Source organism: Levilactobacillus spicheri DSM 15429 (genome assembly GCF_001435095.1).
In the GTDB taxonomy this organism is placed as follows: Bacteria; Bacillota; Bacilli; order Lactobacillales; family Lactobacillaceae; genus Levilactobacillus; species Levilactobacillus spicheri.
Genome location: NZ_AZFC01000016.1, coordinates 57,672 through 115,342 on the forward strand (window position 1 = coordinate 57,672; position 57,671 = coordinate 115,342).

At 57.5% G+C, this 57,671-nt stretch carries 50 protein-coding genes and 1 other RNA gene (2 of these 51 cut by a window edge); 16 read left to right on the forward strand and 35 right to left on the reverse strand.

Annotated elements, in window-relative coordinates; translation table 11 throughout:
* The 6 genes from FD37_RS06045 to FD37_RS06070 form a co-directional block, all read right to left on the reverse strand.
* Positions 1-2,150 carry the 5' portion of a mucin-binding protein gene (locus FD37_RS06045; RefSeq protein WP_147007689.1) on the reverse strand. The gene continues 454 nt to the left of window position 1, outside the view, so the window shows 2,150 of its 2,604 coding nt (coding positions 1-2,150); the start codon lies at positions 2,148-2,150; the stop codon falls past the left edge of the window.
* A gap of 424 nt (positions 2,151-2,574) precedes the next feature.
* Positions 2,575-3,921: a glucose-6-phosphate isomerase gene (locus FD37_RS06050; RefSeq protein WP_045808406.1), complete on the reverse strand. Its 1,347-nt coding sequence runs from the start codon at positions 3,919-3,921 to the stop codon at positions 2,575-2,577.
* 133 nt (positions 3,922-4,054) lie between these two features.
* Positions 4,055-4,924 (reverse strand): GRP family sugar transporter, encoded by an 870-nt coding sequence (locus FD37_RS06055; RefSeq protein WP_045808405.1) that lies wholly within the window; start codon positions 4,922-4,924, stop codon positions 4,055-4,057.
* A gap of 191 nt (positions 4,925-5,115) precedes the next feature.
* Complete coding sequence (locus FD37_RS06060) at positions 5,116-6,267, reverse strand: class I SAM-dependent methyltransferase (protein WP_056964204.1); 1,152 nt, start codon at positions 6,265-6,267, stop codon at positions 5,116-5,118.
* A 77-nt stretch (positions 6,268-6,344) separates the two neighbouring features.
* On the reverse strand, positions 6,345-7,793 hold the full coding sequence (locus FD37_RS06065; RefSeq protein ID WP_056964206.1) for a sensor histidine kinase: 1,449 nt from the start codon (positions 7,791-7,793) through the stop codon (positions 6,345-6,347).
* Positions 7,790-8,524 carry a response regulator transcription factor gene (locus FD37_RS06070; protein WP_056964208.1) on the reverse strand — a complete coding sequence of 245 codons (735 nt, stop codon included), beginning with the start codon at positions 8,522-8,524 and terminating at the stop codon, positions 7,790-7,792. The genes FD37_RS06065 and FD37_RS06070 overlap by 4 nt, the downstream gene beginning before the upstream one ends.
* Before the next feature lie 266 nt (positions 8,525-8,790).
* On the opposite strand from FD37_RS06070, the gene ssrA reads away from it, so the two are divergent.
* Together ssrA and FD37_RS06075 are read left to right on the forward strand one after the other, a co-directional pair.
* Positions 8,791-9,161, forward strand: a transfer-messenger RNA (tmRNA) gene (gene ssrA / locus FD37_RS12600).
* A 169-nt stretch (positions 9,162-9,330) separates the two neighbouring features.
* Positions 9,331-9,771, forward strand: a complete 441-nt coding sequence (locus FD37_RS06075; RefSeq protein ID WP_056964210.1) for a hypothetical protein — start codon at positions 9,331-9,333, stop codon at positions 9,769-9,771.
* Positions 9,772-10,251: 480 nt separating this feature from the next.
* On the opposite strand, the gene FD37_RS06080 is transcribed toward FD37_RS06075, so the two are convergent.
* A complete protein-coding gene (locus FD37_RS06080) occupies positions 10,252-11,778 on the reverse strand; it encodes an endonuclease MutS2 (protein WP_056964212.1) in 1,527 nt (508 codons plus the stop codon).
* Positions 11,779-12,078: 300 nt separating this feature from the next.
* On the opposite strand from FD37_RS06080, the gene FD37_RS06085 reads away from it, so the two are divergent.
* Genes FD37_RS06085 through FD37_RS06100 form a run of 4 tightly spaced genes read left to right on the forward strand, consistent with a single transcriptional unit; the run spans position 12,079 to position 16,115 of the window.
* Positions 12,079-13,140 (forward strand): ABC transporter ATP-binding protein, encoded by a 1,062-nt coding sequence (locus FD37_RS06085; RefSeq protein ID WP_056964214.1) that lies wholly within the window; start codon positions 12,079-12,081, stop codon positions 13,138-13,140.
* Positions 13,127-14,026: a carbohydrate ABC transporter permease gene (locus FD37_RS06090; protein WP_056964216.1), complete on the forward strand. Its 900-nt coding sequence runs from the start codon at positions 13,127-13,129 to the stop codon at positions 14,024-14,026. Before FD37_RS06085 ends, FD37_RS06090 begins: the two co-directional genes overlap by 14 nt.
* Positions 14,023-14,841, forward strand: coding sequence for a carbohydrate ABC transporter permease (locus FD37_RS06095; protein ID WP_056964218.1), 819 nt, complete (start codon positions 14,023-14,025; stop codon positions 14,839-14,841). Before FD37_RS06090 ends, FD37_RS06095 begins: the two co-directional genes overlap by 4 nt.
* A gap of 5 nt (positions 14,842-14,846) precedes the next feature.
* Positions 14,847-16,115, forward strand: coding sequence for an ABC transporter substrate-binding protein (locus FD37_RS06100; RefSeq protein WP_056964220.1), 1,269 nt, complete (start codon positions 14,847-14,849; stop codon positions 16,113-16,115).
* A 211-nt stretch (positions 16,116-16,326) separates the two neighbouring features.
* Here the strand turns inward: FD37_RS06100 and FD37_RS06105 are convergent, their stop codons facing one another.
* The 7 genes from FD37_RS06105 to FD37_RS06135 all read right to left on the reverse strand — a co-directional run bounded on the left by FD37_RS06105 (position 16,327) and on the right by FD37_RS06135 (position 25,836).
* Positions 16,327-17,034 (reverse strand): hypothetical protein, encoded by a 708-nt coding sequence (locus FD37_RS06105; protein ID WP_056964222.1) that lies wholly within the window; start codon positions 17,032-17,034, stop codon positions 16,327-16,329.
* A gap of 197 nt (positions 17,035-17,231) precedes the next feature.
* A complete protein-coding gene (locus FD37_RS06110) occupies positions 17,232-18,191 on the reverse strand; it encodes a helix-turn-helix transcriptional regulator (RefSeq protein WP_225436304.1) in 960 nt (319 codons plus the stop codon).
* Between the two features lie 312 nt (positions 18,192-18,503).
* A complete protein-coding gene (locus FD37_RS06115) occupies positions 18,504-20,432 on the reverse strand; it encodes a sugar MFS transporter (RefSeq protein ID WP_056964224.1) in 1,929 nt (642 codons plus the stop codon).
* A gap of 176 nt (positions 20,433-20,608) precedes the next feature.
* On the reverse strand, positions 20,609-22,825 hold the full coding sequence (locus FD37_RS06120; protein WP_056964226.1) for an alpha-galactosidase: 2,217 nt from the start codon (positions 22,823-22,825) through the stop codon (positions 20,609-20,611).
* On the reverse strand, positions 22,815-23,480 hold the full coding sequence (locus FD37_RS06125; protein WP_045808383.1) for a sugar O-acetyltransferase: 666 nt from the start codon (positions 23,478-23,480) through the stop codon (positions 22,815-22,817). Before FD37_RS06125 ends, FD37_RS06120 begins: the two co-directional genes overlap by 11 nt.
* A 173-nt stretch (positions 23,481-23,653) precedes the next feature.
* Positions 23,654-24,517, reverse strand: coding sequence for an AraC family transcriptional regulator (locus FD37_RS06130; protein ID WP_056964228.1), 864 nt, complete (start codon positions 24,515-24,517; stop codon positions 23,654-23,656).
* Between the two features lie 470 nt (positions 24,518-24,987).
* A complete protein-coding gene (locus tag FD37_RS06135; RefSeq protein ID WP_056964230.1) occupies positions 24,988-25,836 on the reverse strand; it encodes a metallophosphoesterase in 849 nt (282 codons plus the stop codon).
* A gap of 187 nt (positions 25,837-26,023) precedes the next feature.
* Here FD37_RS06135 and FD37_RS06140 point away from each other — a divergent pair, with 187 nt between their 5' ends.
* Complete coding sequence (locus FD37_RS06140) at positions 26,024-26,845, forward strand: glycosyltransferase family 8 protein (RefSeq protein ID WP_045808380.1); 822 nt, start codon at positions 26,024-26,026, stop codon at positions 26,843-26,845.
* A 101-nt stretch (positions 26,846-26,946) separates the two neighbouring features.
* Here FD37_RS06140 and FD37_RS06145 read toward each other — a convergent pair whose 3' ends face one another.
* The 3 genes from FD37_RS06145 to FD37_RS06155 are packed head-to-tail and all read right to left on the reverse strand — an operon-like array spanning position 26,947 to position 28,794.
* Positions 26,947-27,717, reverse strand: a complete 771-nt coding sequence (locus tag FD37_RS06145) for a hypothetical protein (protein ID WP_056964232.1) — start codon at positions 27,715-27,717, stop codon at positions 26,947-26,949.
* Positions 27,704-28,426, reverse strand: coding sequence for an ATP-binding cassette domain-containing protein (locus FD37_RS06150; protein ID WP_186811291.1), 723 nt, complete (start codon positions 28,424-28,426; stop codon positions 27,704-27,706). Before FD37_RS06150 ends, FD37_RS06145 begins: the two co-directional genes overlap by 14 nt.
* On the reverse strand, positions 28,423-28,794 hold the full coding sequence (locus FD37_RS06155) for a GntR family transcriptional regulator (RefSeq protein ID WP_056964234.1): 372 nt from the start codon (positions 28,792-28,794) through the stop codon (positions 28,423-28,425). The genes FD37_RS06150 and FD37_RS06155 overlap by 4 nt, the downstream gene beginning before the upstream one ends.
* A gap of 239 nt (positions 28,795-29,033) precedes the next feature.
* On the opposite strand from FD37_RS06155, the gene FD37_RS06160 reads away from it, so the two are divergent.
* Positions 29,034-29,867: an alpha/beta fold hydrolase gene (locus tag FD37_RS06160; RefSeq protein ID WP_202813252.1), complete on the forward strand. Its 834-nt coding sequence runs from the start codon at positions 29,034-29,036 to the stop codon at positions 29,865-29,867.
* Positions 29,868-29,972: 105 nt separating this feature from the next.
* Here the strand turns inward: FD37_RS06160 and FD37_RS06165 are convergent, their stop codons facing one another.
* The 4 genes from FD37_RS06165 to FD37_RS06180 form a co-directional block, all read right to left on the reverse strand.
* Positions 29,973-30,527 (reverse strand): GNAT family N-acetyltransferase, encoded by a 555-nt coding sequence (locus tag FD37_RS06165; protein ID WP_162256120.1) that lies wholly within the window; start codon positions 30,525-30,527, stop codon positions 29,973-29,975.
* Between the two features lie 63 nt (positions 30,528-30,590).
* On the reverse strand, positions 30,591-31,151 hold the full coding sequence (locus tag FD37_RS06170; RefSeq protein WP_056964240.1) for a GNAT family N-acetyltransferase: 561 nt from the start codon (positions 31,149-31,151) through the stop codon (positions 30,591-30,593).
* Between the two features lie 122 nt (positions 31,152-31,273).
* Positions 31,274-32,659 carry a class II fumarate hydratase gene (locus FD37_RS06175; protein ID WP_056964243.1) on the reverse strand — a complete coding sequence of 462 codons (1,386 nt, stop codon included), beginning with the start codon at positions 32,657-32,659 and terminating at the stop codon, positions 31,274-31,276.
* A gap of 284 nt (positions 32,660-32,943) precedes the next feature.
* The gene (locus FD37_RS06180) at positions 32,944-33,432 is read right to left on the reverse strand and encodes an alcohol dehydrogenase (protein ID WP_052957255.1); all 489 of its coding nucleotides are present in this window, start codon (positions 33,430-33,432) and stop codon (positions 32,944-32,946) included.
* A 216-nt stretch (positions 33,433-33,648) separates the two neighbouring features.
* Between FD37_RS06180 and FD37_RS06185 the strand changes: the two genes are divergently transcribed.
* Together FD37_RS06185 and FD37_RS06190 are read left to right on the forward strand one after the other, a co-directional pair.
* Positions 33,649-34,020 carry a DUF1304 domain-containing protein gene (locus FD37_RS06185; RefSeq protein ID WP_056964246.1) on the forward strand — a complete coding sequence of 124 codons (372 nt, stop codon included), beginning with the start codon at positions 33,649-33,651 and terminating at the stop codon, positions 34,018-34,020.
* Positions 34,021-34,308: 288 nt separating this feature from the next.
* Positions 34,309-34,848, forward strand: coding sequence for a hypothetical protein (locus FD37_RS06190; protein WP_147007687.1), 540 nt, complete (start codon positions 34,309-34,311; stop codon positions 34,846-34,848).
* A gap of 360 nt (positions 34,849-35,208) precedes the next feature.
* Here FD37_RS06190 and FD37_RS06195 read toward each other — a convergent pair whose 3' ends face one another.
* A complete protein-coding gene (locus tag FD37_RS06195; protein ID WP_045807111.1) occupies positions 35,209-35,391 on the reverse strand; it encodes a hypothetical protein in 183 nt (60 codons plus the stop codon).
* Between the two features lie 387 nt (positions 35,392-35,778).
* On the opposite strand from FD37_RS06195, the gene FD37_RS06200 reads away from it, so the two are divergent.
* A complete protein-coding gene (locus FD37_RS06200) occupies positions 35,779-36,234 on the forward strand; it encodes an OsmC family protein (protein ID WP_045807110.1) in 456 nt (151 codons plus the stop codon).
* A 56-nt stretch (positions 36,235-36,290) separates the two neighbouring features.
* Here FD37_RS06200 and FD37_RS13000 read toward each other — a convergent pair whose 3' ends face one another.
* Positions 36,291-36,467 carry a hypothetical protein gene (locus FD37_RS13000; protein ID WP_170206970.1) on the reverse strand — a complete coding sequence of 59 codons (177 nt, stop codon included), beginning with the start codon at positions 36,465-36,467 and terminating at the stop codon, positions 36,291-36,293.
* A 57-nt stretch (positions 36,468-36,524) separates the two neighbouring features.
* Positions 36,525-36,968 carry a MarR family winged helix-turn-helix transcriptional regulator gene (locus FD37_RS06205; protein ID WP_045807109.1) on the reverse strand — a complete coding sequence of 148 codons (444 nt, stop codon included), beginning with the start codon at positions 36,966-36,968 and terminating at the stop codon, positions 36,525-36,527.
* Positions 36,969-37,195: 227 nt separating this feature from the next.
* Here FD37_RS06205 and FD37_RS06210 point away from each other — a divergent pair, with 227 nt between their 5' ends.
* From FD37_RS06210 to ppx, 4 genes are all read left to right on the forward strand, one after another.
* Positions 37,196-38,017, forward strand: a complete 822-nt coding sequence (locus tag FD37_RS06210) for a LicD family protein (protein ID WP_056964250.1) — start codon at positions 37,196-37,198, stop codon at positions 38,015-38,017.
* A gap of 157 nt (positions 38,018-38,174) precedes the next feature.
* Complete coding sequence (locus FD37_RS06215) at positions 38,175-39,704, forward strand: Ppx/GppA phosphatase family protein (RefSeq protein WP_045807107.1); 1,530 nt, start codon at positions 38,175-38,177, stop codon at positions 39,702-39,704.
* On the forward strand, positions 39,701-41,854 hold the full coding sequence (locus tag FD37_RS06220) for an RNA degradosome polyphosphate kinase (RefSeq protein WP_045807106.1): 2,154 nt from the start codon (positions 39,701-39,703) through the stop codon (positions 41,852-41,854). The genes FD37_RS06215 and FD37_RS06220 overlap by 4 nt, the downstream gene beginning before the upstream one ends.
* A gap of 77 nt (positions 41,855-41,931) precedes the next feature.
* Complete coding sequence (gene ppx, locus FD37_RS06225) at positions 41,932-42,876, forward strand: exopolyphosphatase (protein ID WP_045807105.1); 945 nt, start codon at positions 41,932-41,934, stop codon at positions 42,874-42,876.
* A 167-nt stretch (positions 42,877-43,043) separates the two neighbouring features.
* Here ppx and FD37_RS06230 read toward each other — a convergent pair whose 3' ends face one another.
* The 9 genes from FD37_RS06230 to cdaA all read right to left on the reverse strand — a co-directional run bounded on the left by FD37_RS06230 (position 43,044) and on the right by cdaA (position 53,609).
* Positions 43,044-43,352 (reverse strand): hypothetical protein, encoded by a 309-nt coding sequence (locus FD37_RS06230; protein WP_045807104.1) that lies wholly within the window; start codon positions 43,350-43,352, stop codon positions 43,044-43,046.
* A gap of 450 nt (positions 43,353-43,802) precedes the next feature.
* Positions 43,803-44,888, reverse strand: a complete 1,086-nt coding sequence (locus FD37_RS06235; RefSeq protein ID WP_056964252.1) for an ABC transporter ATP-binding protein — start codon at positions 44,886-44,888, stop codon at positions 43,803-43,805.
* Between the two features lie 181 nt (positions 44,889-45,069).
* A complete protein-coding gene (locus tag FD37_RS06240) occupies positions 45,070-46,497 on the reverse strand; it encodes a glucosaminidase domain-containing protein (RefSeq protein ID WP_045807102.1) in 1,428 nt (475 codons plus the stop codon).
* A gap of 101 nt (positions 46,498-46,598) precedes the next feature.
* On the reverse strand, positions 46,599-47,303 hold the full coding sequence (locus FD37_RS06245; RefSeq protein WP_045807129.1) for a glucosamine-6-phosphate deaminase: 705 nt from the start codon (positions 47,301-47,303) through the stop codon (positions 46,599-46,601).
* A gap of 190 nt (positions 47,304-47,493) precedes the next feature.
* The gene (locus FD37_RS13205; protein ID WP_263640590.1) at positions 47,494-47,616 is read right to left on the reverse strand and encodes a hypothetical protein; all 123 of its coding nucleotides are present in this window, start codon (positions 47,614-47,616) and stop codon (positions 47,494-47,496) included.
* Between the two features lie 703 nt (positions 47,617-48,319).
* Positions 48,320-50,134 (reverse strand): glutamine--fructose-6-phosphate transaminase (isomerizing), encoded by a 1,815-nt coding sequence (gene glmS / locus FD37_RS06250; RefSeq protein ID WP_045807100.1) that lies wholly within the window; start codon positions 50,132-50,134, stop codon positions 48,320-48,322.
* A 271-nt stretch (positions 50,135-50,405) separates the two neighbouring features.
* Positions 50,406-51,764 carry a phosphoglucosamine mutase gene (gene glmM, locus FD37_RS06255; RefSeq protein ID WP_056964254.1) on the reverse strand — a complete coding sequence of 453 codons (1,359 nt, stop codon included), beginning with the start codon at positions 51,762-51,764 and terminating at the stop codon, positions 50,406-50,408.
* A 34-nt stretch (positions 51,765-51,798) separates the two neighbouring features.
* Positions 51,799-52,761: a CdaR family protein gene (locus FD37_RS06260; protein WP_045807098.1), complete on the reverse strand. Its 963-nt coding sequence runs from the start codon at positions 52,759-52,761 to the stop codon at positions 51,799-51,801.
* Positions 52,761-53,609: a diadenylate cyclase CdaA gene (gene cdaA, locus FD37_RS06265; RefSeq protein ID WP_045807097.1), complete on the reverse strand. Its 849-nt coding sequence runs from the start codon at positions 53,607-53,609 to the stop codon at positions 52,761-52,763. The genes FD37_RS06260 and cdaA overlap by 1 nt, the downstream gene beginning before the upstream one ends.
* Positions 53,610-53,863: 254 nt before the next feature.
* On the opposite strand from cdaA, the gene FD37_RS06270 reads away from it, so the two are divergent.
* Positions 53,864-54,526 (forward strand): DUF1361 domain-containing protein, encoded by a 663-nt coding sequence (locus tag FD37_RS06270; RefSeq protein WP_045807096.1) that lies wholly within the window; start codon positions 53,864-53,866, stop codon positions 54,524-54,526.
* Between the two features lie 215 nt (positions 54,527-54,741).
* On the opposite strand, the gene FD37_RS06275 is transcribed toward FD37_RS06270, so the two are convergent.
* Together FD37_RS06275 and murB are read right to left on the reverse strand one after the other, a co-directional pair.
* The gene (locus tag FD37_RS06275) at positions 54,742-56,877 is read right to left on the reverse strand and encodes a cation:proton antiporter (RefSeq protein ID WP_056964256.1); all 2,136 of its coding nucleotides are present in this window, start codon (positions 56,875-56,877) and stop codon (positions 54,742-54,744) included.
* Positions 56,878-56,898: 21 nt separating this feature from the next.
* Positions 56,899-57,671, reverse strand: partial view of a UDP-N-acetylmuramate dehydrogenase gene (gene murB, locus FD37_RS06280; RefSeq protein ID WP_056964257.1) — the 3' portion only. 142 nt of this gene lie beyond the right edge of the window; only the last 773 of its 915 coding nucleotides appear in the window; its start codon lies off the right edge, out of view; its stop codon occupies positions 56,899-56,901.

The following is a 57,671-nucleotide window of genomic DNA, read 5'->3' on the forward strand; positions in this document are numbered from 1 at the left end:
GCCGTGTAGGTCACCACCGTGGTCACGTCCTGTCCCTCCGGCGTCAACGTCAGCCCCGGAACCGTTAATTGGTCGGCCGTGTAGCCGGCCAGAACCGGGGACGTTCTCGCCGGCAGGGCCGCCGTGGGATTGGTCGGGTGCCAATCGGCCCACTGGGTCTGCCCCGTGACCTGGTCGCGTTCCCCCTGCCGCACAAAGGTCACCCAGGCGGTGTAGCTGGTGGCCGCCGACGTGCCATCGGCGTATTGGTAGTGGATCCACTGGGTCACGGTTTTGCTGTTATTGACGGTGGTCAGACCGTGTTTGAGGTGCACGACGAACGTCTGCGGGGTGTCCGTGAACGTGGCGCCCCCGACCGGATACCCGTCGCTGATCACTTCGTACCCCTGTTGCTGGTAGTCCTGCAGGGTGGCCGCGGTCTGATAATCGCTGGTCGTCCCCAGATCCCCCGTCAGGTCCTCGTGGCTGAGCACCGTGCCCGTGGTGTCATCCTGGTAGGTGACCGTGATGGTCTGACCCTGCACCGCACCGACCTTTTGGTAGAAGGTCGTCCCAGCGATAAACGTTAAGTGTCCGTTTAGATCCACGCCGTTGGGGTCGGTCGTTCCATTAAAGCGGTAAATGTACTTTTCCTGCCACCCCAGTTGGCCATACACGACCTGCCCATCCGTGATGTTCGGATTGACCAGTTGCTGGTTGGGGGTGAAGACTTCTTGCCCGTCCGCGTTGTGGTACGCAATCGGGGTCAGGAGCGGCCGGCCCCACATATCGTGCGTGAAGACGGTGATTGCCGCACTGCCCCCGGGTTGGATGGCCAACGGTTGGTCCACTTCAACGTACTGTTGCCGGCCCGTGATCATGCCGCCCCACGTCGACAAATGCGTCACGATGCCCAGTGAGCTAAAGTCCGCAATCGAATTTCCCGAGAACGTAATCGCATGCGAATTGGGATAGGAGTTGTCCAGAATGCTCGCGACAAACGGCGCCAGGATGGCCAACTGCCGGCTGGTCATCCCCGTCAGGTTCTTCTGGTCAGAATCCGGCGTCGTGAAGCTCAGGTTCTGAATGTTTTGGGGATCCAACCCCGCGATGAGCCGCAGCTGATCGTCCGTCGCCGCTCCCCAGTAGAAGGTATGCAACCCAACGTTGCCTAATTTTTGAATCGCGGTCAACGGTGAAAAATCAAAGTTCGGCATCTCGTCTTGGGTGACCCCCAGCGTCACGTCGACGTTCACCCGTACAGTGGCGTTTAAATTTTGCGCAACGACCTCGAGACCACTCAGATTATTGATTGGGTGATCCTGGTTCGTCCACGTACTGTTAATCTGGAGTTCCCCCCGGTAGGCTTGCAGCACCTTGATGGTTAAAGCCTGGCCATCCTTCAAATTCAAGGCGTAACGCACAGCTGCTAAAAAGTTTGTGTCTGTAAAGAGATACCCGATGTCCGTATCCTCATCCAACGCCTCGTCCGCGGCCAGGACTTGAATCTGCTGAATGGCTGCGGTGGGCGTGGCGGCCTGATCGACAAGTTGTTGGTCGCGCTTCAACTGCTCAGCGGCTTTCGTCGTGAGTGCTTGGGCGGCAGCCGGTTTTACGGCCGCTTCATCGTCCGACTGCGCCGGTGTTTCCGTGGCCGTCTGGGGCGTCGTCTCACCCGCTGTATCGGCGGCCGGCTTTTCCGGTTCCGGCGTTGGCTCTGCCGCCTCACCCGTGTCGGTGGTCGGCGTTGCGGGTTCTTGGGTGACCGTGGACTCATTGGTGGCGGTAGACTCATCGACTTCATTAGCCCCATTAGCCGCGTTGGAACCGTCAGTTGCTAATTCGTTGGCGGGTTGCCCCTCAGCCGCTGTTCCATCCGTCGATTGGCCGGTGGTCGTTGAGGCCGTTGCACCGGTTCCCGATTCCGTCGCCGTTACGTCCGCCTCAACAGCCTCATCTCCCGTAGACGCCGTTGGCAAAGTTACCTGGTTGTCCTGCAACGTCTGATTGGCCGCGTCCGTCGCCTGATCCGTTGCGGGCGTGGTCGTGGTTGTCATCGGCGTCTGGTCGGCCTGCGCCGCGGTGCCCCCTAAGGACCATGCGAGCAACGCCATTGCGGTGCTTGAGTACAGCCACCACTTGTGGCCCTTCGTCATTACTGGTTGTGTCATGGTAACGCCCTCCTCGTATATCCTCGGTATCAAGTTATTATTGAATGCCCTTACATTATTAATCAAATAGTCGTCGGCCCATCATTGATACCAGTAGCTTTTTTATTTGCCTTTAATTATACACACTATGCTGGATAAATCACGGATTTAGAAAAAAATATTTTATATTCCTAATTATTTCTTTATCCATCACATTTACGCTTAATGATATTTGCTGTAACGACTATTTTACCGGGATTTAGCCAATTCGCCACTTTTTATCAAAAACTCAGGGAGTCATCATTTTTTGGGGACAACAAAACTTCCGAAGGGGACATATACCGTTAAACGGGTAAAATTTATCGGTCGATAAAGAAGGCCGCAAGAAAGTGGCGTCCCCAGAATCAATGATTCCGGAAACGCCACTCGAGTGGTTAACGGACCTTTACAGCCGCGCGTTTAATTTCTTGCTTAAGTCTTCAAAGCCTGGCTTGCCCAACAGTGCAAACATGTTGGTCTTGTAGGCTTCGACCCCGGGTTGGTTGAACGGGTTGATGCCGTTCAGGTAACCGGAGATGGCGATGGCCACTTCGAAGAAGTAGATCAGGTAACCCAACGTATATTCGCTTTGGTCAGGGATGTGGACGCTCATGTTTGGTACGCCCCCATCGGTGTGGGCCAGGATGACCCCTTCAAAGGCCTTGGTGTTGGCAAAGCCCATGGTCCGGCCTTCCAGGTAGCCTAAGCCATCCAGGTTGTCGGCTTCCTTCGGGATGTCGACGTCGTGTTCTGGCTTGTCGACCATCACAACGGTCTCCATCAACTTCCGTTGGCCTTCTTGGATGTACTGGCCGAAGGAGTGCAGGTCCGTACTGAAGTTGGCGGAAGATGGGTAGATCCCCTTGCCGTCCTTCCCTTCGGACTCACCGGTCAATTGCTTCCACCATTCGGCGAAAGCGGCCAGCCGTGGTTCGTAGTTTTCTAACAATTCAATGCCGTAGCCCTTCCGGTACAAGATGTTCCGTAAAGCCGCGTATTGGTAGGCCTCGTTCTTGGTCAGGTCCGGATCACTGTATTGGTCCGCGGCGTCCGCGGCCCCTTGCATCAGTTGGTCGATGTCGGCGCCGGAAGCAGCGATTGGCAGCAAGCCCACTGGGCACAGCACGGAGTACCGGCCACCCACGCCATCGGGGATCACGAAGGATTCGTAACCCGCGGCGTCGGCTTCGGTCTTCAAAGCGCCCCGCTTGGCATCCGTCGTCGCGTAGATTCGGTGGTTGGCTTCCGCTTCACCGTACTTCTTGACCAGCTTTTCCTTAAAGATCCGGAAGGCAATCGATGGTTCCGTCGTGGTCCCGGACTTGGAAATGATGTTAATTGAGAAGTCGCGGTCGCCGATGAAGCCTAACAGGTCGTGCACGTAGTCGGCGCTAATGGAGTTCCCGGCAAATAAGATTTGCGGGCCCTTCCGTTGGTCGGCTGGCAAGCTGTTGAAGAAGGTGCTGTGCAGGAAGTCCACGGCCATCTTCGCGCCCAGGTACGAGCCCCCGATACCGATGACCACTAAGACTTCGGAGTCTTCCCGAATCTTCTTAGCCGCCGCCTTAATCCGGGCAAATTCAGCCTTGTCATAGTCATGGGGCAACGTCAGCCAGTCACGGAAATCACTGCCCGCACCGGTGCCTTGCCGCAGTTCACTATCCGCGGCCGTCACCATAGCCTGCATTTCTCCGAGTTCATTAGCATGAACGAATGGATCCAATTTGGAACGATCAAAGGCGATTTGTGCCATAGTTAGAAAACCTCACTTTTCATAATTATTTCGACTAGTCCATTATACCGCACTTCGCTCAAATGTAAATGGTCTAGTCCATAAATTTATGCATAAAAAAAGGCCGACGACGCCCGTCATCAGCCAGTTTAGCCTATTTCATCAAACCGAGAGTGACCCCACCAACGATGACCAAAAGTGAGCCAATCGTCGTATAGACCATTTCACGGCCAGTCTTCTTTTCACCCAGTAACCAGATGCTTCCGAAGGTGGAAATCACGATCCCACATTGGGCCAGCGAGTAGCTGATGGCCAACCCAACGGACGGAATCGCCATGAACATGAAGAAGTTCCCCACGCCCCAGACCAGCCCGGTCAGGACGTTCTTCGCCGTCGCCACGTGCCAGACCTTCCGGCGGTTCTGTGGTGACAGGAGGATAAAGATCAGGGCTCCCAGGATCATCCCTAAGGATTGCGGGAACAGAATCAATTTCGAATCTAAACCGGACAGGTTCACGATGACCGTGTAGAGCACGTACCCAATCGTGGAGATCACGATGGCCGTGGCCCCCTTGCCGGCTTCCATGGGCTGGCTGTTGACGCCCGCGCGCTTATCGCGTAGGGACGTCAACGCGGCACCGGCAATCAGGACGATCACCGCGATGGTGCCCATCGTGACCATGCTGGTCGTCTTCCATTCGTGGAAGAGCAGGACCCCGGCCAGGGCGGTCCCGGCCAGTTGTAACCCGGTCGAAACCGGCACCGTCCGCGAAATCCCGATAAACTTCATGGCCTGGAACTGTTCAAACTGTCCCACGGCCCAGCAAAGACCGGACGCAATGCCGACCAGCATGGCCATGCCCGTCAAGTGAACGTGGAAGTACATCAGGGAGAACAACCCGAACAAAACTGCCCCGGCCGTCATGCCCAACGTTTGTTGGTAAGACGTCCCACCTAAGCGACCACTAATCAGACCGATACTACCCCAACACAGTGCGGGGATCAAAGCTAGTAAAATTCCCATTTTGTAACTCCCTCAACTCTCGTTTCATTATGCCGTTTCTCTCTGAAAGCGCTTTTTAATTTGCAATAATCAGTTTAAGGGTTTTCCCCTTAAAAGTAAACGATTATTCACAAAAAAAATAGTGAACGGCAAGTGGTCTAGCTAACCGTTCACTATTAATTATTTTATTTTCACGCGTTTTCATAACTTGATTATTCGGTGATTGATAAACGTAAACCCTTTAACGCTTCGCTCTGCCGGTTCGCAGAATTGGTCATGAAGTCTTCCGGTGAGTGGAACTCGCTGGAAACAGTTACATGACCGGTATAATTTTGCGCAACGTCATTAACCGTAGTCCGCAGGCGTTTCATTGAGTAGCTCGGCGCCGTGGTCGTCACCAGGATTTGGGACCCCGGCCGGGTCACCTGCAGGACTTGGGTCAGTAAATCGCCTAAATCCTGTTCCAAATCGAAGCGGTGCTTCTTGCCGCGGACGAAGGCCGGCGGATTCACAAAGACCGTGTCGAAGGTCAACTCGTGCTTAATGGCATAGTTGAGATAGTTTGTGATATCCATGGTCCGCATCTCGACGGCGGCCTGGTCCAAGTTGTTCGCGGTGAGTTGGCCCTGCAGGGTCGTGGTGGCCCGGTTGGTCGGGTCCACGGTCACGGCTTCGGTCGCCTCGCCGACCATTGCGGCGGTCACCACGCCGGTCTCGGCGCTGTAGAGGTTCAAGATCCGCCGTTGTTGACTATTTTCCCGGGCCCAGATCCGCAGGTTCCGGAATTCCAAGGCCAGCTGTTGCCGTCTGACGGTCAGGTCCACTGGGTAGCTGAGGCCCGCTTCGTTGACCAAGACCGGGCCGTTCGGCATTTTACCGGTCACGACCTGGAGCTTCTCCTGTCCGGGCGTGGTCGTCAGAACCGTGTGTCCCTTGCCGAAGACCTTCTCAAAGCCGGCGTAGATCAGCTTGCTCTGGTGCTTCAGCGCGGCATTTTGCCACCGGAACACGTAGATGCCGTTGTACACGTCCACAATCAGGCCGCCTAAGCCGTCGCCCACGTCGTTGAAGACCCGGTAGGCTGCCCCCACGTTAATGGCCGCCCGCTTGGCCTGAGCCGCGCGGAACTTGCTGGCGAAGAAGCGCTCGTCGATGGCTTCGTTCTCCCGGAGACTCAGTACGTAGCCGGCGCCCCGGTGCTGCTTGGCGAGGTAGGCCGTAGCCACGAAATGACCGTGGTTTTCCAATTGGACCCACGCGCCGTCCTCAAAGTCCTGACGATTTTCGAAGTCGGTGATGTTCACCACGGGATAGCCGTCTTCGAACTTACGAACGGACTTCCCGGTAATTTGTAATTTTTTCAAGTGTATCCTCCTAAAATGATTCTTCCTATTGTACCACGTTTTCCGCTGGACACACGGACGGATACGAGCCGCCCGCGCTAATCCGTCTTCACGCGATCCACGTTCGTCTGGTGCTGGTCGGGGAAGATGACGGTGAAGGTCGTGTCGACGCTGATCTTGCCGTGGTGCAGCTGAACCAGCTGGTGCACGATGGACAAGCCCAGCCCGGATTCGCCGTACTTGGTGTTCTTCCGCGACGGGTCGGCCTTGTAGTAGCGCTCCCAGATGTTCTGCAGCTGCTCGTCACTCATCCCCATCCCGGTATCGGCGACCTTCACGATGGTCTCCTCGTACCCGCGCTGGGCGGTGATCGTGATCTGCCCCTGCTGGGTGAACTGGATGGCGTTTTGCGTGATGTTAAACATAATCTGGACGAAGCGGTCGTAGTCGGCGTACACCGCAACCTCCGCCGGCGCCTGGAGTTCCAGGCTATCGCCGCTGTCATCGGCCTTTTGCTTCAACTGCTCGACGATGTTGTGCAGCGCGTCGACCGCGTTAAACTCGTGCAGGTTGAGCGTGATCTGGTTCGAACGAATCTTCTCGTAGTCTAGGTTCTCGTTGACCAACCGGATCAGCCGACTGGTCTCACTGCGCATCAAATCGATGCTCTCTTCCTTACTTTCTTCGGGGATCGCGTCGTAGGCCAGCCCTTCCAGTAGCCCGTTGATGGTGGTCAGCGGCGTGCGCATCTCGTGCGAGGCATTGGCCATGAACTCCCGGCGGCGCTGTTCCTGCCGCTGGATCTCTTCTTGCGAGTCCTTCAGAGAGTGGGTCATGCCGTTAAAGTCATTGATCAGGTCGTCGATCTCGTCGCGGTTGCGGCTGGTCATCTGGATGTCGTAGTTGCCCTGAGCCACCTGGTTGGTCGCCTTCCGGAGCCGGTTGATCCGCGACGTGTAGTAACGTGCCAGGATGTAACTGGCCACGATGGCCACCAGGACCGAGACCAGCAACGCCCGCATCAGGTTGTGGTTGATTTGGTTGATGTTGGTGTTGATGTCGGAGACGAAGACCCCCATCACCACCACCGCCACCAGTTTATGGTTGTAGAAGTACGGCTTCATGACCTCGGTCACGGCCGGGGTGACCCGCCCGTTCTTGTTCCGCAACCGCCGGTCAACGACCTTATGGATAATCTGGTTGTTCTTCAGCTTCTTCCAGTCGCTGGTGTTGATCGACTGCTGGTACACGTTGGCCGGAAAGACGATCTGGTTCTGCGCACTGTAAATCGTGACGCTGACCGCCTGGTTCTGCAGCAGCTGTTCGCTGTTCTCCAGGGCCGTGGTGTCGAAGTTGACCGTTTTGGGGTTCTCGGCACTGATGCGCAGCGACTGCTCGATCAGGCTGTTCGAATATTTTTCAAGGGTGTTCCAGGTGTTGCTGTAGACCATGTGCCGGGTCATCTGGGTGTACGACACGCCCAGCAGGACCAGGATAATGGTGATGGCCGCAAAAAAGCCCAACATCTGCTGGTACATTAACTTCATTTCGAATCGGCTCCACTATCGTCAAATTTATAACCGACACCCCAGACCGTCTGGATGATTTGCGGTCCCACCTTTTCAATCTTCTGGCGCAACTTCTTGATGTGGGCGTCCACGGTCCGTTCGTCGCCGTAGTACTCGTAATCCCAGACCAGCTGCAGTAGCTGCTCCCGGGAGAAGACCTGTCGGGGCTTTTGCGCCAACGTCTTCAGCAGGTCGAACTCCTTGGGCGTCAAGTCCTCGATCTGCCGGCCGTTCAGGTAGGCTTCCCGGGTCTTGGTGTTCAGCTTAAAGTGCTCGGTGACCACGTCGAAGGCCTCGGTATCGTCCACCGGCGCCGTCTCCTGTCCCTTAGTGACCGGGCCCAGTTCGGCACGGCGGTGCAGGGCCTTGATCCGGGCAATCAGGGTAATCGGGCTAAACGGCTTGGTGACGTAATCGTCCGCCCCCATTTCCAGGCCCAGCACCTGGTCGCTTTCCGAATCGCGTGCCGTCAACATGATGATTGGCACAGTCGGAGACAGCTTCCGAATCTCGGCGCTGACCTGCATCCCGTCCATGCCGGGCAGGTTCAGGTCCAGCGTGACCATGTCCCAATCGTTGGGCGTGGCCGCGAACATCTCGACCGCCTCGTTGCCATCGTAGGCAAACGACACGTCCCATTGTTCCTTTTTAAAAAACATCGACATCATTTGAGATACCGAGTGGTTATCCTCAATCATTAATAGCTTCATAGGTGACCTCCAAAGTGACCGCAAGGTATTTGGCGTGCATCCCGGGAGGTGTGGGTGGTTATGGGGTTTACCATACCCGCCATATCGGACCAGGTCATGGCGAAACCATGAAGATTCTGGTACTTTCTAGGGTGGCCTCCCGTCGGCACGCCGTCGTTACCTATTATACTATACTGACTGTTCGCCGTTTTCCCTAATTTACTCCCGAAAAAGCGAAATCCTTTGCGGGTCTCAGATTGTATGGTAAACTATATGAGTATCGTTTTGGGGCCGTTCTGGATTCGACTGGTATAGGTCGAGCCTTGGTTGCACTCCGTAGCGGCATCTACGTTAAAAGGTCCAGTTTAATTATAACTGCAAAAAATAATAACAATTCTTACGCTTTAGCTGCTTAATAGGCGCTTAACGTAGATCCTCCTAGTCTTACCCGCGGGCTAGATCTGGGTCCTAAACTTAACGGGTTACGTTGACTGGCTCCCACCTGAAGCTGGTCAAAAGAGCTTAATCAGGTTAGCTCAGCATGTTGGCCCTGACAGGCGGCAAGTTGTTGGGTGAAACTCAAATAGTCTGCCTATGAGTGTAGAGGCTGGGGTGGCGATATGCTAGGACGCGGGTTCGATCCCCGCCGGCTCCATTAGATAACTGTTAGCTTGCGAGCTGGCAGCTTTTTTTATACCCATTTTTTAAAGGGGGGCCTGGAACCGGTGGGGATCGACCCCACTCATCGCCGGGCCAAAGAGTGGTACACTAACGGAGGTCGAGCCCACTTGGCTGGCTCGCCAACCAATAAGGAGATGTCGCGAATCATGGAAATCAAAGTCGTTGTCCACGAAGAAATCAATGGTAAGGACCTGCGTTCGGACGAAGCCCCCGCATTACGGACCGCCGCCCTGGCCAACGTCGCCGCGCAGCTGTTAGGGACTCCCGAACAGCCGACTCCCGGCCAGGTCGTGGCGATCACCCCTGCCATCATCGACCGCCTCGCCCACGCGTTACAGGGCATTGAACAGTGGCGGGCTCACGAGCACCGAGACGACCTCACCACAGAACGCCACCCGGACGATCCCCTGAGCAAGCGGGCCGACCAGCTGATGACGGTCTTCGACGCACCCGAGGCCCCGCACGCGTTCGCCGCGCCTTTCACCGACTGCGACCGCCTGGACATGTGGCAACTGATGCTGTTCGTCCAAAAGATCGCCTCGGGCTACGAACGGGACCACGCCGTCACGGTTGAATTTAACCAATAACTGACGCATCTGTTGAGGTAACTGCCGATTGCTTCCGCTCAGCTGGGCCGTGACGACCGTGGGCACGACTTGAAGCCCCGAAAGTCACGGGTCTACAAGCTCGGCCTTGTGGTAAGCCAGCTGAAAAACGCTGGCCAACCACAATTTCACGGTCTGGGCCCGCTTCGCTCCAGCAATCTTGACGATGGTAGTCATCCTGCCACATCGTCTTAATTACCACGTAGTAGAGTGACATTGCTGTTTTTCTCGTTTTTAGCATGAAAAACGCAAGTCGATAGAATATAATCAATCAACTAACAGAACACGTAATCATTTCTTTTAAGTGACGAAAAGCCGGAGCGGGAACATCCCTCGGTTGCTAAAAAACAGGCAGAAAATTCTCTCAAAAAGTTGAGAATTTTCTGCCTGTTTTTGTTTAGGTTTCTTTGGTGGCAACGCTGATACCACTCAATGGCACCCATCCGCTAACCACCTTGGCGCTTACTCTTGCGTTTTTAACTGCTTCCGCGCCAAACTCAGGATCTCCGGCTTCAGGCCGATGCGTTCGGCCAACCACATGGCCTCACTGGCACCGACCTGGTTCAACAGGAGCCGGTATTCCGGCATCAACGTCTCCCGGTCGAAGGCCATCGCCCCGGTCACGAAGCGTGGTTCCGCGACCGCGTAATTTTTGATTCCCGTGTAGTGGGTCGTGACCACCAGCTTGGCTCCCTGGTCGATCAGGTACTGGATGATGGCGATGCCCAGCGCCGTCCCCTCTTCTGGGTCGGTCCCGCTACCGATTTCGTCCAGCAGGATCAGCGCATTGGGCCGCAACTGGTCGGTGATGCCCACCAGCGTGGTCATTTCCCCCGAGAAGGTACTCAGCTGCGCCGCCATGTTCTGTTGGTCCCCGATGTCGATGGAGACTTGGTCGAAGACGGCCAGATTGGTCCCCTCGTCGGCTGGGATCTCTAGGCCCAGCTTGACCATCATCGAGAACAACGCGATGGTCTTCAGGACCACGGTCTTCCCACCGGAGTTGGCCCCGGTAATCATCAGGCTTTGATTGGCCGCGAGCGTCACGTTCAGCGGCACGGCCTTTTCACCCAGCAACGGGTGCCGCCCGTTAACGATGTGCAGCTCCTGTTGACTGTTCAGCTTGGGTAAAATGGCGGCGTGTTCCAGTCCGTACTGCCCGCGGGCGAAGATCTGGTCGAGCTGACTGAGCAGCGCAATCTGTTTCTGCAGGTCAGTCCAGTGGTCCTCAACGTCGCCGGTCATCGTGGCCAGGATCTGGTAGACTTCCCCGTCTTCCGCCGCGACCGTGGCCGCCAGGGCCAGCCCCGTTTTGGTGACCGTGCTGGGTTCGAAGTAGACCGTGGAGCCCGTCGACGACTGCCCCATGACGGTCCCTTTGAACTTGTGCTTGTAGGTCGCCTTCAGCTGAACGCAATAGTGGGCGTCGCGCCGAATCAGCTGCTTGCCCTGAATCTCGTGCGAGTGCTTGCCGATAAACTGACTCAGCTGTTGTTGAATCTGGCGGGACTGCTTGTCCTTATCCTTGCGCAACTGGGCCAATTCGGGGGTCGCGTCGTCGCGAATCCCGTTCAGGTCCAGCACGTCGTCCAAGCGGTCACGCAGGCCGTTCAACGGTGGCTGTTGCGCCAGCAGGTCCATCAGGTGCGGAATCTCGTCCGTGTGTTGCCGCAGGACGATGCCTAACCGCCGCCAGTTGACCAGGGCCGCTTGCACGGCCTTGAGTTGTTCCACCGTCAACAGGCGTCCCTGTTCCAGCTTGGTGTGGATCACCGATAGTTGGTCCAGATCAAAGAACGTCAGCATGACGTCCTGGGCCAGCAGCCGGTGCGCCTCGTGAGTCAAGCCCAGCGCGCGTTTCACCCCCGCCAGGTCATCCTGGACCGGCGTGTGGCGGAGCTGCTCAGCGGCGTAGTCACTGTGGGTCAGCCGGGCGACCGCGTCTAAAATCGTATCGAGTTGTAAAGTTTCTTGAATCGTGTTATCCATAAGTTCTCCTTTTTGTGACCAGACAATGGAGAACGGGTCTGTCCATTGCCTCGCCTAATCCTTGAGGGACGGCGTCAGACAAATTGCCACACTCATTAACGTCACTCCTTTTGATGCGAATAGTCTCAGAATAGCATGTTCCGGGCACCGGTTCAAACGATCATCGCTGCTTGAAGCTTCCATATCCGTCATTTCTGTCAAAAGCCACGTTTTTTCCAATCCGTTCCAACGTAAATCGTTTATAATAATACATAATTGTTTGGCTTCACTAATTTTTCCGTGAGAAAGAGGGTCATCCCGTTGGAAGTTACCTTTCAAGACATCACACTCGCCTATCCGCACCAAGCCCCGACCCTGGCGCACTTCACCTGGACTGTCCCCGATGGTGAACTCACGGCGTTACTCGGCCCCAGTGGGAGTGGGAAAACCACCCTCCTCAACCTCCTCGCCGGTCTATTGACCCCGGATCACGGCCGCCTCCTATTCGACCAGGTCGACGTCACCCACCAGGGGATGGGTCAGCGAAACGTGGGAATGGTCTTCCAAGACTACGCCCTGTACCCCCACCTCACCGTGCACGACAACATCGCCTTTCCCCTCAAGATGGCCCACGTGAAACGGGCCGAACGGGAGGCTCAGATTCGCCAATTTGCGGCGCTGGTCCGGGTCACCCCCTTTTTGCAGAAGTATCCCCGGGAGCTCTCCGGCGGGCAGCAACAGCGCGTGGCCCTGGCCCGGGCGCTCATCCAACGTCCGGCCGTTTTACTGCTCGATGAACCGCTGTCCAACCTGGATGCCGAGTTACGTGTCACCCTGCGCCAGGAGATTCGTCGGATTCAGCAGGCCACGGGCGTCACCACAATCTTCGTGACCCATAACCAGACCGACGCCCTCCAGATTGCCGACACCATTACCTTGCTGCATCACGGACAGGTTCAGCAGACCGGTACCGGTCACCAGCTCTACCACACGCCGGCCAACCTGACCGTGGCCCGTTTCATAGGAAGCCCGCGGTTGACCACGCTGCCCTTTGCCGCTTTAGCCCCCGCCTTACCGGATAGCCTGGCCGCTCGGTTCGCTTCAAGCGCCACGCTGGTCGGCATTCGCAGTGAAGCCCTGCTGGCCACGCCCACGCCGATTCCTTTACTGACCACGCAGACCATGCGGCTGACCGCCCAAGACTTCCTGGGGCGCGACATCGTGAGTCACCTGCGCTGGCACCAACAGGACTTGATCAGCACCGCCCTGCCCCCGCTGGCGCCTGGCGAGTACCCGCTTGGCTTGGCGGCCCCAGGCTGCTACTTCTTTGCCGCCAACGGCCGTTGCCTGTGGACGGGAGGGACGGACCATGCTGAATCCTAAACCGTCGCTCAAAACGACCCTCCACGCGCTCGCCTACCTAGCGCCCCTGCTGATCATCACGGTGCTCTTCACCGTGTGGCCCCTGCTCAGCGCCGTGCGCCTAAGTCTCGCCACCCGGTCCAACTTCTATACCGGCCGGGTCACCGCCTATGGGTGGGCCAACTTCGGTGCACTCTGGCACGACCCGGACTTCCACCGTGCCGTTCAGCACACCCTGCTGTTCACCCTCGGCGTGGTGCCGGCATCCGTCCTGCTCGCCCTAGGGGTGGCCCTGCTCTTAAACCGCTTGCCCCACTGCGCGAGATTCTTCCAAACCCTCTACTTTCTGCCATTCGTCACGTCGACCGTCGCCGTCTCCCTGGTCTGGGGCTGGCTGTTTCAGGCCGATCACGGGGTCGTCAACGGCCTGATCCACACCAACATCGACTGGCTAAACGACCCCCACTATTCCCTGCTGGCACTCATTCTCCTGTGCCTCTGGCAGAGCCTGGGGTTCAATATTCTGCTCTTCCTCGCCGGGCTGAACCACATCGACGACCGGTATCTGCTCGTGGCCCAGCTGAACGGCGCCACGGCCTGGCAACGGTTCTGGCACGTCACCTGGCCGCTTTTGACGCCCACCGTGATCCTGATCACCGTGAACGCCCTAATCACCAACTTTAAGGTCTTCGACCAGGTCTACGCGCTTTTTCACGGCTCGGCCGGCCCCGCCAACGCCGACCTGACGCTGACCTACTACCTTTACCAGAAATTTTATATCGAAAACCAGACGGGCCTGGCGGCGGCCAGCGGGCTGGTGCTCTTCGGCCTGGTGTTGCTCATCACCGGACTCGCCGGTACGTACTTTCACCACTGGACCCGTTGGCTTCGAAAGGACGCACGATGAAAAAACTACTTATCGGCGGACGTTACCTCCTCCTCGCACTGGGCGCTGTGGCCATGCTGTTGCCGTTCGTCTGGATGGTCGTGATCAGCCTGCAACCGGCTGCCACCACTCTCACCTTGCCGACCTTTGCCTGGTCATCGGCGTTGCATTGGGAAAACTACCGTCACGCCTGGCGACTCGCCCCCTTCGCCCAATATTACGGGAACTCCCTGCTGGTCACCGCCACCACCACGGGCGGCCAGCTCTTCACCAGCATCCTGGCCGCCTTTGCCTTCAGTCACCTGCACTTCTACGGGCGCCGGCTGCTTTTTCGGGGGCTGATCGCCCTCACGATGATTCCGGGCGAACTGCTCCTGATCCCGAACTTCATCACCCTGACCCACCTGCACTGGATCAACACCTACGCCGCCCTCATCGTGCCCTGGCTGACCAGCATCTTCGCCATGTTCGCCCTGCGCCAAGCGTTCCTCACCCATCCCCAGTCGCTCTACTACGCGGCACGGCTGGAGGGGGCCAGCGATTGGCAGTATCTGTGGCACGTGCTGGTGCCGCTGAACCGGCCGGTGATCACGGCGGTCGGGCTCTTACAGGCCATCGGCTCCTGGAACGCCTTCATGTGGCCGCTTATCGTGACCAACTCGCCCCGCCTGCGGACCCTGCCCGTTGGCCTGATGACCTTCACGAGTCAGACGGGGACCAACTATCCCCTGCTGATGGCCGCCACGGTGTTCGTGGTGGTGCCGCTCCTGATTCTCTATCTGGCCTTACAAAAATACATCGTGGCCGGGATCACCCGTGCCAATCTGAAAGGATAATCGTCATGCCGTCTCTTCGTCGTCTCACCCAATGCTTCCTGCTCCTCACCGGAATCCTGTGCCTAAGCGCCTGTGGCCACCCGGCAGCCTCCTCGCAGGCCGCCCACCGGACCACCATCACCTTCTGGCACGGGATGACCGCCGACCATCAAGCGGCCCTCACGCAGCTGGTGAACCGGTTCAACCGCTCACAGACCCGTTACCGCGTAGTGCCGGTGTCGCAAGGCAACTTCGGGACCCTCCAGCAAAAAATCACGGTGGCCGCCAAGTCCGACACCCTCCCGACTATCGCCCAGACCACCTACACCAACGTCCCCAACTACGTGCAAGGCCACCTGGTGGTCCCGCTCGACGCCTACCTGGGGAAGCGGCCCTTTCAAGACGTGGTGCCCGTTTTTCGCCAATCCATCAGCTATCGGGGCAAGGCCTACGCCTTTCCGTTCTCCAAGTCGGCCCGCATCCTCTTCTATAACCGCGACCTGCTGAAACAACAAAACGTGGCCCTGCCGGCGACCTGGGCCGCGCTGCACCAAGACGGAAAACGGCTCAAGTCCCAACACATCACGGCACTGGCCCTGGATCAGAGCTTTCTGACCGAGCTGAACGACCTGACCTATCAGGCCGGAACGCCCCTCATCACGCGGGGGCCCCGCGCCAACCTGAACACGAAGCAGACCCGCGCCGCGACCCACGTGCTGTGGGACATGTTACAGGACCACACCGCCACGACGGCCGGCAACGCGGGCTACGGGAGTACCCAATTCTTTGCCGGTAAAACGCTCTTCTATAGCGGCTCCTCGGCGGCCATTCCGGTCATGCAGGCCAGCGCGCCCAAGGGCTTCCACTGGGGCACCACGGTCGAGCCGCGCTACCACGGACGTCAGGGGACCTCGGTCTCCGGAAACGACATCGTCCTCTTCAAGTCGGCATCGCCCGCCCAGCGCCGCGGGGCCGCTGCCTTTCTCCACTTCCTCCTGCAAAAGAAGCAGACGATTCAGTGGGCCGAGAAGACGGGGTACCTGCCGCTCACGACCAGCGCGTGTCAGGACCCGCACTACCAACGGTACCTCGCGCGTCATCCCAACGCCCGGGCCGCCGTTCGGTCGCTCGACTTTGGCTTTCAGGACCGCGCCTTTCAGGGATACCCGCAGTACTTCACCGCCATTAATCAGTCCCTGGATCGGCTGACCACGACCCAGACCTCCCCGGAACAGGCCCTGCCACAGCTCCAACAACGGGTGAACACGATTCTGCGTGAGAACCGGGGTGCCTAGAAGCATCTAAAAATAGACAAAGGACCCCTGCTCGTTAGGCTTAATTGACTAACGAACAGGGGTCCTGTTATTTTAAATTTTAGCTGCTACCTAATACACTGGATTAGCTCAATTCGGCCACTAACTCAGATAAGGTTTCAGATAGACAACCCTTTAATTTTTGATGCAGTGGTACCCACCAGTGTTATCGGTCATTAACATCAATTATCTTTTAAAGGTCAGCAATCAAATCTCCCAGAGCTTCCGCAAAATTGTCTAAAGAACTCTCAAACGGGTTGTTATCTTCAGACGGCTGTAAACTTTCTACTTTCTGCGCCATTGCAGCTAGATTTTCATTCTCGCTTTTACTAAATCGACCTTTATAGACATCATAAATGTTTAGTAATCCTGCCTGGTCTTGGAGTCTGTCTTCCATGTCGTCACCCCACCAGCCAAATCCGCCACTGTGCGTTAAGGCATCCCCCAAGTCCTCGTAGGTTGATTGATCACGTACCGTGCTTTGAACATTCGCACTACCACTCGATAAGGCCGCGCGCTTCGTCGCCAGCATATCATTCTTCATTTTTTTAGCCTTATTAAACGGTGCCTTACCGTTCGTCAGGTAACGGCTGTACACCCAACCATGTTTAGCACCCGACTTGATGTAGGTCACGTAAGCCTTCTTACCGTTCTTCTTCACCACGGCCTTCTTGCTTGCGGTCCAAGTCGTGTAGCGGTAATGTTTCAGATTATACCGTACCTTGGTCAGCTTAATCCCGCTATAGATATTTCCCTGACGACCATGAACGGTCGTTGCTGCAATTTTTCGTGTTGAGAGAACCTTCGTCTTGCTGGCTGCGTTGGCCGTTGCCGGCATTCCCGCAACCGTCATCGTTGCCCCCATGGCAACTACTAAACTCATTTTGACCCATTTTTGCATCACTGTTTCCTCCTCAAATGAAATAATGGATTGAAAGGCTCAAACAACGTCTTTACCTTAATCACTGAGACTAAGTATACAAATTCAGGGTGTCATAATATGTCGTTGGCCCACCAGCTTGGCAAAACAGTCCAAAAAAATCGTTGTCCCCATTCGGCGACAACGATTTTTTCAATGACTTCTGCTTAAACACCCTGCTAACTTCCCTCATCGTCGCGATACTGGTCGCGCGCCGCCGTTAGGGTTTCCCGCATCCGCTGAACCAACGACGGCGGGGAGACCACCTGGAGCCCGGCCCCCTGGCTCAGTAACCAAAACATCGCCCCATCGACCTTTACGTAGGCCTCGATGAGGTAGCTGCCATCCGCGCGCTGCTCGATGACCCGCGAGCCTGGAAAGTGGTCCAGGACCGTTTGCAGGTAGTAGCGGTAGATGAAGCGAATCTGCGTGACCGTCCCCGAATCCAGCCAATAGGTCTGATGACGGTGATCCTGCAGGGAAAACCGGGCCGCGTAGTCCAGCTTCTCACCCGCCTGCTTGCTGAGGATCGTGTCGATGCGGTCCAGCCGGTACAACCAGTACCCGCCCCGCTCCTGGCTCAACATCGCGACGTAAAAATAATAGGTCTCGAAAAAGAGTGCCACGGGTTGGGCGTGGTGGACCCGCGGCCGCGGTTCCGTTGCCCGACTGCTGAGGTACGTGAAGACCAGTTTTTCGTTCTGAGCGATGCACTCCGTTATCTCGCGCAAGCGCCGCAGTAGGGGCTTGGGCCGTGACAGGGGCAGGTAGCTGCCTCGCGAAAGGGTCAGGTGCTTGCGGACGACCGCCTGCATCTCCGGCGACAGGCTCGCGCTCAAGAACTGCAACGTGGCGGCCAGTTCCGTCGAATCGAGGGCCCGCGAACCCAACAGAATCTGACTGGTCGTGAGGACCATCTCCAGGTCCGCCGCCTCGCTTTGCCGGGTCAGCCGGTACGTGCCCGCCCGCTCTTCAATCTCCCCCGCATCATACTCCGCCAACGCCTGGCGAATATACGACAGATCACGTTGACAGGTGCGCAGACTGATGCGGTATTGCTTCTGGAGGTCCCCCTGACACAAAGTCTCGCCGTGCATTAAGCGAACCATCAATTCGGCGACGCGCGCATTACTTTCCATCCGGTTTTCCTCCTCGTTCAAAGTCGTTTATGATTCATCATAGCACGTTTTTTGGCAAAATCACCAGCCCAGCACCGCAGAAAAAGAGTGGGACAAAAGGCGGTTAGCTGGTGAGCATGAACGTCGTCAGACGGACAATCCTGAACCTGGATTGTTTGGCTGACGGGGTTAAGCGGAACCAGCTGCCTTTTGGCGCACGTTTCGACACCCAATATTCGGAGACACTAAGAGCCTGAGACTTTTGTCCCAGGCTCCTGTCGCTTCGTCCAAAAAACGGCTACTTTCGGTAACTCTCGTCAGTCAACGGTTCGTCTAATCCTTCAATCGTAACTGCGCAATCTGGTCGCCGTGGACCACCTCGCCGCTGGTCGGGGCAAAGGTCAGGTCCGTCAGCTTCTCGGGGTTGGCGATGACCACCATCACGGTGTCGTCGTGGCCGGCCTGCTGAATGGCCGGCGCCCAGAACTCGATCAGCTCCTGGCCGGCTTCCACGTGGTCGCCGCGATTGACGTACTGCACGAAGCCGGTCCCGTCCATCATGATGGTGCCGATACCGACGTGGATCAACGCGAGGATCCCGTTATCCGACCGCAACCCAATCGCGTGACGGGTGGGGAAGGTCGCCTCGACCGTACCGCTAAACGGCGCGTGGACCTCCCCATCGGCCGGCTTAATCGCAAAGCCCGGCCCCATCTGCCCGGACGCAAAGGTCCGCTCGTTGACCTGGTCCAGCGGTTGCAAGGTCCCGGAGACCGGTACCAAGAAATCGGTGGTTGCCACCGATGCCGCCTGCAGGTCGGCCGGTGCAACGCCACTATCCAGGTGCTCGTGCCAGGTCTGCTCCAGCTGCTTGACGATCTCGGCGTGTTCGGTCTCGTCTAACGTGACCTTCTTGAAGAAGATGTAGGTCCCCGCCAAGACCATCAGGGTCGGCAGACCAAACATCATCAGTTTAAAGACCAGCTGGCCGTGACCGGTCACGTCACTGGCCGTGGCGCCGGCGGTCATCCCTGCCATCACCGCGGTGAGCCCGACGATCCCGTTGGCAATCGCGCCCCCCATTTTATCCAGCAGGGGCCGCACGGACAGGGTCAGCGACTCGTCACGGTGACCGAACTTCAGTTGTCCGTATTCCACCGAGTCACTCAGAATCATCAAGACCACCAAGAAAATCAGCGGTTGCGGAACGTAGAACAGCCCCGCGGCGATCAGGACCAGTGCCAACGACTGGCCGGCGACCGTGAAGAGCGCCATGCCGACCAGCATGACGATGATTGACAGGAAGAAGACCTTACGCCGGCTGAACTTCTTGGCCAGTGGTGGGAAGGCCACCACAGCGATGATTCCAATCACGGCGTTAATGAAGCCTAAGTAAGTGAATTCCTTGGGTTTCCCCAGAATGTACGTGAAGTAGTAAAATTCCAGCGCGTTGGTGATGGCGATGCCTGACGTGTACAGCCCGTACATCAAGGACAGCCACATCAGTTGGTCGTTGCGGCCCAGGACCTTGAAGACGTCCCGCACGGTCGTTTTTTCCTTGTTCTTCCGCAACTGCGAGTCGTTTTCCCGGGTCCACAGCCCCACGGCCAGCGCGGAGATCCAGGAGACCAGCGCGATGATCAGCCCAAAGGCGAACCAGCCGCGCGCGTCCCCCTGCCCGTGATTCGATTCGACCGAGAAGAGGCCGACCAAGGGCATCACCACGATGGCCACGATGTTGGCGCCCAGCGTCGAGCCGACCCGGGCGTAGGTCGCGGTCTTTTCCCGTTCGACCGAGTCAAACGAGATGGCTGGGATCATCGACCAGAAACCGACATCCTTAAAGGAATAAAATACGTCCATCGTAATGTACAGGATGGCAAAAATAATCAGATACAGGATGGGATTCGCCGTGTTCAAGCCGCCCATGTTGGTGAACAGGATCGCCAACACGACCGAGCCCACGGTCCCCCCGACCACGATCCAGGGCTTAAAATGCCCCCAGCGTGACTGGGTGTTGTCGATGGCGTTCCCGATCAACGGGTCGATCGCCAGTTCCACGAACCGCAGGATGAAGATGATCATCGTGATGATCCCAATCATCCGGGCCCCCTGTGCCCCGTCGCTCTTGGTAAAGAGCTGCGAGGTCACGAACATGATAAAGTACGTCGACAGGGTCGTGAAGAAGGCATCGTGCCCAAACGCCCCAAACGAATAGGCTAACCGCGATTTCATTTTCTGAGATTTCGTTTCGTTTTCCATTGTGCTTCGCCTCACCATTCCCCAACTCCCGGGTCCCCGTTAGCGGCGGGGGCTCACGGCAGTTGGCGCCATTATTAGTTGTTTATCCGTCGTTTGACGTCAATCAGACTAAATTCTAATCACTCATCATTTTAGCAACGTTCTGGCTCTATTTTTAACGAGCCCCGATGGACTGCCTACTGCACCGCCCGGACGATAAACAGCTGGGCGCTGAAGTCACTCGAGTACCCCTGCTGCGGCTTGACCGTCGGCACGAAGAGGCCCGCGTGCATCAGCTCGGCCCCGGAGAAGTGCTCTGAATCCTGGTTCACCGTGTAGGTCCGCTGCGGGTCCAACCCCTTGAGGAACTGGCGCTGGTACGGCGCGTTGGGGTGGTTCAACAGCTGGTAGCGGCCGAAGATGGCACTGCCCTGGTCGGCCGCGACCACGCCCCAACTGGTGACGTTGCCGTCGCCGGCGAACGGGCTGTCCACCCGGTAGAAGGTTCCGAACTGGAACAGGTGCCGGTGTTCCTGGTAAAAGGCCACCTGTTCCTTGATCTGTTCTAATTCCGCCGGGGTCATCTGGGTAATGTCCAGCTCGTAGCCCAGGTCGCCAAAGAACGCCACCGCCCCCCGGGTCGCGAGCGACGTGACCCGGCCGTTCTGGTCGTTGGGCACCGCCGAAACGTGGGCGCCCATCATGGCCTGCGGGTACCCGTAAGACGTGCCGCACTGAATCTTCAGCCGTTCGACCGCGTCGGTGTCGTCGCTGGTCCAGGCCTGTGGCGCGTAGTACATCATCCCCAGGTCGAACCGTCCGCCCCCGGAAGCGCAGGACTCGAACAAAACGTCCGGGTGTGCGTGGGTCAGCCGGTCGTATAGCTGGTAGACCCCCAGGATGTAGCGGTGGGTGAACTCCAGTTGCTGGTCGGCCCCCAACCGCCGGCTAAAGGCCTCGGTGAGGTTACGGTTCATGTCCCACTTCACGTAATCCAGGTGCATCGCACTGATCACGCTGCTGATCTTCCCGAAGAGGTAGTCGATCACCTCCGGTCGGGTCATGTCGAGGACGAACTGGTGGCGGCTAGGCGTCAACGTCGCGGCCGGATCCCCGACCACCCAGTCCGGGTGCTGGCGGTACAGGTCGCTATCCTGCGAGATCATTTCCGGCTCGAACCACAGCCCCAACTGCATCCCCAGCGCGTGGACCCGGTCGCCGAAGTGCGTCAGGCCGTGGGGGAACTTGGGCTGGTTGACGAACCAGTCGCCCAGTGAGGTGGTGTCGTCGTTGCGGTGGCCGAACCACCCGTCGTCCAGCACGAACATCTCGATGCCCAGGTCGTGGGCCTGCTGGACGATGGTCATCAGCTTTTCTTCGTTGAAGTCGAAGTAGGTGGCCTCCCAGTTATTGATCAGGATGGGCCGGTCCTGGTGCGCGAACGTCGGGTTGACCAGGTGGGCTTGGTAAAAGGCCCCTAACTGTTGGGACAGCTGGTTCAGACCACGGTCCGTGTAGCTCAGGATGGCCTCCGGTGTCTGAAAGTCGGTCCCCGGCGCCAGCTGCCAGCCGAACTCGTGCGGGTTGATGCCCACCAGGACCCGGCTGGTCGCAAACTGGTCGACCTCGACGCTATCCTGGAAGTTTCCCGAGTAGACCAGGTTCAGCCCGAAGGCACTCCCCTGGTCGTCGGTGGTATCCGGCCGTGCCAGGATCATGAACGGGTTCTCCTGGTGACTCGACGCGCCGCGCAGGCTGTCGATACTCTGCAGGCCCGGCCGCAGGTGGGTGCGGTAGAGGTGGCGCTCCCGGGCCCAGTCGCCGGCAAACTGCAGGAAGTCGTAATCGGCATCCGGCAGGTCCAGTTGAAGGCTAGCGGCCGCATTCAGGGTGACCGCCGTGGTCGTCGGGTTGTGGAACCGTGCGCTGCGCACCAGCACGTCCTGGTGCGGGAAGACCGTGTAGGCCAGGTCCAACCGCACCCCGGTGATGGCGTCCTTGAGGTGGCAGACCAGGGTCTCCGCGTCGTCGTGGGTGTCGTCAAAGGTCGCCGGTAACCCGGCCAACCGCTTTTTCCCCGCGGTCAGCGTGTAGTCCTGGTAGGCGAACTCCGAGGTGCGGCTGCCGTTGGGCTGGGTCAGCTGAAAGGCCGGCAGGCGGAAGTCGCCCTTGCCCAGGCTGGCGTACTCCTGCTTGAGCATCTCCGGTTGAAAGTCGGGCAGGCCATCGTTCCAGGTCGCCATGCCGCCCCGCTCCTCGCGCTGGGACAGGTTGGCATAGTGTTCCTTGACCGGCAACCGGTCGCCGTAGTACAGCTGGCCGAGTTCGCCGTTGGGCATGACCGTCAGGATGTAGCTGGTGTGGTCGGTCTGTAAGTGAAACAAGTTTTTCTGGGCATTGATTTTAATTGTCATGGGTCTCCTCCTGTGTGGGTGCCGTCACGTCCATGGGCTGGTCGTGATCGTAATAGTCCCGGTCGTGCTGGGTGATCAACCGTACCACTTGGGCCGGCGTGCCGATGGCGACCACGTTGGCCGGCAGGTCCTTGGTGACCAAAGCCCCGGCGCCAACGACCGTGTTCTCACCAATCGTCACGCCCGGTAGCACCGTCACGTTGGCACCTAACCAGACGTTTTCCTTGAGGTGGATCGGTCGGTTGTACTGGTACGCCGCCCGTCGCCGTTGCGGGTCGATGGGGTGGCCCGCGGTGACCAGGGTCACGTTGGGCCCCAGCAGCACGTGGTCGTCGATGAAGATCTCGCCGTCGTCGACCAATGTCAGGTGGTAATTGGCGTAAACGGCGGCCCCCAGGTGGACGTGGTGGCCCGCCCAGTTGGCGTAGAAGGGTTGTTCGATGTAGCTGTCCGGTCCCACTGATGCGAAGTGGTCCGCTAACCACTGGGCCCGGCCGGCCATGTCCGTAAAGGCCAACTGGTTATAGTCCGCCAGGTCCTGCTGGTAGTGTTGCTGTTCGTTCATCAAGGTGGGTTCTCCGGGATCATAGAGTTTTCCCGCCAACATTCGGTCGCGATTCTCCGTGGCCGAGAGGGTTTTCAAATCTTTTTGCATGATTAACGGCACCTCCAGGTTAGTCTTTCATACGGTTTTCATTGTAACCGCTACCAAAAAGACATACCACCCACCTTTGTTGGCTAAAGTTGTCCATTTGTTAGGGACTCTCGGCCGTGACGCACAAATTTAGTTGGGTGGTCAATGATCTTTCAGCGTGACAATTTTCTATCTTAACCGAGTTTTCCGGCCGGGTTCTCCAGGGGGCGGTTCGTCAGGTGCAGCTGTTGCCGGTAGTCGCGCGGGGCCAGGCCGTACTGGCGTTTGAACTGGTGATTCAGGACCTCGGTGCGCTGATACCCACACCGCCCGGCAATCCGCTGAATCGGCAGGTCCGACGCTTCCAGGTAGTGACAGGCCAGCGTCAGCCGGAAGTCGTGGATGTAGCGGACCGGCGGCACCCCGATGGTGGTCCTGAACAGGTCCGAAAAGTAGCTGCGGTTCAACCCCACCGAAGCCGCCAGCTGGGTCACCGTCAAGTGCTCGTCGATGTGCTGGCGGATGTAGGTCACCGCCGAGTTGATGTAGGGGTTGCCGATCGAAGCGGTCGTGCCGCGTTGGGCGGTCGCCGCCAAGCGGCCGAAGAACTGGTAGAGCTGCCCCGTGCGCCAGAGACTGTCGGCCATGGTGTCGCGGGGATGGGCCAGCACCCCCTGGACGCACTCGCTGAGTTCGGCCGCGACCGGCGTCACCTGATAGGTCGGTTCCTGGGGCGTGAACCCCGCCGCGGCGACCAGCTGATCGGCATGGGGGCCGCTGAAGCCCAGCCAGACGTACTGCCAGGGATCCTGTTCGTCGGCGATGTAAAAACTCCGGGCGTGGGGCTGAATCAAAAAGCCCTGCCCCGCGTGCAGGTGGTAGGTCACCCCGTCGACCTGAAAGGTCCCCCGTCCCGCCACGATGTAGTGAACCACGTAATACCCGCGAACCGCTGGGCCGTAGCGGTGTCCCGGGCAGGTCTGGGATGTCCCGGCGCAGGTCAGCGAGACCGGCTGATCCGCGTAGGCCGTCAATAGGATGCTGTGCGCTTTCTCCATGGTATCTCCTCCCGTCCCCAATCTATGTGAAAGGGCTTTCTCAACCACCTTAGCATAGCCGTTCCAAAATTAATATCCAGAAAATTGATTGAAGCCAAATTTTGTCTGCAGTCAGTCACTGCGCTTCACGCCGGCGAGCAAGCTGGCCGAGGTGGGCACGACCATCAAGTCGCCTCTGTTGCGCTCACCTATCCGATACCCGCTATGCATGAAATGACCCATCCGCAGCCATCGAGTGCTCGTTGAAAGCAGTGGCAGTCGATAGGATGACACGTCACTGCCACCACCGCTTCCTGATCAACTAGCTCCCTGCGCCGTTTGGACTATCGCTCGAATTCTAAAAACCAGTCAGGAAATTCTCATAGTCGAGAATTTTCTGACTGGTTTTATCGCTTCATTTATTTTGAGGATTGCCGAATGACCGGCGCCATAACACGGCCCAACCGGCGATTGATTCCGTTTCCACCTGGTTAGTCCGTCTTCGCTGGCGGTGCTGCCACCATGGCCTCCGTCACCAGTTGATTGCCGTCGTACAGGCGGCCCTTGATGGCCCGCTTGGCCTGGACCACCGTCCCCGCTGCCGTCAGCGTCAACGACCCGACGCCCCCGTCGAAGGCCCCGGAGCGGCTCCCCGCATCGATCAGGTAACGGGGCACGTCTTGCGGGGTGGCCTGCATCTTCAGGTAGCCCCGCCCGGGCGCCAGCACCTGGACCGGCGTGTGGCCGGTCACGATGACCTTGCCCAGGTCGTTAGCGTGCCACCCGCTATCCGGTTGCTGACTGGCAAAGTAATAGTCGTCCCGGATCCACATCAGGTCGTCGTCACGCTGCTGCGCTAACGGCCGGTCCCAGTCGATTCCGGCGTGGACGGCCAGGATCGCCGCGTTCTGCCAACTCAGTGGCTGGGCCGCCAACCAGTCGGTGAGGTCCTTCAACGGCGCATCGCTCAGGGCCGCCGCGACCGCCGGCAGGCTGGTCGCGTGGATTCCCAGGCGACGCCAGGTCTGGGCACCGCCGTTGAGCTTCCAGGTCTGATACTGTAAGGTGTCCCAGCGCGCCGTCTCGGTCCAAAAGGCATCGTGATTGCCCAATAACGCCACGTCGCCGTGCTGGTCGACCCGCTCACGCACCAGGCGCAACACGCCCAACGGGTCCAACGGTGCGCGCTCGACGTGGTCCCTGAACTGGCGTTGGGGGTTCCCGTCGATGTAGTCCCCCAGAAAGATCAGCCGACTGGCCGCCACTACGGGGTCCTGCAGCAAGGCCCGCAAATCGTCGGCCGCCGAATGGATGTCCCCGATAAACGTTAACTGCGTCATCCCCATCACCTCCGTGTCGTTTTGATACGCTAACTGTACCACGAATTCGTCGCTAGCGGGGCCACGACCCCTTCCAGCCGCCCTTTTTCTCACCGGTTACCCAACCATTTAGTCATTAAATGGTAGCGCGTTCACAATGGCTAGGCTAAACTAGACCTAACGCACTACCTTAGGAGGCTTCCCGTTTATGCAACTCAACCTACTCTTCGCCATCGACGACAAGTTCGCCGACCGCATGCTGGTCACGCTGTACTCGCTGCGACAGAACAGCCCGGCCACCAACACCTACGACGTTTACGTGATTCAAGACCAACCCCTGGCCCAGGCCGACCGGCTGACCCAGATCCTGCAGGCCCTGAACATGACCTACCACCCGATCATCGTCGGGGCCGACGTCTTCGCCGACGCCCCGGTCTCCGACCGTTATCCCAAGTCGATCTACTACCGGCTCCTAGCCAGTGAACTGCTGCCCGCCACCCTGGACAAGGTGCTCTACCTCGACGCCGATATCCTGGTCATCAACGACCCGACGCCCCTGTACCGCCTGGACCTGTCCGGCCGGCTCTACGCGGCGGCCATGCACAGCGACTTTCTGAACCTGACCGGGACCTTCAACCAGTTTCGCTTAGACACCGCCACGCCCCACTACTTCAACTCCGGCGTGCTACTGATCAACCTGGCGCGGGCCCGCCAACAGGTTAAGCCAGCGGACATCTTCCGGGTGATTCGGGAACACAAAAACGTCCTGATCTTACCCGACCAAGACGTCCTCAACAAACTCTATTCGCAAGACACGCAACCGGTCGCCGACGTGGTCTACAACTACGACGTGCGCAAGGACCTGACCTACCAGACCACCAGTCAGGGCAAGTGGGACCTCGATTGGGTGGTCACCCACACCGTCTTTTTGCACTATTGCGGCACCAAGAAACCCTGGCTCGCCACCGCGACCGACAAGTACGCCCTGCTGTACAAGCACTACCAGCACCGGTTCGCCCAACGTTTCTAGGTGCGCACCTGTTGCCAAACCCCGTCACACCCAAAAGTCGCCGGTCGAAACGCCCAACGGGGTCTTCGACCGGCGACTTTTTGGTTCGCGTGATGATTCGGCTAGTACCGGGCTTCCACCCAGCGCCGCATTAAGTAGATGTTCAGCCAGCTGACCAGGACGATGGCCAGCGTCAGGGTCGCAAAGTTCCAGACCAGGTTGTCGCTACCGGTACTGATCACCAGCTGCACCAGCCGATCGGCCAGGTGGCTGACCCAGTTCAGGAAGGCCACGATGGCCCAGACCAACAGCACCGCCAAGATGGTCTTGACCAGCCGCTGGGAGGCGCCCGGAATAAAGGCACTGACGGCCTCGGTCGCGAAATGGATCAGCGTGATGAAGACCCACACCCATAAGACGATGGCCACGGCCCAGAGAACAAAGGTGAGGCTGTAGACCTGAAGTTGGTGCCAGTCGTGGGCGGTCAGGTGCAGGTTCATGGTCTGGCGGAACCAGGCCCGCACGGCACTGCCGTTCATCGCCGAACCGACCAGTAACAGGACGACCTCGACCAGGCCCATGTAGACCAGGCTGCCCAGTGATGAGATCAGGTTTGCTAAGTAGAGAGTGGTGTCGCCCACCGGCAAGAGCCGGTAGCTGTCACTGACCAACATCTTTTCGTTGTGCCAGGTCAACCAGCAGAAGCCGGTGAACCCAAAGAGCAGTCCCCAGAACACCACCGGTCCGATCATCTCCAGGGTGGCGAACCCGTGGGACCAGATCTCGTACGCCATGGTCAGGACCACGGCCAAGAGATTAAAGAATAAGAGCTGATTCAGACTGCGGAACTTGGGGCGCCACATGACCCGGAAGCTTTGTTTAAAGTTCGTCATCGTGAATATCCCCCCCGTAGACACTTTCGTAAAAGGCTTCGATGCCCAGGCCAAACTCGCTGCGAATCTGGTCGCTGCTCTTGTGGGTGCAGATGGTGTGGTCCTTGACGATGACCACCTCGTCCAGCAAAGCCGCAATCTCGGTTACGTAATGGTCACTGATGATCATGGTCGCGTCGGCCTGCTTCCACTTGATGATGCTGCTGATGATGCGCTTGCGGCTCATGCTGTCGATGCCGCTGAAGGGTTCGTCGAGCAGGTACACGGCCGCCTCACGCGACAGGGTCAGCGCGATGATGAACTTCTCGCGGGTCCCCTTCGACAGTGTCGCCAGCTTCTGGTCGTCGTCGATTTGCAGAAAGGTGATCAGGTCGAGGTACTTTTTGGCGGAGAAGTCCGGGTAGACCGTCGCGTAGAAGTCGCGGATCTGGCTCAGCTTGTCGTTGCCCCGGAAGCCCTGCAGGCTCTCACTGAAACTGACCAGGGCCCGCCGTTCCACGCCCCGGGTGGCTTGGTTAACGGCGATGGTGCCCCGTTCCCCCTTGGCCACGCTGGCGATAAGGCGCATCAGGGTCGTCTTCCCGGCCCCGTTTTCCCCCAACAGCCCGACAATCTTGCCGGGTGAGATCTGGAGGTTGACGTCCGTGAGAATGGTTTTCTGATTCTTGCGATAACTTAAGTCGGTCACTTCGAGTGCGTTACTGATCATGCTTGGTCCCCTCTCGTCTGAATGTAGTGCTGAATCTCGGTCACGATGTCGCGGTCACTCAGCTTCAACGCGTGCAGCTGGGTGTACAATTCCTGAATGTAGGCCGTGATCAGGCGTTGCTTGAGCGCCGCAATCTTGGCGGGTTCTTCGGTCACGAAGTTGCCCCGGCCCCGCTTGGACACCAGGATTTCCTCGTGGATCATCTCGCTTAAGGCCCGTTGGACGGTATTGACGTTGACCGTTAAGTCGACCGCCAGTTGGCGCACGGCCGGTAGCTTCTCCCCCGGTTGCAGGTCGCCGGCCACGATTCGGTGGTACAGGTAGTTCTTGATCTGATAATAAATCGGGACCTTATCGTCAAATTGCACATCGTTCACCTCTTTAGTGTAATATCTTTCTATAACACTATAACACGAGTTGGCCTTTTCACAAAGAAATTCCGCTATTTTTCTTAAATCGGGGGCATCGGCCGGCTTGTTCGGTCGGCAGTTACCGACGCTTTTCGTTTACGGTGCCGGTCAAGTGGGAACGTGGCTGTGCCCCCCTTGACGACCACCCCACGATTCGTGCTACATTAATCTCAGACATGCTTGAAGGAGGCCCTTTCTTGACAATTTCCACCTATCACCACGCCGGCCTGACCCTGCCCTACCAGGACAGCGGCCGGGGCGAAGCGGTGCTGCTACTCCACGGATTCCCCGAAGACGTTGCCAGCTGGACCGGGGTGGCGGCCCGGCTCCACGCCGCCGGTTATCGGACCCTGATTCCCGCCATGCGGGGCTACGCGGCCACGGCCACGCCCCGTTCCCGGCGGGCCTACACCATCGACGCTTTGGTCACCGACCTCATCGCCCTCTTGGACCACCTGAAGCTCCGCCGAGTCCACGTGGTCGGCCATGACTGGGGCGGGCTTTTGGCCTGGGAACTGGCCATGCGGGTGCCCCACCGGTGTCAGAGTCTGACCGTCCTGGGGACCCCGCATCCCCAGGCCATGGTCTGGTCGTACACCCACTCCACCCAGCTGCTCCATAGCGCCTACATCGGTGGGTTTCAGCTCCCCCACTGGCCCGAACGGCTGGTGGCCCGCGGGCTCCACGACTGGCTGATTAAGGCCGGCCTCAATCCCGCCGATACCGCCCGGTTGACCGCGACCTTTCGTCACCCCGCGACCCTCACCGGTCCCCTGAACTGGTACCGCGCCCTCTTACTGCCTCACCAGCCCAAGGTCGCCGATAGCACGCTCTACGTGCCCACGACCTACGTGTGGGGCCGCCACGACCCGTTTCTCGGGCGGGCCGCAGCCACCAAAACGGCCGCGTTCGTGGCGGCGGACTACCGCTTCGTGGTCTTAAACGCCGGCCACTGGCTCCCGGAGAATCGGCCGGAGGTCACGGCGCAACTCATTTTAGACCGAATGCGGCGCGGATCAGCGGCCCATTAGACACGATAAAAACAAAGAACCGGCTTCCCTACAATTAAGGAAGTCGGTTCTTTATTGGTTGACGCTTCATCCACCGAATCGGAAATAGCCGCCTACGCGCAGAGCTCACGACCGGGTCGCGGCCCATTCTGACCGTAGATAGCTAAACAAGCACTCGTCATGATACCCATCGGCGAGCTTTTCGTTTTGCCTGAGAATCCCCTCAAGATGAAATCCCGCTCGACGCGCAACAGCCTGACTCGCGCCATTTTCAACCGCTGCTCGAATGACGAGTCGGTTCATCCCATAATCTTGAAAGACTAGCGTACAGAGTCCCCGCACCGCCTGCGTCATCACGCCACGGCCCCGAAACGGACGGCCCAACCAGTACCCAATATCGGCACTGCAATTGGCCTGATCAAAGCGATTACAACTGATCATCCCCGCCACAGCATCGCCGACCCAGATCACGAGGTTCAACGATTGGCCTTGTCCTAAATGTCGATTGGTCATTTGCAGAAAAGCCACCTCATCTTGAACCGTTTGGGTCTGCGCGACCCACGGTAGGAAGCGGGTCAACCGCTCCCGGTCGGCCACCACGAGTTGAAACAACTGCGGTCCGTCCACCACTGGTCGGGGGACCGCTAACTGCAACTCTTCCGTCACTCGCTGTGCTAACATCCACATCCCTACTTTCTTATTTGTTCTAATGTGTCAGCCACTCTTTACAAACGTTCGGTCATTTCAGGCGCTGGTCCGTTCCATCAACCGTAGCGTGATTCGGCCAATGTGCGGTGGGGTGACGACGCGCTCCTCGACGAACCGAAATCCCGCGGCCAGGTAAAGCTTTTCGGCGGGGATGTTCCCCTTGATGGCGTCTAAATGCAAAACGGTCCGCCCATCCGCGAGGGCTTGTGCCAGAATAGCGCGTAACATCTTGGTCGAAATACCCCGGCCACGAAAACGGGGATGCACGGCGAACAAGTGGAGGACACCAATCTCGGCCTCGGTAGCCGGCAACCGCCAAGCGGCTCCTTGGTAGTCCGGGTCTTCACCCGCTAACAGGACGCCGACCGCGGCCAGCTGCGCGTGATCGTAGCCCAATAGCAGCTTTCCCCGATTCAAGTCGCGTTGCAGGATGGCAGCGCTGGGGTTCACCCCCCACTGCCAGGCGGGGCCGTATGGCGTGGTGGCAATGGCCGCACACACCTCTTCGTAAAATTGGTTAACCGCCGGCAAATCGCTGGCCGTCGCACAGCGCACCTGCCAGGCTGGTGGGGTCGCTCCCCCGAATGATGTTGTCATGAACGTTTCACTCCCTTTGATGACTATTTATGGATACGTCTTGCTAGTTGACCCCAAATTGGGGGTGTCAGTGACTGGTCGTTCTGGTTTTAACGGGCAGGACGTGCCTCTTCATTAGTAGCCTACTTCAGGTCATCGATTCCCGTCATCTTGAGCGGATCGACCCAAGCAGCAAACTGGTCGGCCGTGACCTGCCCCGATCGAACGGCCGCCTCCTTGAGCGTCAGCCCCTGTTGGTCGGCCAACTGGGCGATCTCGGCGCTGGCGTGGTAGCCGATGTGCGGGGACAGTGCCGTCACGGTCATCAGCGACTGGTCGACCAGTTCCCGCATCCGCGCCGCGTCGACGGTCATCCCGTGGACCAATTTATCGGCAAAGCCCGTCACCGTGCCCGCCAAGAGGTCGGTCGACTCCAGGAAGGCCGCAATCAGGACCGGCTTGTACACGTTCATCTCGAAGTTGCCCTGCGAAGCCGCCACGGTGATGGTCACGTCATTGCCCATCACCCGGGTCGCGGCCATGGTCAACGCCTCGGCCTGGGTCGGATTGACTTTGCCGGGCATGATCGACGACCCGGGTTCGTTGGCCGGGATGGTCAGCTCGTGATAGCCCGCCCGGGGGCCGCTGGCCAGAAAGCGAATGTCGTTGGCAATCTTCAACAGATCACTCGCCAGCGTCTTCAGCGCCCCGTGGACCACGTTCAGCCCGGAATGCGCCGCTAGGCCGAAGAACTTGTTGGTCTCGGCGGTAAACGGCTGATGGTAGGCCTCACTCAGTTCGGCGGCCACCGCCTGGGCGAACCCCGGCGCGGCGTTCAGACCGGTCCCGACCGCCGTGCCCCCGATGGGCAACTCTAATAAGGTGTCGGTCAGGCTTTCCAGGTACGTCAGGTCGTGCTGCAGCGTGCTGACCCAGCCACTGACCTCCTGGCCAAAGGTCAACGGCGTGGCGTCCTGCAGGTGGGTCCGCCCAATCTTGACGACTCGCCAGTACTCGGTCTGCTTGACCGTCAGCTCGGCCACCAGGTGCCGAACCGCGGCGACGACCTGGGCCACCCCCTGGTGCGCGGTGATGGTCATCGCCGTCGGAAAGGTGTCGTTGGAGCTCTGCCCGTGGTTCACGTCGTCGTTGGGCTGCAACTCCCCGGTCGGGTCGTGGGTCAGGGCCTGATGGGCGATAACCTCGTTGACGTTCATGTTGGTCTGCGTCCCGGACCCGGTCTGGTACACGTGCAGGGGAAAGTCGGGCCGTAACCGCGCATCGTCCAGCGCCAGCAGGTCCGTGGCGGCGGCGATGATCAACTGGGCCTTGGCGTCACTCAGTTCTCCCAGATCCCGGTTGGCCACGGCCGCCGCGCGCTTGATCTGCAGCAAGGCCCGAATCACGGGCAACGGCATCAAGGGGCCGGTGGTAAAGTTGTGCCGGCTGCGCTCCGTTTGCGGCCCCCACAACGCCTGGGCCGGCACCTTCACCGTGCCCAACGTATCTGCTTCCTCACGATAGTCCATCTTCCTCAGTCCTTCCAAAATTTCTACTATCATCACTGTACCCGTTCGACCGGAGCACCGTCAACTTTCATCCGCACGACACGACCAAAAAAGCCTGGGACAAAAGTCTCAGACTCGTTTTTCGAATATTTAGTGTCGAAACGTGCGCCAAAAGGCAACTGGTTCCGCTTAACACCGTCATTCAGCTAATCCAAGTTCGGGATTATCTGAATGACGCCGTTAATGCTCGCCAGCTAACCGCCTTTTGTCCCACTCTCCTCTCTAGCTTCTATTAGACTGCTGGCCTAACCCTCGGCCTTGATCTCAAGGTCGTTGGTCTTGGCTAATTGCTGTTCGGCCGCCTTCCGCGCCGCCACGGCGTCGTAGAAGTCGGTGAAAGTTTGGTTTAAGATATAGCGGCCGTGGTAGAATAAACGTGCCGCCCACTTACCGGAGCGCTTATCGAAACTCACGCCGATCACCCCGGAGATGTTGCGGGAGCTCAGCTTGGTCAGCGCCGCCACGTTGGAACCGTTGACCAACGGCAAGTTGGTGGCGTTCCCGATCTGCTTACGCGTGCGGGGATCCTTGGTCAGCCGGGCCTTGCTGATATCCCGCCGGTAGCACCCGCAGCTCACGGTAATCCCGTGGCGCAGGCGGTAGCTGTCCACCGTGACCAGTTGGCCACAGCTGCATTTACACAGCCAGGTCGCATTTCCGTTCTTGGCCGTCCCGTCCCGCTTAATAACCGTCAGTCTGCCGAATTGTTGTCCACTTAAGTCTAGGAGTCTCATCAGTCATTCCTCCATTCTTATCATTCAAAACGCTTGCGAGCGTTGATTTCCCCATCCGTTCTCTTGTGCTTCCCCCAGAAAAACATCCTTAACTTATTATTCTACACACCAAACTAAAAATTAGCTTAAAGTAACCAACCTTTTCTTCGGTAATTGGTGTGAATTTACGATGATTCATTCTATCATGACAATCCATTAGAAAGAAGGAACTGACTCATGCAACTTTTATTTGTGATTCTGACCTGTCTGGTCGCCCTGGAACACCTGGGCATTGCGGCGCTGGAAATCTGGGGACGCCCCGCGCAACAAGCCAACGCTTTCGGAATGCCGCTCTCATTCATCCAACAGGCGCCGGCCCGCGCGGCACTCGCTAACCAGGGCATCTACAACGGCATGCTGGCCGTGGTCATCCTGGGCGCGCTCCTGCTTCTGACCGGGACCGCGCAGCACACTACCCTGGCGTTATTGCTAGTCTTCATCGTGGTCGTGGCCCTTTTCGGCAGTCTGACCGTTAAACGTCAAATTTTTTGGCTGCAGGGATGCCCGGCATTGCTCACGTTACTCGTTTTACTTGTGCTCGGTCTTTAACAAAATCTTTAAAAATAGGTTTACAGACCCGGGCGACCACGTTATAATGAAGTCACATATTCAGGTGAGAGCCTGCCACGGTCTTTCGATTATTGGAGGAGTTAATTAGCATTTAGCCATTATTAACACCATTGAAGCCGTACACATACTTCTATTCTGCTGGTTGCGTTCAGACGTGACTAGCTTTTTTTATAATCGTTTTTAACCCCGGTGCTAACCCCCATTTCACTTCACCGGACCGCAATAGCGACTCTCATCAATCTCTCCAAAGGATCTGATGGTCTCTCTATGAATACTTTAACAGCACCTTTACAAGTGACCCAACGGACGGGGTGGCGCCTAGTCAGTCTGTTCATCCTCTGCTTTGGCGGATGCCTGCTACTACAATTCACCGGCGTCATTCATGAGCCGGCACTCGTCTTCGGGATGCCGACCGGGACGACCTTCCGACAATCGGTTCTGGTGAACCTAACGACCGTCGCGGTGTTTCTCCTACTATCCTTTACTTCTATTAAGTGGCTGGGCAAGGCCCTGCTGCTCTTCATTCTCTTGGGGGCCAGTGAAGGCCTGGTCCGGTTCCTCGTCCACGTCAGCGTGCAACCCGGCGCCGCCATCGTCTTACTCATCAGCACGGTCAGTGACGTGGTCAGCGCCTACTTCCTGTTGGTGCTTCTACTGGACGTGATCGACCGCACCCGGTTTCAGACCCACGCCCACTATTGGCGCAACTGGTGGGCCGCCCTGGTGAACGCTAACCGCCCGGCTTACGGCTGGGCCGTCAGTGCGCTCTTATTGAATACGGTCACCAGTGCGCTCTTACAAAAATAACCGTGGCCGCCAATTGGCCCCTCTGAATGATCAAAACCGACCCCCAGTTCTCCAATCGAGAATTGGGGGTCGGTTTCTTTTTTTCATCCGTGTGAAGATCCCGGTCGTCGCATAAAAAAAGACCGATCAGCCATTGATCGATCACAACCGTTGTTCTTTAGAGACTACTTGCCCGCAACCAGACACCGATCAGCTGGTAAATGGCCACCGCCATCACCGCAATGAACGCCCAGCCGGCCGCGTAGTACAGATAATAAATCCCAGGATGTTTCATGGTGTCGCCTCCTTAAAGGCACTGTAGCATCAATCGAATCTTCCGCATAAGATTTGGACACCAACCGCTCCACTAAACCTGGCGGCCTAACTAACCGACATCACGGCGCGACGTTCCTGGGCCGCCGAAATAATGGCGCGTTGCTCGTCAACGGTCGCGGTGAACTTCCGCATTTGTTCTCCCGCCACGACCTGGGCGCCATGTTTTTGCGCCCGCCACGTGAGCATTTGAAATTGACGTTGTTCGTCTGACAGCTTGTTTTCTAACATATGGCTCCCCCTAAATACTTGCGCCAGTGTTCTACTGCTTGTCACCCCACATTATAGGCGCAATTCATCAAGCGGTCTACCCTTTTTTGATAATTATTACAAAACATTTACAATGTCCGCAATCGCACGTAAATCCCGGAGTTGTACCGTTTTACTAAATGACAGCCCGAATTTCCAACCGTTTCGTCAAAATTGGTATAGGTTCCGGTGCAAGCAGTTGCATGCAAGGTATATCACCCGATAATTCATTTTAATAGCCATTAATTCATCAATGGTCCACCCGGCTCAGCGGGGACACGATTGCCGGCGCCAAATTGATTGTTTTTTTGGCGGAACCGGCGTACGCTGAAAGTAACGAGAAAGGCTTCAAGAAAGGACATGATAGCGATGCCAATCGACCGTGAAAAGTTCCCACCCCTCTACCGGACCGTGGCCATCAACGACGATGGCCTGGAGAGTCACTCCTACGTCCCCGGGGGGCTCGATGCGCCGACCAGTAGTCCCTTAAACGACCGGCCGGGGGCGAACCCCGAACAGTTCGTGGGTCTGGCCCTCAGTACCTGCCTGAACGCGACCCTCGAGGCCATCGAACAGCGTCAGGGCCTGCCACACACCGCGCAGGTGCATACGATTGTCGAATTTGCCCGCGATTACCGGGGCTTTCAATTTTACGTCACGGCGCAGGTTCGCATCCCGCACGTCGACCGCGACACGGCCACGGCGATGGTCGACCTGGCCGAACGCCGGTGCCCCGTGGCCAAGCTGCTGAGCGGCAGCGCCAACGTGACCGTCGAATTAGTCGATGACTTTTCCCCCGTCGAACCGGTGGAACGCCAAAATTAAAAAGGGACACCACCGGTCGAACGTTTTCCGTTCATTTGGTGGTGCCCATTTTTTAATTATCGACGTGAAAGGTGTTGCTTGAAACGCTGCCACCACGATGCCGGCCGGTCGCCGCCACCGTAGACGTACGACTTCGATGGTCGTTCTGAACGCTTGCCCTCGTGGCCGTCGTCCATGAAGACAATCTTGCGCCAGCGCTTCGCCTCTTCCTCACTCATGCGCTTTTTGCTCATTGACTTCAATCTCCTTCTACCCTAATCGGTTTAGCCCTCTATGCTAGGCGCTTCGCCCTACTTTTTCAAGCGGGTCACTTGGCTGAAGTCCCGAATAAAATTGAGCAGCTCGTGGGCCCGGGTCTCCCCGTAGACGTCGACCCAGCCCTGAAACCGCCGACTGATTCGCTGCCGGATCACCCGCTCGGCCTCAGTCCCAGCGGGGGTCGCAATCAGATACAGTCGCCGGCGATCATTTTCATCGGGCTGCTGCCGCAGGTATCCCTGCCGCAGCAAGACCTTGATCTGCCGCGAGACCGCGCTCCGGGTGACCTGGCGCTGACTGGCGATATCCATCAGCGTGACCTGGTCGTGCCGGGCAATCTCCCGCAGAATCAGATACTGTTCAAATGAAAGATGAAACTCCTTCGCTGGCTCTGATACGAACTCATCCAGATACTTCAACGAGCTCATGTAGACATCAATAAAGGCGTCCAATAAAGACTGTTCCGGTTCAGCCATCTTAACCCACCTGCAATTCTCAAAATACGATTTTTATCTTAGCATTTACGACCATTAAATACCAGTTTTTTTCGCGCAACCGCCCCGGGGCGCGGAGAGTCTGGTAGAATAAATGTAGGGTAGCCTAAAACTAATGAATATTATGAACAAATATTTTTCTTCGTTGAATGATTCATTGGTCGACCCGTTCCAAGAACCATCATCTGGGGCCTAGAAAGGATCATATTATGTCACGTTTAATCGATCGAATTCACCGGGTCGAATTGGGGAACCTGGCCCAGTTCATCACCCTCTGCCACGACCTGCACCTGTCCTATACGCTGCTGGGCGGTTCCCTGCTGGGGGCCATTCGTCATCAGGGGTTCATCCCCTGGGACGATGACGTGGACGTCGGGCTCCTGCGGCCGGACTACGACCGTTTGTTAGCCGAAGCCCCGCAGCGCCTCGACGGAACCCACTACTTCCTCCAAACGCCGAACAGCGACCCCAACTACGGGCTGAGCTACGCCAAGCTGCTCGACCGCAACACCTACATCGAGGAGAAGAACAACGTGAACAACGCCCGCAAAGGCATCTTCATCGACATTTTCCCCCTCGACCGGATTCCGGTGGAACCGGCGCAGCAGCGTGAGCAGATGACCAAGTTTCAGTGGTATAACACCCGGATTCTGTTGCAGCTCCGCTACCACCTGGTCAACACGCCGCTGCAGAAATTTCAGAGTCCTCTGGGGGCGGATCAATTAGCCGACGTCCAGGCGCTCAAGGACCAGCGGCACGCGGTGATGACGGCTTACCTGAGCCAGCCCAACCTGACCCAGGTCAAAAACTTGGCCTCCCAGTACAGCTACAATAAGGAAGTCTTTTCGCTTCGGCAGGTCACCGACCTAACCCCGGTTCCCTTCGAGGGCTTAACGGTTCAGGTCCCCACGGACTATGCTACGATTTTAACAGAGATGTACGGGGACTACCTGGCCCTGCCGCCGAAGAACCAGCGCACCGAAAAGCACCTCGACAAACTGATCATGGATAACCAGGTCTTCACGGACTAGGGTGGCCACACAATTATGAAACCGAATCCACACACCGTGCCCACCTCGACCGGCTTGCTCGCCGGCGTGGAGCGCAAATCGTTCACGCCGCCATTGCCGTCCGAACAGCTTCACCGCACCACATACGAACCCAACTTTAAAGAAAGTAGATGAACATATGGCTGATACTTATTTTGGCGCCATCCTGGTCAACGTGACCAGCATGGAACTATCGATCGTTAACCTCAAAACCGGTCAGCAGGCCGAGCACGTCAAGTCGACCGTCGCCATCGGGGAAAATATTTATAACCATGAAGACATCGAGCTTCAGACCGTTGCCGACGCCTCCGAGGCACTGCGGGGCTTCCTGCAGATCATCAAGGACTACGGCGTGACCCACTACAAGGTCTGGGGGTCGCAAGCCCTGTCCGCCGCGCCCAACGCCGACTTCATCGCCGACCAGCTCTACGTCCGGACGGGCCTGCGCCTGAACTGGATCTCGCTGGGCCAGGAATCACTGGTCCGCAACGAGGCCATCGCCCTAAAGTTCACCAACTACAAGAAGGTCACCAAGCACCACACGGCCATTATCGGGTTGAACTCCGGGAGCACGACCTTCTCATTTTTCCACCACCAGAAGCTTCTGGCGTCCCACAACATGAAGCTCGGCCCGACCCGGATCAAGGAAGTCCTGCAGACGCTACGGGCGACCGCGCCGAACCCCATCGCCGTTTTGGACGATTACATCAATAGTAAGGTCGACGACTTCTACCGCTTCGTGCCGGACGAGGTCCAGGACGCCAAGCACCAGGTCATCCTGATCGGGGCCACGCCGCTGAACAACTACTTCATCCCGCGGGGCAAGTCGAGTTGCTCCCTGACGTTAGAGGAGTTCCACGCGTTTACCGACGAGGTCATGAACGCCTCGGACCAGTACCTGATGGAACAACTCCAGTTAAATGAAGAAACGGTCAGCCTGGTGCTCCCCGAGGTGCTCCTGCTCCAGAAGCTCTTCGCGACCGTCCACGCCAACCAGGTCCACCTGGTCAACTTAAACGTGCTCGACGGGCTGACCACCCAGGAGGCGCGCGAGGCCGGCTACATCAAGGAAGACTTCGATAGCCAGATCATCGACGCCGCGCACGCCTTGGCCGACCGCTACCAGGTCGAACCACAACACATGTACCTGGTGGAAAAGTTCGCCCTGCACCTGTTTGACCAATTGAAGTCCCTGCACCACCTGAGCACCCGGGACCGCCTGCTCCTGCACGTGGCCGCCATCGTTCACGATATCGGGGGCTTCATCGACACCCACGAACACTACCTGCATTCGGATTACGTGCTCAAGCAGTCGGAGTTGCTGGGCCTGTCCACTCAAGAAATGCAGATTATCGCGGCAGTGTCCCGCTACCACAGCTCACGGACACCCGGGGGCGAGCTTTCCCGCTTCCGGCAGCTCAGCACCGATGAACGCCTGCGCATCGCCAAGTTGGCCGCCCTGCTGCGGGTCGCCGACGCCCTGGACGACGCGCACCAGCAGACCATCGAGCGGATCTCCGTGTCCGTGAAACCCACGCAGGTGGTCATCACCTGCTTCAGCGACGACGACTTGGCCCTGGTGCGGTGGGCCTTCAACTTCAAGGCCGACTTCTTCACCGACGTCTTTGGCTTACAACCCGTGTTCAAACAGAGGAGGTTACATAAATGACAAAAGACTATCGCAATCCCGACTACTTCACCAACCGGGAACTCAGCTGGTTAGACTTTAACGCCCGCGTCTTGGACGAGGCCCGTGACCGGGCGAACCCACTGCTCGAACGGGTCCGCTTCTTAGGGATCACCCAAAGCAACGTGGACGAGTTCTTCATGGTTCGGGTGGCATCGCTGGCCAAGCTGGCTGCCGTCAACTACCCCAAGCCCGATGCCTCGGGGATGACCGCCGAAGCCCAACTGCTGGCCGTCAACGCCAAGGCCCACGACCAGGTCATCAAGCAGTACTCGACGCTAAGCCGGATGCTCCTGCCGTTGCTGGCCAACTGGGACGTGCACTTGAAGACCCTGGCCGACCTGACCGACAAGCAGCACGCCTTCATCGAACGGTACTTTAACAACGAGATTTCCCCGACCATCACGCCGATGGCCGTCGACAGCTCGCGGCCGTTTCCCTTTATCGGCAACAACACCCTCAACATCGCCCTGCGGCTGCATAAGGACGGGGACAAGCACGACAAGCGCTTCGCCACCGTCCAGGTCCCGGAGATCTTCCCCCGGACCGTCCGGCTGCCCGATGCTCCCAACGACTTCATCATGCTGGAAGACATCATCAAGGCCTTCGTCGGCAACCTCTTCATCGGCTACAAGGTCCAGGAGGCCGCGAACTACCGGGTCATCCGGGACATGGACCTGGACGTGGCCGAAGAGGACACCTCCGACCTCTTAAAGGAAGTCGAACATCAGCTGAAGAAGCGGGAACACGGGGGCGCCGTGCGGCTCGAAGTCGAGTCCGGCATCTCCTCGGCCCTGCTCAAACGGCTGACCACCTCGATCAAGGTCCCGGCCTACGCCGTCTACAACATCGTCGGCCCCATCGACCTGACCTTCCTGTCCAAGTGGACTAAGCAGATCAGCGACCACGATGACGGGCGGTACCCGAAATTCACCGCCGCACGGGTCCCCGGCATGGGACCGGACGACGACGTCTTCGCCACGATTCGCGACCACGACATCATCATGCAGCACCCGTACGACTCCTTCGACGCCGTGACCGAGCTGATTCGTCAGGCCTCCCTCGACGACGAGGTCTTGGCCATCAAGATGACCCTCTACCGGGTCTCCGCCAACTCCCCGATCATCAAGTCGCTGGGTCAGGCCGCGCAAAACGGCAAGCAGGTCACCGTGCTGGTCGAGGTCAAGGCCCGGTTTGACGAGGAAAACAACGTCCACTGGGCCCAACAGCTCGAAAAGATGGGCTGCCACGTGATCTACGGTCTGATTGGGCTCAAGACCCACTGTAAGCTGACCCTGATCGTCCGGCGTGAACCGGACGGCATCCGGCGCTACATGCACATGGGGACCGGGAACTACAACGACGTGACCGCCCACTTCTACACCGACATGGGCCTGCTGACCACCAACACCGACATGGGGATCGACGCATCGAACATCTTCAACATGCTGTCCGGCTACTCCGAACCCCCGTACTTCCACCAGTTGCACATGTCGCCCGACGGCATCCGGGAATTCATCAGTGCTAAGCTCGACCAGGAAATCGCCAACGCCAAGCTGGGCAAGACCGCGTGGGCCGAGATGAAGATGAACTCCCTGTCGGACTCCGACATGATCGCCAAGCTCTACGAGGCCTCCCACGCCGGCGTTAAGATTCGCCTGATTGTGCGGGGCATCTGCTGCCTCAACGTGGGCATTCCCGGCATCAGCGACAACATCGAAGTCCACTCCATCGTGGGCCGCTTCCTGGAACACAGTCGGATCTACGCGTTCGCCAACGACGGCGACGAGCAGCTCTACCTGTCCAGTGCCGACCTGATGACCCGGAACCTGAACCGCCGGGTCGAGCTGCTCTTCCCGATTTTAAACGAAGCGTTGCGGCAGCACGCATTTGACATCTTCTCCACGCTCTGGCACGATAACGTCAAGACGCGGGTCCTACAGGCCGACCGGACCTTTACCCGCGTCGACCGGCGGGGACTGGATCCCCTGGACGCCCAGGAGACCTTCATGCGCCAGGCTGAACGCAAGGCCCACGCGCAAAGCGCTCCCGCGGCTCATTTAGCGGGCAACGCCCATCAGTTCCACCCGATGTTGAGCCCGAAGAACCAACCCAAGTCGACCAACGACTAAGGGTGGTTGATTTTAGTCGTGAAGGAGGTGTCGGGCCGTGACCAGCCGCACTGTGACTGGCCGCGTCGCCCGGATTTATGAAAAACCTAGTTGTCATCGATCTCGGATCTAATTCCTGTCGGATGACCGTCACGGAGGTGGACGCCCACGGGCGCTACCAGACCGTTAATCAGCTCAAACGCTACGTGCGCCTATCCGAAAACATGGGCAGTGAAAAGGTCCTCCAGCCCGCCGCCATTGAACGCACCATGGCGGCTCTGACGGAGTTCAAGTCCGTTTATGACCCGCTCCCCAACAAAGAAATCAAGGCGGTGGCCACGGCTGCCGTCCGTCAGGCGACCAACCAGAAGGCCTTCTTGAAGCGCGTCAAGGACGACCTCGACCTGACTCTAACCGTCATTTCCGGGGCCTCGGAGGCGCGCTACGACTACCTCGGGGTGGTGAACACCCTGCCGATGGTCAACGGCCTCATCGTCGATACCGGCGGTGGCTCGTCCGAGCTCATCTTGGTGCAGAACCAGCAGCTCAAGCACGTGGTCTCGATTCCCCTGGGATCGGTGACCCTGTCGCAGAACTACCTGGAACCCGACAAGGTCCAGGCGGCCTCCCTGTTTAGCGCGATGACCTTCGTCAACAACGTCTTCAACGACATCTGGTGGCTGCGCGAGGCCATGAACCTGCCGATCATCGGGCTGGGCGGCGCGAACCGGACCCTGGCCAAGATCAACCGGCGCAAGAAGAACTTTCTGAACGTCGAGGACGTCCACGGCTACAAGCTGACGGCCGCGGACTGCTACGCCACGCTGACCCAGTTGCTGGGTCTGGACCTGGCGGAACGCAAGAAGATTCCCGGGCTATCCAAGGAACGGGCCGACATCATCATCGGCGGCCTGATCCCCGTGATTCTGCTGATGCGGCTGTTGGATTCGCAACAGATCATCTTCTCCAACGCCGGCTTACGGGACGGCCTGCTGTTCGATTACCTGAACCAGGCCGAACTGACCCAGGCGAAGAAGGACTGAGACGGGCGCGACCGTAGGCTCACACGGTTGCCATATTACGCGATTTATCAAAAACAGGAAGGAAATTCTCGTGAAAAATCGAGAATTTCCTTCCTGTTTTGCCTCTCCGCATAGACGGTGTCGAAACGTGCTCGCCAGCTAACCGCCTTTGAGCCCACGCTGGTTAACTACCCAATATGGTTTTCGTGGAGAATGGCGTCGACTTCTTTTTGCTGCTCTTCGGGCTTGGCCCATTCCTGGAACTCGGTAAAGTCCTCCGCCGGCATGGTGTAGTGCTCGTTGACGTAGTCTTCATAAGCCTGCACGTGTGGCGTGTGGGCGATGTTGAGCTGCAGGATGCGCACCTGCTTGATCAACCCCCGTTCGGCGGCCAGCTCGGCCCGGCCGTTCTGCACCATGTTACTGATTTCCATGTACTTGGTCCCGTCTAGTCGGGTGATTTCTTCGATTAAGGTAAACGTTTCGTGACTTTTCATGCTGCTTCCCTCCTAGTCCTCTTGTCTATTATACGAGCCTTGAGGGCAAAACAAAACCACTACCAGGGAATGGCAGTGGTCGGCATAAGAGAGAAAGAGAATTGATTAGAAGGTAATTATTAATACCTTACGAGTACTAATATACCGATATTTGTAAGCGCTGTCAACACTTTCAGGAAATTATTTAAAGTTTTTCTGATTAATTTTGCTAATCAATGCTATTTGAAGCTATTTCGGGTAAATATTGGGAAATTAATAATGGGTCCTTGCACCCAAAAAAGAGGTCAGCAGGCGCCACCTGCTGACCTCCACCATTATTTAGTTTGGACCAAATGAGAGATAGGCCTCAATCGAATTCATTGGGTAAATCCAATCGGGGATAAATAAATGGTACCCTAAAGATACCACTTAAAATGATAGAAATCTATCTGTTTTCTAACTTTTCTCTAATTATTTGGTACTGGTCGTCGCGTTCGGGTCGTGCAGCACCGTTTCCGGTTGGAAAATGCTGCTAGGATGCTCAACGACCTGACTGACCGAATGACCGGAGATGTTGACCAGGCAGATCAGCACGAACAGCACCCCCACCACCGTGGTCAAGATCCGGTTCGACAGACTCATCTTCTCACTGATGACCGAGCCGTAGAAGTCCTTCTTCACGGCCGCCGCCACGTTGGCGTTATCGGGGTCGGCCTGTTGCCGTTCCTCGGTGACCTGCTTCTGGTAAGCGTCGATGTCGAAGGCCTTTTGGTTCTCCTTCATCTGCCGTTGGAAGTGCTTCTTTTCCTTTTTGGTCTGGGCCTTGAACCACTTGGTGAACGCCCGGTAATCCTTGACGACCTTGTCGGTGGCCCCGATTTCCTTCAACGTTCCGTAATGGATCCAGGCGACCCGGTCGCACAGGATCTCGATCTGCTTCAAGGAGTGACTGACGAAGACGATGGTCTTGCCCTCATCCTTGAATTCGGCGATCTTGTCCACACACTTTTGGTAGAAGGTATCGTCCCCGACGGACAACGCTTCATCGATGATCAAGATATCGGGGTTGACGTGCACGGCGATGGAGAAGCCCAGCCGAGATTTCATCCCGGAGGAGTAACTCTTGACCGGCTGGTACAGGAAGTCGCCAATATCGGCGAACGACACGATGTCGTCCATCAACGCATCAATCTCTGGATTGGTGAGCCCCTGCATCAGGGCCTTCAAGCGGATGTTTTCCAGTCCCGTCAGGTTCCCCCGCAGGCCGGCCCCAATCGCGATGATCGAGGTATCCCCGCGAACATCCACGATCCCCGTGGTTTGGGGAATGATTCCCGAAATGATGTTCGACAGCGTCGACTTCCCGGAACCGTTGACCCCGATCAGGCCCAACGTCTCCCCGGGTTTAATTTCCAATGAAATCCCCATCAGAGACCAGAAGTGCGGCACCTTGGAGTTACTCAACGAGAAAAACGACCGCAGCTTTTCGGACTGACTCTTGTACAGGTCGTACTCTTTCGTCACATTTTGGACTTTAATTTTATAGGCATTATCCATGAATTAAACTTCCTAACGCATTTTTTAGTGTTTCCCGGTCCCCCGTGCTGGGGAACTGAATCTGTCATATTATACCAGAAAACCAGCCCGAACGGCTAGTTTCCCCCGCGACTTACGCCTTTCTTTAGCGATACGCAAAAATGACGCCGCAGATACGACGTCATTCTACTTGGTTCTTCACTTATTGTAAAGCCTTGGCATCGACCCAGTAGTTGGTTTTGTCGCCACTAAACTGGATCCGGTACCAGGTCGTCCTGTAGGCCGGCTTGACCGCCTTCTGGTTGATGGTGACCTTGGTCCCCACCTTGGCCTTCTTCGGCCACTTTAACGTGACCTGGTCGAAGTGGGTCTTCTTCACGTGGTTATACGGGTGGTACTTCGCGTAGGACTTGCCCAGCTTCTTGGTACCGCTCGCCGCCGTGTACACGGCATAATCGTAGTCGGGACTGACCTTCTGGGTCGCCGCGGCCACCCAGACCTTCTGGTCACCGACCTTGATGCGGTACCAGGTGGTCTGGATGCCGTCTTGGGTCTTGACCGCCTGATTGTCGGCCGCATAGCTCTTAGCCGTCAGGTCACTCAATTTGCCCTGAGCCTTCGCCAGGTACGGAGAATTATAGACGTGATCGTAGTAGTTCCCGGTCGCGGTCGTACTCAGCTTGACGGTCGCCTTCCCCGCGGTGTATTTGACCGTGGGCAAGGTCAGCGCCTTGGTGTAGACCCAGTACTTTTTAGCGGATTTACTGGTTGAGAAACGAATCCGGTACCAGGTGGTCTTCTTGCCAGTCTGCGGGTCCTGCTTGACGCCCCGCATATCGAGGTAGACCGTCTGCCCCACGTAGGGCTTGACCTTGGACCAGGCCGTCTTGGTGACGTCGGCCCGGGTACCCTTGACGTGGTTATAGAGCCGGTAGCTGGTGTAGCGACTACTCAGATGGGCCGACTGGTTGCCGGTCGCGCCATGGTAAGTCGCGGTCGCGTAAACCACCGCGGGCGCACTGCTACTGCTGCTAGCCGCGCTCGAGGAACTGCTGCTGGCCGCACTGGCCGCATCCAGCGTCGCCAAGTTGTACTGTTTGATGATGGAAATCAGGCTGGCGCCATAGGTCGGCGCCGTCGCGTAGGTGTTGGTCAACGCATTGGCCGCATCCGCATAGGTGGCCGCGTTCTCCCGCCAGGTCCCGCTGTAAATGGTCGGGTTATAGTCCGTCCCATTCCGCAGGAGCTTAGCGTTATCGGTCATTGACGCCTTGGCGCTCGGATACTTCCGAAAGTTGGCGTTGGTGTAGTACAGTTGCCCGTTCGCATCGTATTCCGCCGTCTGCATCGCCACGGACTGCCCGTTATAGCTCCCTTTAATCCCAAAGTAGTTATTGGCTTGGACCGTCAATTGACTGGTCCCCCAGGCGCTTTCTAGGGCCGCCTGCGCCATCATGACGGACGGGTAGAGTTTATATTGATTCGCCACCGTTTTGACGGGGCTCTTCAACGAGGAAATGAAGCCTTGTGGATCGGTGGTCGTCGCCGCATGACTGGTCAACCCCATCGCACTGCCAATCCCGGCGCCCGTAATCAGCACCGCAATCAGCCATCGTTTTGTTCGCATCATGATACCGGTTTCCCCCTTAAAATCGTTTCAGCTCCAGAATACCATAATTCCGGGAACTGGCGGGAGAAAACTTGCCGGATCACACTGCTTTTTCGGATAAGTTAGTTCAATTTGCTAGCCGCGGCCTGGTCTAAGATGACGGTCACGTTGGGGTGCGTTTGTAGGTAGCTGGCCGGCACGTCGGGCGTGACCGGTCCTTGCAGCATCGCGGCCACGGCATCGGCCTTCGCGGCGCCGTAAGCCACCATCAGAATCTGCTTGGCCTTTAAGATCGAGCCAATCCCCATGGAGTACGCGTAACGGGGAACCTCGTCGGCGTTGTCAAAGAAACGCGCGTTGGCTTCGATGGTTGACTCGGTCAGCGCCACCTTGTGCGTGGTCGAGGTCGGATCCGTCCCGGGTTCGTTAAACCCGATGTGGCCGTTTTGGCCCAAGCCTAACAGTTGCAGGTCGATTGGATTGGCCTTGATCAGGGCATCGTAGAGCTGGGTCTCCTCGTCCGCGTCCGGGTTCATCCCGTCCGGTACGAAGGAGTGAGCAAACGGCTTGGCGTTGAACAGGTGCTGCTGCATGAAGTAGTGGTAGCTTTGCGGATGATCCGCCGTTAAGCCCACGTACTCGTCCAGGTTGATCGACGTTAGCCGACTGAAGTCGAGGTCACTGGCCGCCAACTCATCATAGATGGTCACTGGCGTACTCCCCGTCGCTAGACCCAGGACCTGGGCGCCATTGTCCAAAGCATTTTCGAACACTTTAAAACCGGCTAACCCACCGGCAGTCTGATTTTGAACAACTTGAACGTGCATGTTGGTCTTTGCTTGTTGCATCATATCAAATTCCCCTTCTCTTCTCAATGGTATAGCCCAATTATAAACGCTCTAGACCAATTTTGCAAGCTTTTCGCCCATACCAAAAGGCGAGACCCATCAGGGAGTCACCTATTATTCTGTCGAGGATAATAAAAAAGACGGTCCCGTATGACGGTGCCGTCCTAGTTTATTTCCGCCGATCGCCACGGCGGTTGGCGCTTAACGCGTTCTGCTGCTTCCGGAATTTCTCGAAAGTCGCATCGCGTTGCTTTTGGTTCTTATGTGAGTTTTCACGTTTCGTGTACTTCATGTTCGTCGCCTCCCTTTCCGGGTGTTATGGAAACACTATATAACGAAAAGTTAGGTTGTGCAAGATTTCTGTTCGATTCGGCATCAACAATTCAGGCGTCACTGAGGGACCATTCGCTACACGCCGGCGAGCAAGCCGGTCGAGGTGGGCACGACTCCAAAGCCTCGAAAATCACGAGTCTCCGGAGATTGGCCTTGGTGTAATCCGGCAAAGAACGCCGAATAACACCAATTTCACCACGGCCAGCAAGTCGCCTCTGTTCCGCTGACATAGCCGGTCATAGAAAGGTAACAGGAAATGAGTCCAACACACCGATCCCCGGAACGTTTGTCGATATCTGGTAGGATGGCCACGACACTTAAAACAAGTTACCACATTGTTAGCGGAACGGAGCCGACTTGATTCCCCGTAGTGAAATTGTTCTTAGCCGGGGAGGACCTTCCCGGCTTAGAACAAGGTCGAGTTCCGGAGACTCGGGTTGTGAGGCTTCGGAATCGTGCCCACTACGGGAAATCTTGCTCGGCGCAGTGCAGCGGCCAGCCATCCGCAATCTTGGTCGGCTTGCTCGCCGGTGTGCAGCGCCCAGCCACCCCGCAAATCCATGACAGTCTCAGCCGGCCTGCTCACCGGCATGGAGCGTCCACCCACCGTACCCGACAAAAAAGAACCCAGGGCGTTGGCCCCAGGTTCCCGTTATGAACCATTATTCAACTGTCACACTCTTGGCTAAGTTCCGTGGCTTGTCCACGTCTAAGCCCTTGTTCAAGCTGGTGTAGTAAGCCAGCAATTGGGCTGGAACCACACTCAGTAACGGCATCAGCATCTCGTCAACGTCCGGCAAGACCAGGTTATCGCCGTCGATGGCTAAGCCTTCGCGCACGATGGTCATGGTCTTTGCGCCCCGCGCCATGGTCTCTTGCAGGTTGCTCCGGGTCAGACCGGCCGTCTTGGCCTGCGTCACGAACCCGATCACCGGCGTGCCGTCTTCGATCAAGGCAATCGTCCCGTGCTTCAGCTCACCGGAGGCAAACCCTTCGGCCTGAACGTAAGAGATTTCCTTCAACTTAAGCGCTGCTTCCAATGAAACGGCGTGGTCGATGCCCCGGCCGATGTAGAAGGCCTTGTTCGAGGTCATCAGGTAGTCGTTGGCCAGCTTTTCAATCGTGGCCTTTTCGTCCACGATGGCCTGCATGCCCGTTGCCACGAAGCCCAATTGTTGCCGCACGTTGAAGTTCTGGGCCACGATTTGGTCCTTCACTTCACCCAAGGCCTTGGCCAGGATAGCTTCCAGCGCAATTTGTGCGGTGTACGCTTTGGTGGAGGCCACGGCGATTTCTGGGCCGGCGTGCAACAGCAGCGTGTAGGTCGCTTCACGGGATAACGTGGAGTTCTGCACGTTGGTGATGGTCAGGCTTGGGTAGCCCGCGTCGTTGACGTTGACCAACACTTCCCGACTGTCGGCCGTTTCCCCTGATTGACTCAGGAAGATAAAGAACGGCTTGTCCGACAGCATCGGTTGTTCGTAGGCGAATTCGGACGACACGTGGACTTCCGTTGGGATGTGTGCTAGGCGTTCGAAGAGGCGCTTCCCGATCAGGCCGGCGTGGTAACTGGTCCCGGCCCCCACGATGTACAGGCGGTCGGCGTCCTGTAACGCCTTGATCAGCTTTTCATCGAATTGAGGTTCGCCGTGTTCGGACAGGTAGGTCTGGGCCAACTTCCGCATCACGTTCGGTTGTTCGTCGACTTCCTTCAGCATGTAGAACGGGTAAGTCCCCTTGTCGGTCTCGTCGGCGTTCATGTCCACGTGGTAGGTCTTCCGTTCAACCGGGTTCCCATCAGCATCCTGAACGTGAACGGCATTTGGCGTCACCGTGACCACTTCGCCATCCATGATTTCCATGAAGTCGTGGGTCTCCCGTAACATGGCCATGGCGTCGGAGCAGACCACGTTAAAGCCGTCGGCGACCCCGATCAGTAACGGACTCTTGTTCTTCGCAACGAATAACGTGTCGGGTTGTTCGCGGTCCATCAGCAAGAAGGCGTACGAGCCTTTCAACAGGCTCAGGGTCTTCAGGAAGGCGGACTTGGCGTCCAGGTCTTCTTCGACGGCGAACTTGTCGATCAGTTGAACGACGACTTCGGTATCCGTTTGACTCTTAAAGGCGACGTCGCTTAAGTATTGCGCCTTTAATTCTTGGAAGTTGTCGATGACCCCGTTGTGGACCAGGTAGAACCGGTCATCGTTGGAGAAGTGCGGGTGCGCGTTGTCCACGCTAACGACCCCGTGGGTAGCCCAACGCGTGTGGCCAATCCCGGTCGACCCGTGAACGTCGGGCGTGATCTTTTCGCGTAATTGCGAGATCCGACCCTTGGTCTTAACCAGGTAGTCGTTGCCCTTTTGGTCGTTGACGTAGATTCCGGCAGAGTCATAGCCCCGGTACTCCAACTTTTGAAGTCCCTCAACTAAAATCTTGACGGCATTATCGTTTCCTGTAACCCCAACAATTCCACACATAATTTTTCTTCCTTTGCTTGAGGCGGGTTTCTGAAAACTCCCCGGCTCAGATTAGTTTAATAGGTTGTGATGCTGGCTTCCATGAAAATTGGTATAGACTGAAACACCATGAAAGCTATCCCTGAATGACTATACTTTACAGCGTTCGCCCGAGGTTGTCAATTAGTAAAATCTAAAATGGTATATCATAGTTTTAATATTTGCTTAAGCCCGTGACCAACCGATCAAAAAAGCCCCCCAGCAACCTTGCTGGAGAGCTTCGCGTATCATTTTATTCAGCGACGCCCACTTCGGCGCGAACCACGTCAGCGATTCGTTCCACGTAGGTCGCCACGGCTTCCTCGGTTGGTGCTTCCGCCATCACCCGTAACAGGGGTTCCGTCCCGGAAGGCCGAACCAAGACCCGGCCGTCGCCGTTCATTTCCTTTTCAACGGTGGCGATCATCGCCTGCACCTGTGGGTTGTTCAGGGCCGCTTGCTTGTCCGCGACCTTGACGTTGACCAGCTTTTGCGGGTAGGTCGTCACGTCGGCGGCCAGCTCGGACAGCTTCTTGCCGGTGGCCTTCAGGATGTGCAACAGTTGCAGGCTGGTCAGCAGGCCATCCCCGGTGGTGTTGAAGTCCAAGAACACGATGTGCCCAGACTGTTCGCCCCCCAGGTTGTACCCGGACTTGAGCATCTCTTCGACCACGTAACGGTCCCCGACCTTGGTCTTGACAGACTTCAGGTCGTGGGCTTCCATGGCCTTGTACATCCCCAGGTTACTCATGACGGTCGTCACGATGGTGTCCTTCTTCAAGCGGCCGTGTTCCGCCATGTACTTGCCACAAATGTACATGATCTTGTCACCGTCGACGAGGTTGCCTTGTTCGTCGACCGCGATGCACCGGTCCCCGTCACCATCAAAGGCCAACCCGATTTGCGCGCCCTGGTCGACCACGAACTTCTGCAGGTTCTCGGGATGCGTTGACCCGACTTGGTCGTTGATGTTGACCCCGTTCGGGTTCGTTGCCATGGTGTCGAAGTCCAGGTCAAAGTCGGCGTATAACCGGGAGACCAAACCGCTGGTCGATCCGTTAGCGGCGTCGACCGCGATGTGCAGGCCGTTCAGGTCGTCGGAGATCGTTTGTTCCAAGAACTGAATGTACTTTTGGCTGCCTTCGGAGTAGTCTTCCACGGTGCCTAAGCCGTCCGTGGTTGGCCGGGGCAGGTCGTCAGTCGGCGCGTCCAACAGGGCTTCGATCTCTTCTTCCATCTCGTCGGACAGCTTGTAGCCGTCGTTCCCGAAGTACTTGATACCGTTATATTCAGCCGGGTTGTGCGAGGCCGTGATCATGACCCCGGCAGCGGCGCCCTGCGTGCGGACCAGGTAGGCCACGGCTGGCGTGGTGATGACGCCCAACCGTAAGACTTCGATGCCGACCGATAACAACCCCGCGACCAGCGCATTTTCCAGCAGCTGACCGGAGATCCGGGTATCCCGGGCCACCAGCACTTGGGGATGCTTGTTCTCGCTATCCGCGTGTTGGGTCAGGACGTAGCCCCCGAAGCGGCCGACCTTAAAGGCTAATTCCGGCGTTAACTCTTGGTTCGCAACGCCCCGTACACCATCAGTTCCAAAGTATTTCATGACAGAATTCCTCATTTCTCAAATTTGACTTGCGTTAATTGGCCGTTGCTTTCACGGTCACCTTAATCGTGGCCGGATCAAACGCGGTCACGTGATTGTCGTTGGTATCCAGCGTCACCGTCTTGGTCGCCTGGCTCTTCACGTCACTCACATCGACGTCCACCGCCACACTGCTCAGGGACTTCAACTGCGAGGCACTGCCAAACGCCTTGACTGACGTCACGTTGCTACTTAGTTTATACGTCGTCCCGGACGCGCCATTCTTGGCGTTTAACTTCACATCGACGGTCTTGCTCTCGCCCTCCGAGGTGATCGGCAGGTTGACCGTCGTGGTCGACGGCGTCAAGATGACGTTGACCGTCTTGCCACTGCTGTCGAGCGCCTCGATCACCGCTTGGTTATTGACCGTCTTCTTGGTGTTCTGCGGCACGGACAGCTGGGCAATGACCTGGCTGACCCGGGCGATCTCGTTCGCCGCCCCGGTGGCCTTGACGTTGGTCACGTCGGTCGTCGCCGTGCCGGCGGTGTAGCCCGCCGCGATATTTTGTTTATTATACCGAACCTTGACCGGGAACGAGACCGTCCGCCGCGGCTCGATGTCCACCGTGATTTTAGCCGGATTGATGCTCGACTCGATCTCGTGATTCAGGCCCTCCTGGTGCAGGGTGACCTGATGCTTGCCCACGCCCAGGTCACTCAACGCGGCGTACACCTTAAAGTTCTGGGTGTTTGCCGTGGTGGTGACCAGCGCGAGCGGGCCCTTCAGCGTGACCTTCACCCGTTCCGGATAGCCGGTCACAAAGTACTTGTTACTGTTAACGTTCAACTGCAACGGTACCGAGACCGTGACCGTCTTGGTGGCGGTCAGCGAAGTCTTACCGGTGTTGGTCTGATTGCTGCTCGACGACTGGGTACTATTGACGTAAAAGAACAGCAGGACGGCCAAGATCAGCGCTAAGACCCGGTACAGCCACGTCGCGTAGTGCTCATTTTTCATTAGCTGCGCCCCCCGTGAATGCGTTTATCGATCCAGTCCAGCGCGGTCTCCAAGAAGTTATGGTTCTTCGCCGCCTCTTCGTTGACCAACTCGTGCCGCAAGAACTTCAGATAGTCTTCCTGCGTCAAGCCCCGAAGCAGTTCATTGTTCTTGGTGATGGACACCTCACCGGTCTCTTCCGAAATCACGATGGTCAACGCATCGGTGACTTCCGAGATCCCCACGGCCGCCCGGTGACGCGTCCCCAATTCCTTAGGAATCAGGTTGCTTTCTGACAGCGGCAAGTAGGCGGCGGCCACCGCGATCCGGTTGTTGCGGATGATGACCGCCCCATCATGCAGGGGCGTGTTCGGAATGAAGATGTTGATCAGGAGTTCCCCGGTCAGCTCGGCATCCAGATTAATGCCCGTTTCGATGTAGTCCTCCAGTCCCGTGTCCTGCTGGATGGTCATTAACGCCCCGATCCGCCGTTTCGACATGTACTGGATGGCTTTATCCAAACCCGCAATCATCTTGTTGGCGGCTTCATTCTCGTGCCGCATCCGCACAAAGAGCGATCCGCGGCCCAGATGTTCCAGCCCCCGACGAATTTCAGGCTGGAAAATGATAATGACCGCAATGACACCCCAGTTGATGACTTGGTCCATTAACCAAGAGACCGTGTTCAAGCCAAAGTAGCTACTGATGACCTTGACCACCAGAATCAAAATAACGCCCCGGAAGAGTTGAATGGCCTTGGTTCCGCGCAACATGACGATCAGTTCGTAGATGACGAACCAGACCACCAGAATGTCCAAAACGTTGACCAAATTTCCTAATGTTAGGAGATTTCCCCAATTTAGGTTCACATTTTTCCCCTCCAAATTGAATTCAGATTTCATTATATCACGGCCCCTATCTTTCCGCCTTAATTCCCCCCAATGTCACGCAAATGCTGGCTAGAAAAGTGACCAAATTTACAAAATTTCTTAAGAGCGGCCTCAGTCAGTTAGACCCGTAACGTTTTCTGGTAAGATAGAAAGCGTTAACTAGGAAACGGACACCATTCCGCTGTAAGATAGAGGTAGGTATCCATCGAATGAGAAAGGAGAGGTGATGGCTTATGAATCGGCGCGCACGCTGGGAAATCCGAGCTTTCTTTTTGCTGTGGTTGGGCTTTCTCTACGTTCGGGTCCACGACCCCTTCTCTTTCTTACTGCTCAACACGTTTTTGGGGTACATCCCCATCGAACTGAGCTTCCACCTGGGGGCGCACAAGCCCCGGCCGTTCTGGCTCTTCTGGCCCCTGGTCCTGATTTGGTTGCTGTTCTATCCGAACGCGCCCTATCTCCTGACGGACCTGTTCCACCTCTCCCTGTTGCAGCCATACGCCGTTAGCGGCCTGCTCAAGGCGACCTCGCACATCTGGATCTACTTTACCTACATGATGATCAGCGCCCTGGGATGCGCCTTTTTGGGCTTCTGGAGCCTCAACTACGTCAGTCAAAGCATTTCGCAGCGACTGGCGCGGGGCAACGGCATCGTGCGCTTGATCGTGGTCCTGCTCCTGACCTTCCTGTCGTCGGTCGGCGTCTACATCGGGCGCTTTCTGCGCATCCACACGATTTACCTTTTCTTGAACCCCGAGCAGTTCATCCGCCCGTTACTCACCATGTGGACCCATAACCTCTGGATCTTCGTGCTGCTGATGACGGCGCTCCAGCTCTTCTGTTACTGGATTCTCCACCTAATCATGACCGCCCGCACGACGGAAGACAATGAGTAACAATGCGACTGACCTCGACTGGGGTCAGTCGTTTTTAATGCAATGGGGCTCGCATCCCCGCCATTAAGAAAGCCCCTACCGACACGCTTGTCAGTAAGGGCTCTTTTTTATGATATTGAAAGCTATCAGGTGACATCCGGACCACGGTCGTCACGACCCAGCTGAGCGAAAGCAATCAACAACTTTCGCCGATTTTAACGAAGACCACGCGGGTCCTAGTTTCCCTCGTCATCGTTCAACGACATGACCAACACATTTTCGGCGTAGTTGACGTACTGCCGCAGGTGGGTGGCCATGGTCCAGGTAATGTTACCGGCTTCCAGTAAGGATTGGATCCCGGCCCGTTCGGCACTCAGAGCCCGCACCCGCAGCTTGTTGAACTGGTGCTGGTATTCCTCTTCGTGCGACGGTGCCGCGGCCGCCTTGGCCCGTTCGATGCGGTTACGGTAGTTGACGATCAGGTGGTAGATGGCCTGGTTATCGAACTGCGTCTCGTCCACGTCGGTGCGCGCGAGGTACTGAGACAACGCTTTAATGGCGGCCTTGGCCGTTTCCCGCTCGACCAGGTTACTCTCGGCGTGGAGCCGGTCGGTGTCCTCGGAGTGCAACCAGTAGGCCGCGTTCCGGAACAGGTGCTTGAAGAACAGGATCCAGTACCGCACCACGCTGGGCCAGGTATGTCCGGACGCTTGTGAGAGCCGGTTCTCCAACCGTTCGATTCGCCGCACGGCCCCCACGTAGGTGGTCTGGGTGATCTTCTCACCCTGCCGGAGTTCCTTCAACGCGACCCGTTCGCCCTCGACCGCGACCTGCCGCAGGGTCAACTCATCGTTTAAAACCTTCTGCATGGCTTGGTCGGCCCGGTAGTTCATTTCCAAGCGCCGAATGACGAACTGGTAGTCCAGGATCAGGTCGTAGGCGGCCCGCTGATTATTGGGCCGGCGCAATTCCTCAATCTTCGAGATGGCCAGCCGCATGATGTAGGCCCGCGCCTCGTCCTCGCTGATCTGACGCACCTCGTCGGCCTCGTCAAAGTCATCGTCCTCGTCGTCGAGGTCCAACTCGTTAGTGATTTCGTCACTGACGCTGGCCCGCGTCTGCAGGGGCTGCTTGCTGGTCGAAATCAGCGGCAGCGTGATGGTCGCGGCCACTAGGCTAATGATGATGACCCCGGACGCTACGAACAGCATCAAGGCCCGGGTCGGAAACCCGGCCCCACTGGCGACCGTCAACGGAACCGACAATACCCCGGCCATGGTTACGGCCCCCCGGACCCCGGACAGTCCGGACAAGACTGCCATGCGGAAGCTCGGGCGTTCTTCGCCGCGGTTTCGCAGGCGTTGAAACAGGATATAGCCGTAGGTCCAGACGATCCGGATACCCAGAATCACCAGCCAAGCGCCCAGCGCAAATAACAGGGCCTCACTGGTATTGAATTGGCCGCCCTTGATGACCTGCGAGGTCGCCACGGGCAGCTCGATGCCCAGAATCACGAACACGATCCCGTTCAACGAATAGATAATGATGTCCCAAACCTTTTCGGTCACCAGTTTAAGTTCCGGCGAATCCTCCACGATTTGGCTTTCCCGCGCGTGGTACAGGACCCCGGCGGTCACGACCGCGATCACCCCTGAGGCGTGGGTGATCTCTTCGGTCACCAGGTAGACCACGAAGGGCGTCGCCAGTTGCAGCACGGTGTTGAACACCACGTCGTCAATTCCTTGCCGGCGCAAAACATCCATTAACAGCTGAATCGCCGTCATGATGATCAGCCCCGCCAAAAAACCCACGATACTGATGTAGACAAAGTCGCCCGCCGCGGTCCCCAGGGAAAAGGCCCCGGTCACGGTCGCCGCAATGGCGTATTTAAAGGCAATCAGCCCGCTGGCATCGTTGATTAGGCTTTCACCACTGACCAGGTGCATCAGGCTCTCCGGCAGTTTGGCCTGCTTCGAGATCGACTGCACGGCCACCGGGTCGGTCGGCGACAGGATCGCCGCCAGCGCGAAGGCCACGGTCAGCGGCATCTTTGGAATCAACAGGTAAATCAGGTAGCCCCCCAGAATGGTCGTTAAAAAGACCAGCCAGATGGCATTGGCAAAAATCGGTCCTCGCAGGCGCCAAAGTTCACGCCGCGGGAACCGGCGCCCATCGTTATACAGTAAGGGCGCAATAAACAAGAGTAAGAACCAGTCAGTTTCCAGTTGAATCTGGAACTGCCAAATCAAGGCCACAATCAACCCTAACGCGATTTGAATCAGACTGACCGGAATAAATGTGAGGTAGTGACTGATGATGTTCGACAAAAGGACTAACACAATCAATAAAATCACTGCTTCAACTATGGGCAAATGAGGTCCCCCCTTCTAAGATTAGTCTTGTGGTTGCTCGCCAATAATGCGAACTTCCGTTTCGAGCTTGACGTGGTCGGTCTTCCAGATCACGTCTTGGATGTGATGAATCAACTCCAGGTAGTCCGTGGCGGTGGCGTGGTCGATGTTCACGATGAAGCCCGCGTGCTTCGTCGAGACCTGGGCGCCGCCCCACTTCAGGCCCTGTAACCCGGCCTCCTGAATCAATTGGCCAGTATAGTGACCTTCGGGCCGTTTGAAGACACTGCCGCACGACGGCAGGTCCAATGGCTGCTTCGCCGCACGCCGGGCGTTCAGATCGTCCATCTGCGCCTGAATAGCGCCCTTATCACCGGGCGTCAGGGCAAAAGTCGCCGTTAACACGATGTCGTGATAGTCCTGCACGGAGCTGTGCCGGTACCCAAAGTCCAGTTCTTCGCGACTCAGGGTCCGAATCTCGCCGGTTGGCGTCAAGACCTCGGCCGCCACGGCGACTTCACTGATCTCACCGCCGTAAGCGCCGGCGTTCATGAAGATGGCACCGCCCACGCTCCCGGGAATCCCGGCGGCAAACTCCAGGCCGCTCAGCCCGTGAGCCTGGGCCACCTGGGTCGTCTTGATCAGGGCCGCCCCGGCCGCGGCGGTCACCGTGTGCTGGTCATCGTCGGCGGTAATGCTGGCCATCTTGGTCAGAATCATCACCAGGCCGCGAATCCCGCCGTCCCGGACGATCAGGTTGCTGGCGTTGCCGACCACCGTTACCGGGAGTTTTTCCTGGTTCGCGTAGGCCAGTA

Excerpts from the sequence above, each read along its gene's own strand:
- FD37_RS06050 (WP_045808406.1), bottom strand. The coding sequence starts at position 3,921 with ATGGCACAAATCGCCTTTGATCGTTCCAAATTGGATCCATTCGTTCAT.
- FD37_RS06055 (WP_045808405.1), bottom strand. The coding sequence starts at position 4,924 with ATGGGAATTTTACTAGCTTTGATCCCCGCACTGTGTTGGGGTAGTATC.
- FD37_RS06065 (WP_056964206.1), bottom strand. The coding sequence starts at position 7,793 with ATGAAGTTAATGTACCAGCAGATGTTGGGCTTTTTTGCGGCCATCACC.
- FD37_RS06070 (WP_056964208.1), bottom strand. The coding sequence starts at position 8,524 with ATGAAGCTATTAATGATTGAGGATAACCACTCGGTATCTCAAATGATG.
- FD37_RS06075 (WP_056964210.1), top strand. The coding sequence starts at position 9,331 with ATGGAAATCAAAGTCGTTGTCCACGAAGAAATCAATGGTAAGGACCTG.
- FD37_RS06080 (WP_056964212.1), bottom strand. The coding sequence starts at position 11,778 with ATGGATAACACGATTCAAGAAACTTTACAACTCGATACGATTTTAGAC.
- FD37_RS06090 (WP_056964216.1), top strand. The coding sequence starts at position 13,127 with ATGCTGAATCCTAAACCGTCGCTCAAAACGACCCTCCACGCGCTCGCC.
- FD37_RS06095 (WP_056964218.1), top strand. The coding sequence starts at position 14,023 with ATGAAAAAACTACTTATCGGCGGACGTTACCTCCTCCTCGCACTGGGC.
- FD37_RS06100 (WP_056964220.1), top strand. The coding sequence starts at position 14,847 with ATGCCGTCTCTTCGTCGTCTCACCCAATGCTTCCTGCTCCTCACCGGA.
- FD37_RS06105 (WP_056964222.1), bottom strand. The coding sequence starts at position 17,034 with ATGCAAAAATGGGTCAAAATGAGTTTAGTAGTTGCCATGGGGGCAACG.
- FD37_RS06110 (WP_225436304.1), bottom strand. The coding sequence starts at position 18,191 with ATGGAAAGTAATGCGCGCGTCGCCGAATTGATGGTTCGCTTAATGCAC.
- FD37_RS06115 (WP_056964224.1), bottom strand. The coding sequence starts at position 20,432 with ATGGAAAACGAAACGAAATCTCAGAAAATGAAATCGCGGTTAGCCTAT.
- FD37_RS06120 (WP_056964226.1), bottom strand. The coding sequence starts at position 22,825 with ATGACAATTAAAATCAATGCCCAGAAAAACTTGTTTCACTTACAGACC.
- FD37_RS06125 (WP_045808383.1), bottom strand. The coding sequence starts at position 23,480 with ATGCAAAAAGATTTGAAAACCCTCTCGGCCACGGAGAATCGCGACCGA.
- FD37_RS06130 (WP_056964228.1), bottom strand. The coding sequence starts at position 24,517 with ATGGAGAAAGCGCACAGCATCCTATTGACGGCCTACGCGGATCAGCCG.
- FD37_RS06135 (WP_056964230.1), bottom strand. The coding sequence starts at position 25,836 with ATGACGCAGTTAACGTTTATCGGGGACATCCATTCGGCGGCCGACGAT.
- FD37_RS06140 (WP_045808380.1), top strand. The coding sequence starts at position 26,024 with ATGCAACTCAACCTACTCTTCGCCATCGACGACAAGTTCGCCGACCGC.
- FD37_RS06145 (WP_056964232.1), bottom strand. The coding sequence starts at position 27,717 with ATGACGAACTTTAAACAAAGCTTCCGGGTCATGTGGCGCCCCAAGTTC.
- FD37_RS06150 (WP_186811291.1), bottom strand. The coding sequence starts at position 28,426 with ATGATCAGTAACGCACTCGAAGTGACCGACTTAAGTTATCGCAAGAAT.
- FD37_RS06165 (WP_162256120.1), bottom strand. The coding sequence starts at position 30,527 with ATGTTAGCACAGCGAGTGACGGAAGAGTTGCAGTTAGCGGTCCCCCGA.
- FD37_RS06170 (WP_056964240.1), bottom strand. The coding sequence starts at position 31,151 with ATGACAACATCATTCGGGGGAGCGACCCCACCAGCCTGGCAGGTGCGC.
- FD37_RS06175 (WP_056964243.1), bottom strand. The coding sequence starts at position 32,659 with ATGGACTATCGTGAGGAAGCAGATACGTTGGGCACGGTGAAGGTGCCG.
- FD37_RS06180 (WP_052957255.1), bottom strand. The coding sequence starts at position 33,432 with ATGAGACTCCTAGACTTAAGTGGACAACAATTCGGCAGACTGACGGTT.
- FD37_RS06185 (WP_056964246.1), top strand. The coding sequence starts at position 33,649 with ATGCAACTTTTATTTGTGATTCTGACCTGTCTGGTCGCCCTGGAACAC.
- FD37_RS06190 (WP_147007687.1), top strand. The coding sequence starts at position 34,309 with ATGAATACTTTAACAGCACCTTTACAAGTGACCCAACGGACGGGGTGG.
- FD37_RS06195 (WP_045807111.1), bottom strand. The coding sequence starts at position 35,391 with ATGTTAGAAAACAAGCTGTCAGACGAACAACGTCAATTTCAAATGCTC.
- FD37_RS06200 (WP_045807110.1), top strand. The coding sequence starts at position 35,779 with ATGCCAATCGACCGTGAAAAGTTCCCACCCCTCTACCGGACCGTGGCC.
- FD37_RS13000 (WP_170206970.1), bottom strand. The coding sequence starts at position 36,467 with ATGAGCAAAAAGCGCATGAGTGAGGAAGAGGCGAAGCGCTGGCGCAAG.
- FD37_RS06205 (WP_045807109.1), bottom strand. The coding sequence starts at position 36,968 with ATGGCTGAACCGGAACAGTCTTTATTGGACGCCTTTATTGATGTCTAC.
- FD37_RS06210 (WP_056964250.1), top strand. The coding sequence starts at position 37,196 with ATGTCACGTTTAATCGATCGAATTCACCGGGTCGAATTGGGGAACCTG.
- FD37_RS06215 (WP_045807107.1), top strand. The coding sequence starts at position 38,175 with ATGGCTGATACTTATTTTGGCGCCATCCTGGTCAACGTGACCAGCATG.
- FD37_RS06220 (WP_045807106.1), top strand. The coding sequence starts at position 39,701 with ATGACAAAAGACTATCGCAATCCCGACTACTTCACCAACCGGGAACTC.
- ppx (WP_045807105.1), top strand. The coding sequence starts at position 41,932 with ATGAAAAACCTAGTTGTCATCGATCTCGGATCTAATTCCTGTCGGATG.
- FD37_RS06230 (WP_045807104.1), bottom strand. The coding sequence starts at position 43,352 with ATGAAAAGTCACGAAACGTTTACCTTAATCGAAGAAATCACCCGACTA.
- FD37_RS06235 (WP_056964252.1), bottom strand. The coding sequence starts at position 44,888 with ATGGATAATGCCTATAAAATTAAAGTCCAAAATGTGACGAAAGAGTAC.
- FD37_RS06240 (WP_045807102.1), bottom strand. The coding sequence starts at position 46,497 with ATGATGCGAACAAAACGATGGCTGATTGCGGTGCTGATTACGGGCGCC.
- FD37_RS06245 (WP_045807129.1), bottom strand. The coding sequence starts at position 47,303 with ATGCACGTTCAAGTTGTTCAAAATCAGACTGCCGGTGGGTTAGCCGGT.
- FD37_RS13205 (WP_263640590.1), bottom strand. The coding sequence starts at position 47,616 with ATGAAGTACACGAAACGTGAAAACTCACATAAGAACCAAAAGCAACGC.
- glmS (WP_045807100.1), bottom strand. The coding sequence starts at position 50,134 with ATGTGTGGAATTGTTGGGGTTACAGGAAACGATAATGCCGTCAAGATT.
- glmM (WP_056964254.1), bottom strand. The coding sequence starts at position 51,764 with ATGAAATACTTTGGAACTGATGGTGTACGGGGCGTTGCGAACCAAGAG.
- FD37_RS06260 (WP_045807098.1), bottom strand. The coding sequence starts at position 52,761 with ATGAAAAATGAGCACTACGCGACGTGGCTGTACCGGGTCTTAGCGCTG.
- FD37_RS06270 (WP_045807096.1), top strand. The coding sequence starts at position 53,864 with ATGAATCGGCGCGCACGCTGGGAAATCCGAGCTTTCTTTTTGCTGTGG.